The organism is Shewanella insulae, from assembly GCF_009831655.1.
Taxonomy (GTDB): domain Bacteria; phylum Pseudomonadota; class Gammaproteobacteria; order Enterobacterales; family Shewanellaceae; genus Shewanella; species Shewanella insulae.
On sequence record NZ_WRPA01000004.1, the window covers coordinates 230,687 to 288,357 of the forward strand.

At 53.8% G+C, this 57,671-nt stretch carries 43 protein-coding genes and 3 tRNA genes (2 of these 46 running past the window's edge); 22 read left to right on the forward strand and 24 right to left on the reverse strand.

All coding sequences use genetic code 11. The features are described 5' to 3' along the window. From GNT65_RS06710 to GNT65_RS06725, 4 genes are all read left to right on the forward strand, one after another. Positions 1–1,120 carry the 3' portion of a phospho-sugar mutase gene (locus GNT65_RS06710; RefSeq protein WP_160794588.1) on the forward strand. It extends 635 nt beyond the left edge of the window, so the window shows 1,120 of its 1,755 coding nt (coding positions 636–1,755); the start codon falls outside the window, past its left edge; it ends in the stop codon at positions 1,118–1,120. Between the two features lie 161 nt (positions 1,121–1,281). Further along, on the forward strand, positions 1,282–1,695 hold the full coding sequence (locus GNT65_RS06715; RefSeq protein ID WP_160794590.1) for a VOC family protein: 414 nt from the start codon (positions 1,282–1,284) through the stop codon (positions 1,693–1,695). Between the two features lie 104 nt (positions 1,696–1,799). After that, positions 1,800–2,258, forward strand: coding sequence for a GyrI-like domain-containing protein (locus tag GNT65_RS06720; RefSeq protein ID WP_160794592.1), 459 nt, complete (start codon positions 1,800–1,802; stop codon positions 2,256–2,258). A gap of 100 nt (positions 2,259–2,358) precedes the next feature. Beyond that, a complete protein-coding gene (locus GNT65_RS06725) occupies positions 2,359–3,045 on the forward strand; it encodes a helix-turn-helix transcriptional regulator (protein ID WP_160794594.1) in 687 nt (228 codons plus the stop codon). Positions 3,046–3,069: 24 nt separating this feature from the next. On the opposite strand, the gene GNT65_RS06730 is transcribed toward GNT65_RS06725, so the two are convergent. From GNT65_RS06730 to GNT65_RS06745, 4 genes are all read right to left on the reverse strand, one after another. Further along, positions 3,070–3,381 carry an NIPSNAP family protein gene (locus tag GNT65_RS06730; protein WP_160794596.1) on the reverse strand — a complete coding sequence of 104 codons (312 nt, stop codon included), beginning with the start codon at positions 3,379–3,381 and terminating at the stop codon, positions 3,070–3,072. Positions 3,382–3,393: 12 nt separating this feature from the next. Continuing rightward, a complete protein-coding gene (locus GNT65_RS06735; protein ID WP_160794708.1) occupies positions 3,394–3,696 on the reverse strand; it encodes an AzlD domain-containing protein in 303 nt (100 codons plus the stop codon). Continuing rightward, a complete protein-coding gene (locus tag GNT65_RS06740) occupies positions 3,696–4,433 on the reverse strand; it encodes an AzlC family ABC transporter permease (protein ID WP_160794710.1) in 738 nt (245 codons plus the stop codon). The genes GNT65_RS06735 and GNT65_RS06740 overlap by 1 nt, the downstream gene beginning before the upstream one ends. 216 nt (positions 4,434–4,649) lie before the next feature. Continuing rightward, positions 4,650–5,669, reverse strand: coding sequence for a helix-turn-helix domain-containing protein (locus GNT65_RS06745; RefSeq protein WP_338091763.1), 1,020 nt, complete (start codon positions 5,667–5,669; stop codon positions 4,650–4,652). 179 nt (positions 5,670–5,848) lie between these two features. Here GNT65_RS06745 and GNT65_RS06750 point away from each other — a divergent pair, with 179 nt between their 5' ends. Next, positions 5,849–6,382 carry a thiol-disulfide oxidoreductase DCC family protein gene (locus tag GNT65_RS06750; protein WP_160794598.1) on the forward strand — a complete coding sequence of 178 codons (534 nt, stop codon included), beginning with the start codon at positions 5,849–5,851 and terminating at the stop codon, positions 6,380–6,382. A 104-nt stretch (positions 6,383–6,486) separates the two neighbouring features. On the opposite strand, the gene panP is transcribed toward GNT65_RS06750, so the two are convergent. The 4 genes from panP to GNT65_RS06770 form a co-directional block, all read right to left on the reverse strand. Continuing rightward, a complete protein-coding gene (panP, locus tag GNT65_RS06755; RefSeq protein ID WP_160794600.1) occupies positions 6,487–8,127 on the reverse strand; it encodes a pyridoxal-dependent aspartate 1-decarboxylase PanP in 1,641 nt (546 codons plus the stop codon). 249 nt (positions 8,128–8,376) lie between these two features. After that, the gene (locus GNT65_RS06760) at positions 8,377–9,522 is read right to left on the reverse strand and encodes a glycerate kinase (protein WP_160794602.1); all 1,146 of its coding nucleotides are present in this window, start codon (positions 9,520–9,522) and stop codon (positions 8,377–8,379) included. Positions 9,523–9,627: 105 nt separating this feature from the next. Next, the gene (locus GNT65_RS06765) at positions 9,628–10,986 is read right to left on the reverse strand and encodes a GntP family permease (RefSeq protein ID WP_160794603.1); all 1,359 of its coding nucleotides are present in this window, start codon (positions 10,984–10,986) and stop codon (positions 9,628–9,630) included. Positions 10,987–11,448: 462 nt separating this feature from the next. After that, complete coding sequence (locus tag GNT65_RS06770; RefSeq protein WP_160794605.1) at positions 11,449–11,820, reverse strand: cation transporter; 372 nt, start codon at positions 11,818–11,820, stop codon at positions 11,449–11,451. Between the two features lie 162 nt (positions 11,821–11,982). Between GNT65_RS06770 and GNT65_RS06775 the strand changes: the two genes are divergently transcribed. Then, a complete protein-coding gene (locus tag GNT65_RS06775; RefSeq protein ID WP_160794607.1) occupies positions 11,983–12,372 on the forward strand; it encodes a universal stress protein in 390 nt (129 codons plus the stop codon). A 365-nt stretch (positions 12,373–12,737) separates the two neighbouring features. Here GNT65_RS06775 and GNT65_RS06780 read toward each other — a convergent pair whose 3' ends face one another. Continuing rightward, entirely contained in the window at positions 12,738–13,640 is a 903-nt protein-coding gene (locus GNT65_RS06780; protein WP_160794609.1) for a LysR substrate-binding domain-containing protein, read from the reverse strand. A 109-nt stretch (positions 13,641–13,749) separates the two neighbouring features. Here GNT65_RS06780 and GNT65_RS06785 point away from each other — a divergent pair, with 109 nt between their 5' ends. Further along, complete coding sequence (locus GNT65_RS06785) at positions 13,750–14,721, forward strand: TDT family transporter (protein ID WP_160794611.1); 972 nt, start codon at positions 13,750–13,752, stop codon at positions 14,719–14,721. 302 nt (positions 14,722–15,023) lie between these two features. Further along, the gene (locus GNT65_RS06790) at positions 15,024–16,703 is read left to right on the forward strand and encodes an RluA family pseudouridine synthase (RefSeq protein WP_160794714.1); all 1,680 of its coding nucleotides are present in this window, start codon (positions 15,024–15,026) and stop codon (positions 16,701–16,703) included. A 69-nt stretch (positions 16,704–16,772) separates the two neighbouring features. Here the strand turns inward: GNT65_RS06790 and GNT65_RS06795 are convergent, their stop codons facing one another. The 10 genes from GNT65_RS06795 to GNT65_RS06840 form a co-directional block, all read right to left on the reverse strand. Beyond that, on the reverse strand, positions 16,773–17,936 hold the full coding sequence (locus tag GNT65_RS06795; protein WP_160794613.1) for a sugar diacid recognition domain-containing protein: 1,164 nt from the start codon (positions 17,934–17,936) through the stop codon (positions 16,773–16,775). Positions 17,937–18,149: 213 nt separating this feature from the next. Beyond that, the gene (locus GNT65_RS06800; RefSeq protein WP_160794615.1) at positions 18,150–20,249 is read right to left on the reverse strand and encodes an MtrB/PioB family decaheme-associated outer membrane protein; all 2,100 of its coding nucleotides are present in this window, start codon (positions 20,247–20,249) and stop codon (positions 18,150–18,152) included. 12 nt (positions 20,250–20,261) lie between these two features. Beyond that, a complete protein-coding gene (locus GNT65_RS06805; protein ID WP_160794617.1) occupies positions 20,262–21,251 on the reverse strand; it encodes a DmsE family decaheme c-type cytochrome in 990 nt (329 codons plus the stop codon). Between the two features lie 81 nt (positions 21,252–21,332). Further along, positions 21,333–23,303 carry an OmcA/MtrC family decaheme c-type cytochrome gene (locus tag GNT65_RS06810; RefSeq protein WP_160794619.1) on the reverse strand — a complete coding sequence of 657 codons (1,971 nt, stop codon included), beginning with the start codon at positions 23,301–23,303 and terminating at the stop codon, positions 21,333–21,335. 372 nt (positions 23,304–23,675) lie between these two features. Further along, complete coding sequence (locus tag GNT65_RS06815) at positions 23,676–25,844, reverse strand: OmcA/MtrC family decaheme c-type cytochrome (protein ID WP_160794621.1); 2,169 nt, start codon at positions 25,842–25,844, stop codon at positions 23,676–23,678. 454 nt (positions 25,845–26,298) lie between these two features. Further along, positions 26,299–28,569: a multiheme c-type cytochrome gene (locus GNT65_RS06820; RefSeq protein ID WP_160794623.1), complete on the reverse strand. Its 2,271-nt coding sequence runs from the start codon at positions 28,567–28,569 to the stop codon at positions 26,299–26,301. Positions 28,570–29,069: 500 nt separating this feature from the next. Continuing rightward, positions 29,070–31,217 (reverse strand): OmcA/MtrC family decaheme c-type cytochrome, encoded by a 2,148-nt coding sequence (locus GNT65_RS06825; RefSeq protein ID WP_160794716.1) that lies wholly within the window; start codon positions 31,215–31,217, stop codon positions 29,070–29,072. Positions 31,218–31,292: 75 nt separating this feature from the next. Next, positions 31,293–33,203, reverse strand: coding sequence for an OmcA/MtrC family decaheme c-type cytochrome (locus GNT65_RS06830; RefSeq protein WP_160794718.1), 1,911 nt, complete (start codon positions 33,201–33,203; stop codon positions 31,293–31,295). Positions 33,204–33,240: 37 nt separating this feature from the next. Beyond that, positions 33,241–35,352 (reverse strand): MtrB/PioB family decaheme-associated outer membrane protein, encoded by a 2,112-nt coding sequence (locus tag GNT65_RS06835; RefSeq protein WP_160794625.1) that lies wholly within the window; start codon positions 35,350–35,352, stop codon positions 33,241–33,243. 15 nt (positions 35,353–35,367) lie between these two features. Further along, the gene (locus GNT65_RS06840; RefSeq protein ID WP_420853503.1) at positions 35,368–36,336 is read right to left on the reverse strand and encodes a DmsE family decaheme c-type cytochrome; all 969 of its coding nucleotides are present in this window, start codon (positions 36,334–36,336) and stop codon (positions 35,368–35,370) included. A 392-nt stretch (positions 36,337–36,728) separates the two neighbouring features. On the opposite strand from GNT65_RS06840, the gene GNT65_RS06845 reads away from it, so the two are divergent. The 3 genes from GNT65_RS06845 (at position 36,729) to glnS (ending at position 41,131) form a co-directional block, all read left to right on the forward strand. Then, positions 36,729–36,968: a FeoA family protein gene (locus GNT65_RS06845; protein ID WP_160794629.1), complete on the forward strand. Its 240-nt coding sequence runs from the start codon at positions 36,729–36,731 to the stop codon at positions 36,966–36,968. Then, the gene (gene feoB, locus GNT65_RS06850) at positions 36,961–39,255 is read left to right on the forward strand and encodes a Fe(2+) transporter permease subunit FeoB (RefSeq protein WP_160794631.1); all 2,295 of its coding nucleotides are present in this window, start codon (positions 36,961–36,963) and stop codon (positions 39,253–39,255) included. The genes GNT65_RS06845 and feoB overlap by 8 nt, the downstream gene beginning before the upstream one ends. Positions 39,256–39,460: 205 nt before the next feature. Beyond that, positions 39,461–41,131: a glutamine--tRNA ligase gene (glnS, locus tag GNT65_RS06855; RefSeq protein ID WP_160794632.1), complete on the forward strand. Its 1,671-nt coding sequence runs from the start codon at positions 39,461–39,463 to the stop codon at positions 41,129–41,131. A gap of 75 nt (positions 41,132–41,206) precedes the next feature. Here the strand turns inward: glnS and GNT65_RS06860 are convergent, their stop codons facing one another. Beyond that, a complete protein-coding gene (locus tag GNT65_RS06860) occupies positions 41,207–41,803 on the reverse strand; it encodes a Yip1 family protein (RefSeq protein ID WP_160794633.1) in 597 nt (198 codons plus the stop codon). A 250-nt stretch (positions 41,804–42,053) separates the two neighbouring features. Here GNT65_RS06860 and miaE point away from each other — a divergent pair, with 250 nt between their 5' ends. After that, positions 42,054–42,818 (forward strand): tRNA isopentenyl-2-thiomethyl-A-37 hydroxylase MiaE, encoded by a 765-nt coding sequence (gene miaE / locus GNT65_RS06865; protein ID WP_160794634.1) that lies wholly within the window; start codon positions 42,054–42,056, stop codon positions 42,816–42,818. A gap of 42 nt (positions 42,819–42,860) precedes the next feature. On the opposite strand, the gene GNT65_RS06870 is transcribed toward miaE, so the two are convergent. Then, positions 42,861–43,589, reverse strand: a complete 729-nt coding sequence (locus GNT65_RS06870; RefSeq protein WP_160794720.1) for a UDP-2,3-diacylglucosamine diphosphatase — start codon at positions 43,587–43,589, stop codon at positions 42,861–42,863. Positions 43,590–43,607: 18 nt separating this feature from the next. After that, positions 43,608–44,102, reverse strand: a complete 495-nt coding sequence (locus GNT65_RS06875) for a peptidylprolyl isomerase (RefSeq protein ID WP_160794636.1) — start codon at positions 44,100–44,102, stop codon at positions 43,608–43,610. A gap of 264 nt (positions 44,103–44,366) precedes the next feature. On the opposite strand from GNT65_RS06875, the gene cysS reads away from it, so the two are divergent. Beyond that, positions 44,367–45,746 (forward strand): cysteine--tRNA ligase, encoded by a 1,380-nt coding sequence (gene cysS, locus GNT65_RS06880; protein ID WP_160794638.1) that lies wholly within the window; start codon positions 44,367–44,369, stop codon positions 45,744–45,746. A 145-nt stretch (positions 45,747–45,891) separates the two neighbouring features. Here the strand turns inward: cysS and folD are convergent, their stop codons facing one another. Continuing rightward, complete coding sequence (gene folD, locus GNT65_RS06885; RefSeq protein WP_160794640.1) at positions 45,892–46,746, reverse strand: bifunctional methylenetetrahydrofolate dehydrogenase/methenyltetrahydrofolate cyclohydrolase FolD; 855 nt, start codon at positions 46,744–46,746, stop codon at positions 45,892–45,894. 345 nt (positions 46,747–47,091) lie between these two features. On the opposite strand from folD, the gene GNT65_RS06890 reads away from it, so the two are divergent. The 9 genes from GNT65_RS06890 to GNT65_RS06930 all read left to right on the forward strand — a co-directional run bounded on the left by GNT65_RS06890 (position 47,092) and on the right by GNT65_RS06930 (position 56,120). Continuing rightward, positions 47,092–47,168 (forward strand) — tRNA-Pro (locus GNT65_RS06890). Between the two features lie 63 nt (positions 47,169–47,231). Then, positions 47,232–47,308: transfer RNA gene (locus GNT65_RS06895), tRNA-Arg, on the forward strand. Positions 47,309–47,316: 8 nt separating this feature from the next. Further along, a tRNA-His gene (locus GNT65_RS06900) sits at positions 47,317–47,392 on the forward strand. Positions 47,393–47,644: 252 nt separating this feature from the next. Next, a complete protein-coding gene (gene tig, locus GNT65_RS06905) occupies positions 47,645–48,949 on the forward strand; it encodes a trigger factor (RefSeq protein ID WP_160794642.1) in 1,305 nt (434 codons plus the stop codon). 89 nt (positions 48,950–49,038) lie between these two features. Beyond that, on the forward strand, positions 49,039–49,650 hold the full coding sequence (gene clpP / locus GNT65_RS06910) for an ATP-dependent Clp endopeptidase proteolytic subunit ClpP (protein WP_041509383.1): 612 nt from the start codon (positions 49,039–49,041) through the stop codon (positions 49,648–49,650). Positions 49,651–49,734: 84 nt separating this feature from the next. After that, the gene (clpX, locus tag GNT65_RS06915) at positions 49,735–51,015 is read left to right on the forward strand and encodes an ATP-dependent protease ATP-binding subunit ClpX (protein WP_160794644.1); all 1,281 of its coding nucleotides are present in this window, start codon (positions 49,735–49,737) and stop codon (positions 51,013–51,015) included. Between the two features lie 126 nt (positions 51,016–51,141). Further along, a complete protein-coding gene (lon, locus tag GNT65_RS06920; protein ID WP_160794646.1) occupies positions 51,142–53,499 on the forward strand; it encodes an endopeptidase La in 2,358 nt (785 codons plus the stop codon). A gap of 259 nt (positions 53,500–53,758) precedes the next feature. Next, on the forward strand, positions 53,759–54,031 hold the full coding sequence (locus GNT65_RS06925; protein WP_011866302.1) for an HU family DNA-binding protein: 273 nt from the start codon (positions 53,759–53,761) through the stop codon (positions 54,029–54,031). A gap of 223 nt (positions 54,032–54,254) precedes the next feature. Beyond that, positions 54,255–56,120, forward strand: a complete 1,866-nt coding sequence (locus GNT65_RS06930; RefSeq protein ID WP_160794648.1) for a SurA N-terminal domain-containing protein — start codon at positions 54,255–54,257, stop codon at positions 56,118–56,120. A 466-nt stretch (positions 56,121–56,586) separates the two neighbouring features. Here the strand turns inward: GNT65_RS06930 and fabV are convergent, their stop codons facing one another. Further along, on the reverse strand, positions 56,587–57,671 hold the 3' portion of the coding sequence (gene fabV / locus GNT65_RS06935) for an enoyl-ACP reductase FabV (RefSeq protein WP_160794650.1). 118 nt of this gene lie beyond the right edge of the window; only the last 1,085 of its 1,203 coding nucleotides appear in the window; its start codon lies beyond the right edge, outside the window; its stop codon occupies positions 56,587–56,589.

Sequence of the window (57,671 nt, forward strand, 5' to 3'; positions counted from 1 at the left end):
CTATCGTCAGGGGGTGTTACATGCCGAGGTGCTGCAAAGCCCCGCCCGTCCCGAGTTGGTGAGTCTGGCCTATACCGCCATGCACGGGGTCGGCGCCGAGATGGCCGAGACCCTGCTCAATGATATCGGGGTCAATCAGGTCTATTCGGTCGCGGCCCAGCGGGAGCCAGACGGTGACTTTCCTACGGTGAACTTCCCTAATCCCGAAGAGGCGGGGGCCATGGATCTGGTGATGGCCGAGGCTCACAAGCATGGCACCATGCTGGCCTGTGCCAACGATCCTGACGCCGACCGCTTTGCGGTGGCGGTGCGTAAACCCGGCGCTAGGCCTGAGATGCCCTCCACCGAGGCCTATCAGATGCTGACTGGAGATCAGGTTGGGGTCTTGCTGGGCCATTATCTACTCTCCCACGCCAGTGATGATCAGCGTCTGCTCTGCTGCACCATAGTCTCCTCCAGTCTGCTGACTCGCATCAGTGAGGCATGCGGCGCCCAATGCGAAACCACACTCACAGGCTTCAAGTGGCTGACCAATGTGGGCATGAGTAAACAGACTCAGGAGAACCGCTTCCTGTTCGCCTACGAAGAGGCGCTCGGCTACACGGTCGGCAGCATGGTGTGGGACAAGGATGGTCTATCAGCCTTGGTCGCCTTCGTACAGCTCACGGCCGAGTTGGCCGCCAAGGGGGAGACTCTGTGGGATAGGCTGGAGCGCATCTATCGTCAATATGGCTATTATCTCAACCGTCAGGTGAGTATCGCGCTGAGCGGCGAGCCAGGTGCGCCCACCATAGGCGAGCAGCTAAGGGCGCTCAACCCCAGCGAGATTGCCGGACGGGCCCTGGTGTCTGTGGATGATATCAGCTTGGGCGTGCGCCGTTTTGCCGATGGCCGCGAAGAGACGATAGACCTGCCTCGCAGCGATGTGCTCATCTATCGTCTGCAAGGCAACGCCAGGGTGATAGTGCGCCCCTCGGGTACCGAGCCTAAGGTGAAGTGCTACTACGAGGTGGTCGAGCCCTTCGGCGAGCAGGAGGGGCTGGACGAGGTGCAGCGCCGCGCAGAGTCCGCCATGGAGGAATTTGTCACCCGGCATCAGGCGGGCTTGCCTAAGGCTTAACGCTTAACGCTTAATGCCAGGAATCGAGTCAGGGTTTGCTAACCGATTGACAGCCTACTGACACTAGGTTGTCAGTAGGGGGGCGTTAAGCTTTTCTTACTGACCGAGTGAGGGAGACGCTCAGGGTTGAGCGTCGCATTCGGGTCATTAAGGAGAGCATGATGCAAGAGCAGCAAGTGTTACAACAGGCACCATTACAACAGGCACCTTTAGTCTGGGGCGAGATCGCCGTCGAGGATATGGCGCGTGCCAAGGCCTTCTACCAGACTCAGTTCGGGGTGCGTTTTCGCGATGAGCTGATGTTTGGCATGGAGATGGCCATACTCGAGACTGAAGCGCCCCAGGCGGCCAGCATCGCCCTGGTAAAACATGATATGATGCGCCCAAGTGGGGCTGGCAGCATCCTCTATCTTCACCTTAGCGATCATCTGGCGCCGCTGGTGGAGAGGCTGGAGCAAAATGGCGTCGAGATAGCCCTGCCTATCATGGCTATCAAGGAAGGGGAGTGCGGCTATAGCTGCGTCATCTTCGACAGCGAAGGCAATCGCGTCGGCCTCTGGGCGTCGGCTAAATAGCTTAATTAACGCTTTGACTCTGACAGCTACATACTAGCCGATAGGTAAATGCAAGCGCCGAGGCGCTTGCAAGTTATGCAAAGGATATAACAGAAGGAATTGAGATGAAGACGATAAACCTCGCCCCCAAGTCCCTGGTTGGCATGAGTGTTCGCACCAACAATGGAGTCGAGTCTGAGGCTGCGACGCAGCAAATCGCTCCCCTCTGGCAGGCCTTCATGGGGCAGTATGGCGAGCAGATCTTCGGCAAGCTGCCTGTGTATGGGGTCTATTACGACTATGCTAGCGACATGGATGGCGACTATAGCCTGATGACGGCGGTCGAGGCGGGCACCATCGAGCCTGACGACAAGTTAACGCCGCTCACCTTAGAGGGTGGTAACTACCTCTGTTTCAGCGCCACGGGAGAGATGCCCCAGGCAGTGATCTCACTCTGGCAGCAGATTTGGGCCTATTTCCAACGTCCCGATTGTCCCTATCGTCGTCAGTATCTGACCGATTTCGAGTGCTACGTCCAGCCTGACAGCGTCGATATCTATATCGGCGTCCACGTCGAAGTTTAGATAGGTAGAGGTCTAGTCAACGTCTAGTTAAGTCGAGATTTAGTCACATCCAGTCATAGTCACCACGGGCCGTCCAAAGGGCGGCCGTTTCAGGTAAGTTATGCGCCGCGCCGATCGCCTATTTCAAATCGTACAAATTCTAAGACACAGACGCCTCACCACGGCTAAGCAGCTGGCGGAGCGACTCGAGGTCTCTAGCCGTACCATCTATCGGGATATTCAGGACCTCTGCCTGTCGGGGATCCCCATCGAAGGCGAGGCCGGCGTCGGCTATCTGCTACGCCAGGAGGTGAATGTACCGCCACTGATGTTTAACGAGCAGGAGCTGGAGGCGATACAGGTGGGGATGCGTATGGTGCAGGCCCAGGGGGGCCACGAGCTGGCCAGCGCCGCCAAGCAGGCGATGATCAAGGTCGAAGCCGTATTGCCAGAGCGGCTCAAGGCCTATCAATCCTTGATGTTTGCCCCCGATTTCTACAGCGACGGGCAGCTGTTTTCCTTTCTCGACCTGCTTCGCAAGACCGCCCGAGAGCGGGAATATATTCTGCTGAGCTATCAAGACGTAAAACAGAGCGCTAGCGAACGCCAGGTACGCCCCCTTGCGCTCTATTACTGGCAAGGGGTCTGGACACTGCTAGCCTGGTGCGAACTGCGCGGTGATTTTCGTAACTTTCGTGTCGATCGCATAGTGGGCGTCTTGCCACTCGCCAGCCACTTCCCCCACACGCCGGGTCAGGAGATGCCAGATTACATCGCCATGATGCAGGCGCAGCATGGCGAGTGCTAACGGCCTTGCCAGTAGTACCTTAAATTATTCCGGCAGCAGCGGGCGCATGAAGCTGCGTTCATAGCGGCGGATAAATTTGTGCTCATTGGCGTACTCGAAGGCGGCGATGCACTCTTTGTCATGTGCTGAGGCCTCGCGATACTGCTCGTAGCTGGCGAGCGATGGAAAGCTAAACAGCGCCAGGGCGATATCGTTGGCGCCCTCGCTGGGCAGGAAATAGCCGTGATGTTGTCCGCCAAACTTAGCCACCAAAGGCAGCCAAAGTTTGGCATAGTGCTCAAACTTATCCAGCTTATCCGGGTCGATAATGTATTTCACGTGACAGGTTACCGCCATCTTAATTTCTCCCTAATGTATGATGAAAAACAGCGCCATACTCACCAGCACGGTCAGCAGTGTGTTGCGGGTAAAGTAGGCGAGTAATACGGCAACCAGGCCGCAGATGAGGTAGCTATTGTCGTATGTGATCGCCAGCTGTTGTCCCCGCATGAAGAGTATGGGGGCGGCGATGGCGGTTAGTACCGCTGGCGCCGAATACCCGAGAAACTGCAGGGTGTTTTTACTCAGGCGCAGTGGCAGTTTGGGCTCGAGAAACAGGTAACGACTGAGGAAGATCACCGCCGTCATGGCGATTAGGGTAAGCCAGATCATCATGCCTGCCTCCAGGGTTCACCGCTGAGTTTGGCGTAGAGCTGGCCGCAGGCCATGCCAGTCAAGGAGGCGATAAGCAGCCCCGCCTGCAGCTCCATCAGGGCGCACACCACGCTGGCTACCATGGCGACTAGCACACACACCAGGATTGAGGGGCGTTTCACCGCTGGCACCACTATGGCGATGAAGGTGGCGGCGATGGCGAAATCCAGCCCCAAGGCGTCCAGATTCTCTATCTTATGGCCCAGGGTTATCCCCATTGCCGTGGCCAGGTTCCACCCCAGGTAGAAGCTAAAACCGCCGCCGAAGGCGAACCAGGGATCCAGACTGCGCTGTTTGCCCAGATTGGCGATGGCAAACAGCTCGTCGGTGAGCAGAAAGCCCAGGGTGAGTCGCCACTTAAGTGGCAAGGGACTTACCTGCGGGCGCATCGCCATGCCATAGAGCAGGTGGCGCGAGGTGATCAACAAGGTGGTGATTAGTATGCTAGCAAGGCCAATGCCCGCCTTGATCATCCCAAGCGCCACAAGCTGGGCCGCGCCGGCGAAGACCAGGGCGGACATGGCCTGACTCTGCAGCGGCGTGAGCCCGGCGTCTATGGCAAAAGAACCTGCGAGTATGCCCCAGGGAACGACTGCTAGTGTCAGGGGCGAGATGGCCAGCGCTCCCTTGAGCGCCGCACGTATCGGTGAGCCATTTTCAAGCCTTTCGTTGTCTAGTCTTCCGTTGTCGCACATAGTTCTTTTGGCGTTTGCGCTGTATGCATCTGCGTTTTTGGCATCTGGGCTTTCGGCGGCCGAGTCGGGCAAAGGCTTTTTCGAGTCTGGTTGAGGTTCGCGTGTCATCTTAGCTGGTTTTAATTGAGGAATTATTCGACCTTACTAGAAAAGGGCGCACCTGGCTTGTACATTGTTGCGCTGTTTTTTTCCTGTTTTGCCTTACCGATTGGGCTATTAGCCTATTGACCTACTGGCTTCGACCTCTCTGGCATACTGGCCCGGGGTGACGCCCATGGCGCGTTTGAAGTGACGATTGAGGTGACTCTGATCGTGAAAACCACAGGCTAGCGCCACCTCCAGCAGCTTGGATCCCTGGCGGATCATCTGTTTGGCCAATCGAATACGCCCCTGGATCTGGTAGGCGTGGGGTGGCAGACCATACTGGCGCTGAAACTGCTTGATCAGATAGAAGGGGCTGAGGCCCGCCAGTTTGGCCAGGGCATCGAGGGAGACATCGGCGGCCGGCATATCATCCAGAAACTGCTTTACCAGTGCCAGCTGCGCCGTTGGCCGCAGTGACTTCTCGACCGGGCGACTTGCACCATGGCGGGACATCAGGCGTGCCAGGCTGGTGTAGATAAGACTCTCACGTAGCAGGGCATTGTCTGAGGAGCTTAATGTGTCGAAGGTGAGGCGTAACAGCTCCGCTAATGGTTTGTCGTGCACCACTGGCTCGGGAAAATAGGGCGCGTCGCCACTTTTACCGCCTAGCTCGTCATGGACCCTGGCAAACTGCTGCGGCAGGGGATACATGGCGCGATAGGACCAGCCAAAATCTGTGGCCGAGCGGCCGTTATGCACCTCGTCGGCGTTCACCAATATGATGCTATGCTGAGGCGCCGTGTGATCGCTGCCGGTGCGATAGAAACGCTGGGCGCCGGTTTCGATAACGCCCACCGTATAGCCCTCATGGCAATGGCGTGAGAAATTTTGCTGATGGTAACTGGCAGCCAGTAGCTCTATGCCGCCCAGCTCCTTTGCCAGGCTGAAGTTGGCCTGCTCTTTTGTCTGATCCTTTTCTCGGACTTTTGCTTGGGCCTTTGCCGATTTACGGCCGAGACTTTGGGGATCAGCAACGGCATTCTTGGCTGTTAACCATGTTGCCGTTAACTCTGTTACTGTTAACCCTTTTGCAGTTAAAGCAGGCGCTGTTGATTTCGAGGCTGGTGACTTCATGGATGTTTGGGCTATCACTTTATACTCGCGTCGAGAGGCCTATGCTCAGTGGTTACTACTCAATAGTTCTGGTTCGTCACTGGTTTGTATCGGCTCTTAGCCATCATAGCCTAAATGAGTTGACTGTTTTTGTACAAAATTGGCCTCTGTTTGAAATCGACTAAAGCAGATTATGGCGACTTGGGTGGTACACTCAGGTGAGAGGCAAGCGCAATACGCAAAGCACGAGGAGCAGAAAGATTAACCGTCAAGGCACGAATATTAAGGAGGCTTGTGTTCAGGGCACTGGCATTCAGGGCACAAGCGTTAAACATGGGGCCGAGCAGGTCGACTGCTTTCCCTTAGTGATCTTCGATGGCAGCTGTAACCTGTGCCACGGCGCGGTGCGTTTCATCGTCAGGCGCGACAGGCGCCAGCATTTCAAATTCGCCTCGATTCAGAGCGAGACGGCCCAGCGGCTATTGGCTAGGCGTGGGATAAACGTGGATCTTGAGGATCTCAGCAGCTTCTATCTGCTACGTGAGCAAGAGGTACTGGCCCAGAGCGAGGCGGCGCTGGCGGTAGCAAGTCAACTCGATGGCCTCTGGCCCTTGTTGAGGATATTGAAAGTGCTGCCCAGGGGGCTGCGAGACTGGGGCTATCGACAGATAGCCAATCGGCGTTATCGTCTGTTTGGTCGCAGAGCCTGCGCCCTGCCATCCGAGGTAGACAGGGCCAGATTTATCGACTGAATCGGGTCTATTTCGGCTGACTAATGTTCAGAAACTAGTGCTCAGAAACTAGAGCCCAGAAACCAGTAATAAAAGTCCAGAAACCAGAGCCTAAAGAGCAGAGATTAAAGCGCCAGCAGTTTCGGCAGGAAGCGATTATCTAGCTTGGCTATGTCGCGCTGCTCATCCAATACCTGCTGCAAGATCTCATTACTGGTCAAGGGGTTGGCCAGCACCACGCGGAACACCACAGAGGTTTTCTCCAGGTTATTGGCCGGAATGATGCGGGTACGGGAGACGAAGGATTTTCCCTGCTCACGCTGACGCTTCTGGATAAACTTGGTCAGGCCGTCCAGCAATGCATTGATCTCGCTCACACGGGCCTCGTCACCGGCTGCGACCGCCTCATTGAGCAGCGCCTGTACCTTGGCCGGCACATAGCGGTAGGTTAGCAGGCAGAGCTCTGGTCTTGAGACCAGCTGAAAATCTTCCTGGGCGGCAATCAGCTCGCCGAAGTAACGCGCCTTCTCCAGGCTGTTGTTGATTAAGATCTCGTAGCCATCGCGGCCGATGATCTGTAAGCAGGCATGCACCAACATGGCCATGCCGGGGCGCGAGCCCTCCAGCGTCTGGCTACCCAGATCTTTCGAGCCCTTACGCAGAATATATTCGGCGTGGTGTTTGATGGCGTTGGCAAATTCCGGGTCTTTAAACAGCACCATGCCGGCGCCCATGGGCACGTACATCTGCTTGTGGGCATCGATAGTGACAGAGTCGGCGCGCTCTATGCCAGTCAACAGGTGGCGATACTTGCTCGACAGCAGGCTGGCACCGCCCCAGGCGGCGTCCACATGGAAGTGGCAACCCAGCTGCTCGGCGAGATCCGCAAGTTCATCGAGCGGGTCGATATTGCCGGTCTCCGTGGTGCCGGCCACGCCGACAATCGCCATCACCTTGATGTTCTGCTCGGCTAACTGCTCGGCCGCCTCGCGCATCTTGGCCACATCTACCTTGTTGTCGCTGGCGCAGGGTACGCTGATGATGTTGTCGCGGCCTATGCCTAACAGATCCGCGGCCTTGCCGAGGGAGTAGTGACCTCGGGTCGAGACTAGAATGGCCAGATCGTCATAACCATAGTGACGCAGCGCCCGCATCAGGCCAGATTGGGCTACGCCCTTGAAGTCGCCGTCAGGCTTTAACAGGCGGTTACGGGCGATCCACAGCGCCGTGATGTTGGCGACCGTGCCGCCGGAGCAGAAGGCGCCGAGGGAGTGACTGGCGCTGTGCATCCAGCTCTGGTAGAACACTTCTGTCTGGCCATAGACCATGTGGTGCATCATCCCCAGCACCTGACGCTCCAGCGGCGTGAAGGCCTTAGAGGTCTCTATCTTCACCAGGTTTTGGTTGAGCCCCACCATCATCTTCGACAGCGGCAGCACGAAATAGGGCAGCGCCGAGGTCATATGGCCTATGAAGCTGGGAGCCGAGGTGTGCACGCTGTGGGCGATCAGGGTTTGCATCATCTGCTCGGCATAGTCGGAGACGAAGCTGGGGGCACTTGGGATCTGGTAGGCCTGGAAATCTTTTTCTATTTCGGTCAGCGGCTTCTCGACCGCGACGATACTCTCCTTGAGGAAGCCCATCAGGTTTTCCGACAGGTTTTTCTCTATCTTACCCAGGGTCGAATTTGGTGCCTCGGGCAGAGTGAAAATACGCATCAAGGCCTCTTCGGAGGCGGTCGCTTGTCGTGTCTGTTTTGATGTCATCGAGGCGCGTCGCTTAACTTGTGTCTGTTTTGAAATAGAAAAAACAGGCGATCGAAAAAGGGAGCTAACTTTACTGTAAGCTTTATACAGCATCAAGGGGAAAAGTGAAATGGCTGGCGGGCGACTGGTCTATTAGAGGCTAGCCTTGAGCCGAATTGAAAGCCTTTAGCCGAAATGAAAGCTGTGAGCCGATATAAACAGCCCTGAACCAAAGTGGCGTCAGGGCATTTAGGATAACTTGGAAAACAGCTAACGCCCCAGACGATAGAGGCGGGCGACGTTGAGCGCGCAGCTATAGAGGTTATGACGGGCGCCGGCCAGTACCTCCTCGAGTGGCAAGGCCCTCGGGGTCACGGAAAACAGGGCGTCTATGCCGTGGTCCAGCAACACATTGGCATCCTCACTGACGCAGCCGGCGATGGCGATAACCGGGATCCCCTGCTTGTTGGCCTCGCGGGTGACCCCCATGGGGGTCTTGCCATGCAGGGTCTGGCTGTCGAGGCGGCCTTCGCCCGTGATGACGAGATCCGCGCCCTTGAGATGTTCGCTTAGCCTGACCGTCTCCATGACGATATCTATGCCGGGTCTTAACTTGGCGCCCAGATAGGCCAGCATGGCAAAGCCCATGCCGCCTGCGGCGCCGGCGCCCGGCATGTCGCGGCACTCTTTGAGGCCAGCAGCATGGGTGATATCGGCAAAGTGGCTAAGGGCCTTGTCTAATCTGTCGACCATGATCTCATCGGCGCCTTTCTGGGGGCCGAAGATGGCCGAGGCGCCCTTGTCGCCACACAGTGGATTGTCCACATCGCAGGCGACCTCAATGGCTACCTGGGCAAGCCGTGGATGCAGCTCGCCGATATCGACATTGGCAAGGTGTTCTAGCGCGGCGCCGCCGGGTCTTAGGGGTTTACCGTCATTGTCCAGCAGGTGCGCGCCCAGGGCTTGCAGCATGCCGGCGCCGCCGTCGTTGGTGGCACTGCCGCCAAGGCCGAGGATCAGATGGGTCACGCCGCTATTGAGGGCATGACAAATAAGTTCGCCCGTGCCATAACTGGTGGTGACCAAGGGATCGCGTAAGAGACTCGGCACATGGTGCAGGCCCGAGGCGGAGGCCATCTCGATCACCGCAGTGCGCTGCCCTGGCGCCTCCTGACCCAGCAGACCATAGTGGGCATCCACCTGACTGCCAAGGGGGCCGGTAACCTTAAGCTCGACCAGCTTGCCGCCGGTGGCATCCACCATAGATTGCACCGTGCCTTCGCCGCCGTCGGCGACCGGCAACTTGATAAATTCGGCGTCGGGAAGCACCTCACAAACCCCCCGGGCTATCTCAGTGGCGACTTCCATGGCGCTCAAGCTTTCTTTATATGAATCGGGCGCGATGACTATTTTCATGCAGGCTTCCTGTGTGAAGAGGGAGGAATATAGTACAAAATCTGAAATAAATCAGCTGTGTAGACCGGCGCCCAGGTTTAGGCCAATGACGCCGGTTTGTTTAGCTTAGAGTAGGACGAGACTCAGCAAATAGACAAGAAGCATGGCGGTAACACCCTGGATAAGGGTCGCCATGGTTTGCGCCTTGTAGGCCTGCTTCACGCTCATACGGCTAAACTGAGTCACCACCCAGAAGAAGCTGTCGTTGGCGTGGGAGACAGTCATGGCGCCGGCGCCGATGGCCATCACGGTCAGCACTCGGCCCATGTCGCTGGCAAGGCCGATATCGCCAAGCATAGGGGCTACCAGGGCCGAGGTGGCCACCAGGGCAACGGTCGATGAGCCCTGGGCGGATTTCAGCGCCGCGGCGACGATAAATGGCATGAAGATGCCTATGCCTAAAGCCGAGAGTGAGCTGCCGAGGAAGCTACCTATCTCCGTGGCCTTGAGCACGGCGCCGAAGGCTCCGCCTGCCCCGGTGATCAGCAGGATAGGCGCGGCTACCACTAAGCCGTGGCTGATGCGATCGCTAAATTCTTTGATTTTATCCTGACTCTTGAGCAGGCTTAGGGACAGGAACAGGCCTATCATCAGGGCGTTTACCGGTTGACCCAGGAAGGCCAGGGTATCAAACAGGGCGCCATCACCCAGTGGCTGCGAGGGGAACTTGGCGATCGAGCCCAGGCAGATAAGTAAAATCGGCACGAAAATAGGGGCAAATGCCTTGGCCGGGCTAGGTAGCTCACCATAGGCGGCCTTGAGCTGCTCGAAGTCTTCTACATTGCTCTTTAGCTCCTCGGCGCCTTCACCGTCGGGCTCGACATGGGCGAAGCGGTTGGCCCATAACATGCCAGCCAGGGCGGCGACAGCCGCGACGAAGATGCCCACGCCTATGACCAGACCCAGGTTTGACTCTAGTCCCAGGTTACCGGCGGCGGCAATCGGGCCGGGCGTTGGCGGCACGAACGTGTGGGTGGCGTATAGGCCGGTAGCCAGGGCGACGCTCATGGAGACGCTGGAGACTTTCATGCGGTTGGCCATCGACTGCTTGAGCGAGTTGAGGATCACGAAGCCCGAATCACAAAATACCGGGATAGAGACCAGGTAGCCGATGATCGACATGGTCAGGGTCGGGAAGCGTTTCCCAAGCACTTTAATCACCACATCGGCCATGGTGATGGCCGCGCCGCTCTTCTCTAATATGGTACCTATGATAGTACCCAGCACGATAACCAGGCCAATATAGCCCAGGATACCGCCGAAGCCGGAGGTGATGGTTTTTGCCACATCGGCGCTGGGTAGCCCGTAGGCAAAGGCGGCGATGAAAGAGGCGAGAATAAGGGTTAGGAAGGGGTGAAGCTTAAATTTGGATGTCGCGATAACGATAAAGGCTATCACGGCGATCAAGATCAGTACTAGGCTCATAGGGTGTCCCTGTATTGGGTTATATTTGTTGGTTTGATCTAGCGATGACCCGTTAACTCGCTCCTAGCGCGGGAGCAAAGGGTTTTCAGGCTGGCACTATTATCCGGATAATCGGACAATCTGGCTTCGTGCCAGCCTCCTAATATTTAACTTATGTGCAACCGATATTTGTGCGTTTGCCCAAATATCGGTTGAGAGAGAGGAATAAAGTCGGTCTAGATCACAAAATGACCGACAGGGCGTGTTCGATTAGGCGGTTAATATATCGTCGTGGGCAGATTGCCAGTTGACCTCACCGCGACAGGCGCTGCCGCAGGTCTTAGCCGTCCCGGCCTGCGTCTCTAACCTTGCTTAGAGTAGACCTCGCTTGCACCTATACGTAGGTACAGAACAGTTGCCACGGCTCCGATCCGTTATATTGCTAGCCTAAGTTTTGGGTGGGTAAGATTGTAGTTTGCCACGCTATTTATGTTTTCTATTGGCCCCAGGAGGTACCTGGTGGCAACTCCATGGTTTATGTTCAGCATTGTCCTTAATATTTTGATCGACAAATTTGTAATAACTTTCTTTGGTATGTGTCCACCAGTCGTTATGCAAGTCGGCTCCATGTTGCTTGAGCACTTTCTCAATACCGTCGAGATCGATATGAGTTGCATCATAGGCAAGGTGTATTTCACCCGTTCTTATGTTGTAACTCACCTCATCAATGCCAAAAATGTCATCAATTTCAGCTATCAAGGCATCGTAGTTATCTTGGGTAACCTTGCTTAGTTTCAGGTTTCGGATCACTAAATTCTGTTCTCTTACGCCAACTCTATGATCTAAATCGCTCATGACTTATCTCCTAAGGTGAGTAACTAACCGTTTCAGTTAAAGCTTAGGGCTGTGTCTAAGACACAGGTCAAGCATTTTCGGCCGAAGAGCCTGGGCCAATCGGTTAGGTGTGACGCTGCTAGACTTAAGGTAGTTATTTATCCTGTAACAAGGAGAGCTGTTATGAGTTACAAACATATTCTGGTGGCGGTCGATCTGTCTGAGTCTAGCCGAGTGGTAATAGATAAGGCGGTTACATTGGCGAGGGGCGGCAATAGTAAGGTTTCTTTTGTTTATGTTGATGTGGACAGTGTGGCCATCACCCCGCAGGAAGAGTCCGAGATGCAGCAGGAGCTCCAGGCCATGGCAACATTAAGCAACTATCCCATAGCTGAAACCTTAGTGGTGATAGGCGACCTGCATATGAAACTTGCTGGTATCGCCAAGGAGAGAAATGTCGATCTCCTGGTCTGTGGCCACCATCATAAGTTCTTGAGTAGCTTGTTTTCCTCAGTGCCCAAGGTGGCTAACGCCGTCGAGGCCGACCTTCTCGTGGTCTATCTCGATCACTAGTCCTGATTGGTTAAACAGTGAAGGTTTAAGGTTCGCTCAAACCTTGGATTGAGGTGTTTGGCTAAGTCATTGACCTTTCTGAGGACCTATTACCTGTTGCGAGTGGCATGTTGAATTGTAGCTTCGGCTGGAATTGTCCTCTGGAGGGGGAAGGTCGAACCTTCGCTGTAACCTAGCACCCGCCGGAGAGGAGTTAGGTTGCAATGAGGGGGTGGCCTTCAAGAACCTTCCAAAGAACTATTTCTGTAGAAGCTACTAGCAAAACTCCTTTGGGGCAGATAGGCAATAAAGCCATTTGTGCTGACCTCGACTTAGATCAAAACAACCTTCCCAATAACCCCTTAATATTGGCGTGAACTGGCACCCTAAAGCTGATGTTCCCGTTCCCAGTCATGACAGAAGGCGATAAAGGTTTTCAGTAGCGGGCTTAAGTACTTCTCCTTATGGACCAGTAACCAGAAGCGGCGCTTCATGTTCAGCGGCAGCTTGAGCACCTTGACCCGTCCATCGCAGATCGCCGGTTCGGCGGACAGGCGTGACAGACAGGCGAGGCCGAGTCCGGCTGAGACTGAGTTGATTAGGGCCTCAGTGTTGTTGAGCTGAAAGGCTTCATGCCATTGCTCTAGCCTAGGAGCGACGACGCGTAGGAAGAATTCTCGGGAGCCTGAGCCGGCCTCGCGCAAGATCCAGTGACTGGCCTCCAGTTCATGCAGGGGGATGTCGCTATCTGCAGGCAGGGGATGAGTTGGCGGGCAGATCACGCACATCTCATCTGAGCTGAAAGGGGTCGCGTCTATCTCCGAGTGTTGGATCTTACCCTCGATCAGCGCGATATCCAGTTCATAGTCGATCAGCATGTCGCAGATCTGAGCCGAATTGGAGATAAACAGGCTCTGCAACTCATGCTGGGTATGGCGGCGAAAGTCACTCAGCAGATAGGGAGCCACCTGGTTGCCCAGGGTGTCACTGGCGCCGATACGCAGCTGGCCCGAGAGTGATTTTTCATCGCTAAACAGATGCTCGATATCGCCGGCTCTGTGCAGGAGCTCATCGGCCAGGGGCTGCAACTTGTGTCCCTCCTGATTGAGGATGAGACGGTTGTTCACCCGGTCAAAAAGGTGATGGCCGAGCTGCTTCTCCAGCTCTGACAGCGCCATGCTCACCGCCGCCTTAGAGAGAAACAGGCTGTCGGCCGCGGCGGTTAGGGTCTTATGTTGGGTGAGGGTGCTAAAGACCTTGAGTTGCTTGAGCGAGATGTGGCTGGCCATAAAAATTAATGTTTAGTTATTCTGAACGTTAGTTATAAATAATTAGATATAACAAAACAATAGGCAAGCGTATTATTGCTTCACAGCAAGAAACCTGATTGAGATTGTGATGATTCATAAAACGAAAAAGGCAGTAATGGGCGTTCCTACACCTATGGCGGGTCTGGCACTGGGCATTGCAAGCCTAGGTTGGTGCTGGGAAAACTTCACTGAGCTCCATGGTTATGGCCAGTGGGCTGGCGCCGCCATTGCGAGCCTGTTGTTAGCCGTCTTGAGCGTTAAGTTTTTCTTTCATAAGCATCTTTTAAGGCAAGATCTCGCCCACCCGGTCGTCGGCAGCGTGGTGCCTACCTTCGCGATGGCGACTATGGTGGTGTCTAACTCATTGGGGCAATTCTATCCTGGCGCTGGCGATGCCCTGTGGCTGGCGGCTGTGGCGCTGCATATCGTCTTCCTGGTGAGCTTTATCTATCACAGGATGAAAGATTTTGAGCTGCACCACATGGTCCCCAGCTGGTTTGTGCCGCCGGTGGGCATAGTGGTTGCCGATGTATCTTTCTCGGGCAACCCGGCCCTGGCGGCTATAGCACAAGGCACTCTAGTCTTTGGCATGCTGGCCTATGCCGTGATGCTGCCCATGATGATCTATCGCCTGATGTTTACCCATGAGGTGCCCGATGCGGCTAAGCCTACGTTGGCGATTCTGGCGGCGCCAGCCAGCCTTTCGCTGGCAGGTTACCTAACGGTCACGGCGACGCCATCGCCGGTGATCATCGCCCTGTTATTTGGTATCGCCGTGTTGATGACGGCCATCATCTACCTGGCGTTTTATAAACTCCTGAGGTTGCCCTTTAGCCCTGGCTATGCGGCGTTTACCTTCCCCATGGTAATAGGCAGCACGGCGCTGTTCAAGATGGCCAACTGGATGCTACTTGAAGGGATAGAAGCCGAGTATGTACAGCAGGTGAGAGATCTCGCGGCGCTGGAGTTGATGGTGGCGACAGTTGTGGTGGTCTATGTTTCTCTGCGTTACATCAACAACCTAGTGATACAGCCGCGCCTAGTTTCACGGACGGTTTAGTTTCACGGATAGCCTAGTGTTACGGATAGGCGAGTTTTACTAATAGCCTAATATCGCGTCCTTTCTACAGCGCGATAGGGATATGTATTATTGGCTAGGATGCCATGCTCTCATTTCTCAATAGGCTTTCGCTAGTCAGCATCACAAGAATACAACCTGGCCGCTACTGCGCTCATCACACAAATTATTACTTCAGCCCCATGACTTCACCGGCGTGAGCGCGTAAAATCCCCGCTTTCAGTAAGGGCCTCAATGCCAAATGGGCCCACGTATCGCCCTAATTACCCAAGATGTCAGACACCATGTACTGTGCCCAGCAATGTTTTACCCCCTTTAGCTCCTCAATCGGGGGTATAGCGCTGCCTGAGCGGTTTACCTTTCCCTTTTATTATGAGCCCCATAGGCTGTGTGAGCTGGCGGCTAGTGAGTTGAAAGCCCATCTCGAGCAGCAACAAGACTGGCAGCATAATTTCGGCCTGACGGGGCAGCGCGAGGGGGCGATCGGCAAGATGTTCGGCGTGCTGGTGGTGCAAAATGTTGATGGCGAGCTCGGCTACCTCAAGGCGTTTTCCGGTAAGTTAGCCGAGCAGAATCTGCTGCCGGGTTTCGTGCCGCCGGTATTTGACATGTTGACCCAGGATAGCTTTTTTCACGGTGAGCAGCTGGCTATCAATCAGTTGACCGCCAAGCTCGCATCGCTGCAGCGGGCCCCAGAACTTGCATCCCTTAGTGATGAACTAAACGCATTAAACTCAGGTAAAGCCGAGGCGGTGGCCGAGCTGAGGGCGGCGATCATCGAAAACCGCAAGGCGCGAAAGGCCAGACGTGTGGCCGGCGAGCGGCTCGATGCCCAGGCTTTCGAGGCGCTGCAGCAACAGCTTGGCCGCGAAAGCGTGGCCGAGAAGTACAGACTCAGGCAGTTAAATGAGCAGTGGGATAGCCAGATCGCCGAGCGTGAGCATCGACTTAGTGCGCTGCAAGATGAGATTGAGGCGCTTAAGCAGCAACGTGCCGGTAAGTCCAACGCGCTGCAGCGCAAGCTATTCGCCCAGTATCGCTTCTTGAATCAGGCGGGGGAGGTCAAAGATCTCAACAGCCTATTTAGCCTATCGCCAAGAGGGTTACCCCCTGCGGGCGCAGGAGAGTGCGCGGCGCCCAAGCTGTTGCAGTTCGCCTTCGCCAACGACCTCAAGCCCATCGCCATGGCGGAGTTCTGGTGGGGAGCATCGCCCAAGTCAGAGGTGAAGCAGCACAAGCAGTTCTATGGCGCCTGTCACGGCAAGTGTGAGCCGATTTTGGCCCATATGTTGAGTGGCATAGCGCTGGATGACAACCCGCTGCTGAACAATCCCGCCGAGGGTAAGGATCTCTCCATCCTCTATCAGGATGAGGCAATTGCCGTGGTCAACAAGCCGGCGGAATTTCTGTCTGTGCCGGGCAAGCATGTGACTGACAGCGTCTATAGCCGTATGCGTCAGGCCTTTCCCAAGGCGACCGGGCCGCTGATTGTCCATCGCCTGGATATGTCCACCTCTGGCCTTATGGTGATCGCCCTGAGCAGCGAGGCCAATACCGCACTGGTGCAGCAGTTTATCGGCCGCACCGTGGAGAAGCGTTATCTTGCCAGGGTAGCGGGTGAGGTGCAGGGGGACGAGGGCGAGATCAAGCTGCCGCTGCGGGTGGATCTCGACGACAGGCCGCGTCAGCTGGTGTGTTTCGAGCATGGTAAACATGCCCATACCTATTGGCAGGTAAAATCCAGAGGCGAGGGCACGACCCTGCTGGCACTGTTTCCCAAGACGGGGCGTACCCATCAGCTCAGGGTGCACTGCGCTCATCAGGATGGTCTTGGCATGCCCATCATAGGCGACGATCTCTACGGGGCTAAGGCCAACCGCCTGCATCTGCACGCCCAGTATCTGGCTTTTAACCATCCCATCAGCGGCGAGCGGATCAGCTTTAGCTGCGATCCCGATTTCTAGAGCTGTCTAACTTAGGTCATGCTTAGCCTAGGCCATGTTTTGCCTAGGATTGTTTGCCACGATCATCATTTAGCCTTGGTCCTGGCCGCGGCTCAGCAGCACCTGACCTAGGTAGAGCTGCAGCAGGCCATCGAGTTTGTGAATATCCACCTTAGTGATCTGGGCTATCTTATCCAGGCGATACCTTAGGGTGTTGCGGTGGATAAACAGCGCCTTGGCACAGGCCTGCTGGTCGCCGAAATGGCCCAGATAGCTTGCCAGCGTCTTGCGCAGCAGGGCGTTTTTGTCTCTGTCGATGAGGCGCTGAAACGGCCTAAGTAGCTGCTCGCCGCGCCAGTCATGTTTAAGGCCAGAGAGCATCACCAATAGGGCATGATCTTCATAGAGGTACTTGCTCTGTTCTGGGTGTAGCTGCTGGCCGAAATTAAGGGTTTCCAGCGCCGTCTGATAGGAGCGGTTGATATCCATGGTGGCGGGAAAATAATGGCCCAGGGCGATCTTCAGCCTGGCGCTTAGCTCGCTGGGCAGACGCTTGAGCAGACGGTCGATACGCAGGCTCTCGGCTTCGGCGCTCCAGGCCTTGCCGTCGAGGAAGGCGGGCTTGATGATCACCAGCTCAGTCATCGAGGTCATGGCGATCAGGTTGCCGCGGGACGGCGTCTCTAACAGATGCAGTACCGTCTTAAGCTGAGAGTTGGCCAGCTCGTCGCCGGCGTCGTCGTTGATGCGCAGCACGGCCGCGACCCTTGGCATTTCGAGATCGATATCCAGGCGCTTGGCCCAGATCTTCAGGTGGTTGAGATCCCGCCCCTCGGGCTTAATCAGCTGCAGAATAAACTCCTCCTGCTGGCGGGCGCGCCACTGGGCCACATCCAGGGAGTTGGCCTGCTCGACTATCATCTCGGCGGTCATCTTTAGCAGCTCGCCGAAGGCCTTGAGATGTTCTGGCTCCCCCGTGATGCCGATGACGCCGATGATCTCTCCCTGATAGTGCAGCGGTAGGTTGATGCCGGGTTTGACCCCCTGCAGGCTGGCGGCGCTGGCGCCGTTGAGCTCGACGGTGCGATTCTGGCTGATGGCCAGCAGGGCGCCCTCGTGGATGGAGCCTATGCGGTGGGGCTCGCCCGAGCCTAGGATCACCCCTTGGCTGTTCATCACATTGATGTTGTGTCCTATGATCGCCATGGTGCGATCCACTATCTGCTGGGCGAGTTGATTATCGAGAAAGTACAAGGCGCTACGCTAACTTGGGGGCTGGTGTGTTGAGCTTACGGCAAAAAACCGACGGGAAAAAGCCTGGGTGGCCGCTTTTGCGAGGTGGCAATCAATACCAACCACGGTGAGTAAGTGATCAGCTATTTACTACGATTGGTATAACAATGACGCATAAAAAACCCGCGACGGGCGCGGGTTTTTAAAGGGCAATTAGCTATGAGAGCATAGCAATTACAGCTTGTAGCTCATGCTTAGCATGATCAGGTGTGCATTGTAGTCATGGCTGTTGTAACCAAAGCCGACTAGGTTCCAGATGCCGTCTGGCGCTATGCTGTTACCTGGGTCATTGTCCTTGTACTTCTCCATCTTGTAGTCAAGACGCAGCGCCATCTTGTCGGTGGCCTGGTATTGACCGTAGACATTGACGTTATGGACCTTGGCATAGTAATCACCATAGTCGCCGCTGAGACCCTGCTGCACCTGGGTGTTGCTGCTAGAATCTGAGTAGGTGTAGTCCACGCCCAGGCGTAGTTTCTTCTCTAACAGATTGTTGTAGCTGAACCCGGCGCCGATCACATCGACCTGATCTTCCACCAGACCAAACCAGTTAGGCGCACCGAAATTGTTGCTGCCTGCCTGCTCTGAGTCTATGTTTTGACGATTGTAGAAGGCATTCACCATCATGTCGTCGTTGATCAGGTAGCTGGCACTGATGTCGTAGCTGATATCCTGCGACTCGGTCAGACCTATCTGGGTCTCGTTGTAGTCGTCCAGGGCATAACGGCCGCCGAAGTCTATGGTCAGGGCATCGACTGGCGTGTGGCTGATACGTGCCTCGACCATGGTGCGCTGACGATCCGCCAGATTGTACTTGCGCAGCAGGCTGTTAGACTCGCTCGAGGTCCACTCTGAGGCCTGATATTCCGAGCCATCACGCTCGCCATAGCTGCCCTTGATCCACATATCCCAGTTGTCGAACGCGCTGAGGCGGAACTTGGTCCATAGCGTGTTCTCATCTGTGGTCTCGCGGTCCTGGTAGCTACGCTCGTCGCGGCGGAAGTCGTAACCCGCTTCCAGCTTCATGCCACGGCTCAGACGGAAATCGGCGCCCAACTTAGCCCTTTGTGTCGTGAAGTCATAAGGGGTGTTGTATGCCACCTTGCCTGTGGTGGAGTTGATGCTGATCTGGGTCCACTCTTCCACATTGGTCTTGTTATCGCGGTCGCTATAGTCATAGCTGGCGTTAACGCGAACCGTGCGGTTGATGCGAGACACCACCTTGAGGTTAGCGCCCTTCATGTCGACCTTGGCATCCAGTGCATCCACAGGTGTCTGGTAACCATAACCTGAGGTGACCAGTGCCTGATCCTGGCTCATCTGACCATAATGCACGCGGCCGCTCATGATGGTGCTGCCCGCCGTGTATTGGCCCATCAGCGAGACTGTGTGGGCCTCGTTGTCTGGGTCTAAGGCCATGGTGCCCTGAGTCTGGGCGCCGAAGGTCGGATTAAAGGCGTTGTCGAAGGTAAGCTGGCTGTATTGGTTCTTAAAGCTCGAACCTGAGTAGGCCAGGGCGGTAAACCAGTTGTCGCCTTTAAGCTTGATACCCGCCTCAACCGTGTCTGTGGTGTAGTCCACAGGCTCTGCCAGCATCATAGACTGATTGAAGAAACTGCCCGATGCCTGTTTAAGGCCGGTCTTGTCTTCACGCTGGTAGTTGACGTAGGTGCTCCACAGCTCTTCACCTTGATATTCGAAGCCGATGCCGGCGCGCTTGCGCTTGAGCGACAGCTCAAGTGGGTTGAGGCTGCTGTATAGCTCGCTCATATCCTGGCTCGAACCCGCCGTCTGCCAGTTGTCTGGCAGGGTCAGGTGGTCGCCGCCTACTCCTTGATAAGGGCTCATCGCCTTGTCAGTCTTGTAGGTGGCTATCTGACGGTAGTTGAGGCTCAGCTTGTGCTGACCTACCTTGCCGGACTCGAGATCTAGGCGGCCGTTTTCCATGCCGAGGTTTTGCGCCTCTATGCTGGCACGGTAGCCAGATTCGCTGATGTAGCTCACATCGGCGTCGACCTTGCCGACAAATTCATTTTCGGCGGCAAAGGCGTTGGCCGAGCGGATGTCGTCGCTGTCGTTGTAACCGACGCCGGCACCGATAGTGCCATTGACGCCCGTCTCAATCTTACAGCGCTTACAGGCCCACTTGTCGAACTTCACCTTTTCTGTGTTGGCGTTTTGAATGCCATAGCCATCGGCCAGTGCCATGCCGGGAATTGCGAACCCGGCATTAGCGATAAGGGCGAGGGTGACTACATTGAGTTTGAATTTCATCTTCTCGTCTCCTTAGCGCTGGAACAGTTTGCCAGATGGATGGTTAGAACCATGGATCTGGTTGTGACAGTTCAGACAGCTGCGACCACCGGTAAAGGCATTGCCACCCACGCTTGAACCTTGGTCAGTGTTGCCCATGTAAGCATTGCTGGCATGGCCATCGCTAGCGTGGCACTGCTGGCAAAGTTGTGGGGCGCGGGTCTTCAACATGCCCTCGTTAACGCTGCCGTGCGGGTTGTGACAGGTTACGCAGTTCTCAGTTACGGGCGCATGTTCCCATAGCTTAGGGCCGCGTTTTTCTGCGTGGCATTCGTAGCAGGTATCGTTAACGCTGGGCTTGACCAGGTCCGAGTCCGACAGGGTACCGTGTGGATTGTGACAATCGCTACAGACCATCTGTGCCCACTTCATTGGGTGAGAAGAGCGCTTGTTCATGTCGGCTTTTTGCTTGGTGTGACAGCTGGTACAGATCTCCATCTCTGTGTTCTTAGAGAGCACAGGATCCTTATCTGTGTGCACCGAGTGACAAGAGGCACAGGCAACATCGGCGTTGTCATGGTGACCGCCGTTCCAGGCCATGCGCTTGTCATCTTTGTGACAGCTCATACAGACGCTGTTTTGCTTCTCGGCAGACAGGGTGGAGTCGGGACCGAAGGCGATCATCGGCTCCTTACCGCCACGGTTATGTTTACCCATGGGGCCGTGGCAGGCTTCACACTGCAGGCCGGCCATCGGGCTCTTGCTCGAGTCGGCAGCGCCATGTACGCCCTTAAACAGGTCCATGACCTTTTCAGACTTACCGTGACACATGAGACAAGAGTCGGCACCCTTAGGCGAGTATTGGCCTTCGGCAAACTTCTTGTCCAGGGTGGCTTCTACCTCGTCCGGGGTCATCTTAGCATCCCACTTGGACGCCACCGCGCCCTGGCTAATGCCCAGCGACAGCAGGGCCGCTGCCATCACCGCCGGAAACAGGCTATTGAATTTATTTGTGATTTTCATAATAGGCATCCTAATTTGCACAAATGAGTAGTGAAAAGTGGGGGAGGTGACTCCCCCGGTTTTCAATTTGAGATGCGCAAATTACATCTTCACCGCAGTGTGATCTTCGATAACGGGTGCGTGGCAGTAGAAACAGGTTTCTAGCTGCGCCGCGTCGTTAGCGACATCTTTAGCGCCATTGATGATGGCACCTTGGCTCTCGACGTGGGCCTTGACGCTATCGCTGGTGTGACAAGAAGTACATGTCGCGGCGATAGGTGTGCTGTATTGGCCGCCAGCCGTCGCCAGGGCACCCTTAGCCTTGAAGGCGTCCAGGTTGAAGTCGTTGTGACACTGGGCACAGTCTTTGATGATGCCTTGCTCGCCGTGTACCAGGTGCAGTTTCATCTCTAGTGCACCCTTGTTCGCGCCGCCAGCGTATGTGCCGTCTGGCGTGTGACAGGCCACACAAGCATCGACACCTACAATAGGCATGTCGTTGGCATCTTTGGTGTGAGCTAACTGCTCAGACAGGACGAAACCAGCGTGGTGACTACCCTTGTGCACTTCGAACTCTGTGGTGTGACAAGAAGCACAGGCGGTGAAGTTCACTGAGTCGACGTGACGCATGCTTGGCGCCTCGCCAGACAGAGTGGCGAAGGCCAGGTCGGCTTTCATGCCAGTGTACTGGTCGGTGTCGCTACCGTCGAAATCTGGATCGTCGCAGTTAACGAACTCACCCTTGTCTGAGCACATGGCCCAGCCAACGAAGGTGAAGGCAGTTTCGTTGTCTGCACCCTCAGCACCCAGTTGAAGATCTTTGCTGGTGGTGTAAACCAGCTTGCCTTCTTCAATCTTAGCGGCCGCATCGAGCACGCCATTCTTGATGGCATTGATTGAGTCTTTACCTCGATAACCTAGGGTCACATTGTTCGGACCTACGTTAGTGACGATCTCGATACGCTGGATCATTGGCTGCAGTGTGGCAAGATCCACGGCGCCGCCGCTGGCATCGACTACCTGAACGCTGATGGTAGCGGCCTGGGTGTCGGCGTCGATAGTCGACTCAACATTGAGGCCGTACTGATCGATAAGGGCTTTCTTGTCATTGCTGGCCTGGCTGTGTAGCTCGGCTGTCCAGGTCGCGTTATGACAGGCAACACAGTTGCTGTTGTCGTTTTGTTGTGAGTGGCCCTTACCCGCTTCGAAGTCTATGTTGACGTGACAGCTGGTACAGGTTTCCATGGTCGGAACGCGTGACCAGTTGCCCCACTCGGTGAGCTCGTCTGACTGAACGTGACAGGTCTGACAGTTGTCCTGAACGATGTGATGTGCCGTCTCGGCGCTCTTGTCCATGTTGCGGCCATACATCTTAGCGTCGTTGTGGACGTTGTGGATCAGATGGTTGAAGGCTACTTGTGGCTTGCCCTTGTCATCGGCCAGCTCTTGAGTGTGACAAGAAACACAAGTCTCAACGCTGGTGTAGCCGTGGTAGATCTTCTGTCCTTCGGCGTGACAGCTGTTACAGCTGGCGGTTGAGACCACATTCTTGGTGTAGAGTGGCTCATAACCTTCGCCAGAGAAATCTTCGGCGATCTCGGTTTGTGGCACCAGAGTGACGCCATCTAGCAGTGTCGAGGCCTTGGCGACAATATTGTATCTCTGGGTCAGCTCTGGGTTGTAGCCTTCCACTTCGATGGTGAAGCTGTAGTTACCATCCTTGTGGTCGGTGAAGGTTTTTTGTGAGCCGATATATTGCCACTCGGCGGCATTACCGGCACCAGTCGCACCTTGTGGTAGTAGCTGAACCACCTTCTTCACTTCGATGTCTTTCAGACCGATAACGGGAAGATCTTCCTCGTTGGTCGCAAAGACTGTGATAGTGGGCGTACCGTTGTCGTATTCCACCTTGGTGACATCAAGGTGAAGCACTTCAATGGCATCGGCCGCTGGACCACCGGGATTGCCCGGATTACCATCTTTACCGTCGCTGCCACCACAACCACTGAGAGCCATGGAGACGGCACCTGCTGCGAGAAGCAGCTTAAACTTATTATTTTGTACGTTCATCATTTTTTCCCTGCATAGGTTTGGCATCGTCTTAAGTGCATGGCCCATCGAATGTGCCGGTTCTCAGTTATAAGTTGTGCTACCTAAGTCAATGCTGGAAATAGAAATCCCCAAGGAAATGCTAACGTAACAGGCGGCTAAAATCTGCCAGACAGCGTCTAATGTGTGACCCAGATCTTTCTATTTCTAAAGGGGTAGGTTTGAGGGCTTGGATAGGCGCTGCAGGAAGGAAAAAATGTTTCAAAATGAAACAGTTTTGCTATTTTTGTTCTTATTTTAGGAATCGCTGTTCTACATAAAAAACAAAGGGAGGCAATGCCTCCCTTTGGGTATTAGATATCACCCCGATGAGTCACCAGGATGAAGCCTAAGTCACTAGTGGCTGCTGCCCCAGTTAGCGTGAGCTTCCAGGATCTGGCTGTCTTTGTGACAGGTTGAACAGGTCTCGGCCGGGTTGAGGCTATCATAGTCACTAGCTGGTACGCCTAAGGTTGTCAGAGGTGCACCGTCTTGCTTGAGCAAGCCACCGTTAGTCTGAATGTGCGCGGCTGTTGCTTCGCTTAGACCGTAAGGTGCCTGGTGACAGCTGACACACGCAGCGGCTTGTGGTGATACCACTAGCTGCTCGTTGGTGTCGCTCAGACGTTGTCCATCGGTTGTGCCGAAGGCGACAGGGGTGGCTTTTGGAGCTATCTTAGAAAGCGAGAATCCATTGTCGCCATGACATGCCTGACATTCAGTCTTCTTGAAGAACAGGTCACCTTCAGGGGTATAGACATAGTGCTTGCTGTGAACAATATAGGCTAGGTTAGAAGAACCTGTGCCTTTCTTGTCACGGGTACCGTTGTGACAGCTTGCACAGCCGTCCATGTCGTTGCTGAAGCGGTGCTTGATCGCTGTGGTGTGACACTGCTGACAAGCCGCCATTTCGGCGTGTTGTACACGTGGAGACTTATCAATTTGTGTACCGTCGACGGCGAAGTAGTCTGTGTCAGAAGGCACGTAAGGGCCAGCATTGGTTGCAACGTTCTCTTCAACAGTACAGTCGGCTAATGCGCCTTTACCGTCGAAGCAGAGGTGTAACTGGCTGCTGAGCGCCACGGTTACTTCTGGGGTTTCCATGACCTGGGCAACCTTGAAGTCGCCATCGGCGATGGTGACATTGATCGAGCCATCCTCGGCAGCTGTGAAATATCTATAACCGACCTTCTGGTAGTTCACCAGGAAGTCATCGTCGACCACGCCATTGAACACTATGGCACTGGTGTCGCCACCGTACTTGTATGGCGTAGGATCGATCTGTGCCAGGGTAACCTTAGTGTCGCCCAGACTCACAGTCATGTTGGCTGTAATCGTCTTAGTGTCAGCGTCATAGCTCATGCTATTGAAGGTGACTTTAGCTGCGGCTGATTGCGCGTTGTCATTCTTCAGGTAGTGGCCAGATTCGGCGCCGCGTACACCGCCGTTTGGATCGTTATGACAGCTCACACAGTTTTGCTTGCTCTCGGCAATCTGGTTGTTGTCATTATCCCAGTGCCAGCTTGGTACCGCGTATGGGCTGTTGTGACAGTTCATACAGGTTGCGGTGTCTAAGTCTGCCTTCCAGGCGTCGGCCATGGCTAGGTTTTCATCTGCCTGGTGACAGGTCTGGCAGTTACCCGCGCTTTGTGGGTAGATGCCATTGTAGGTTGAGTGGCTGTGGATCGCGTGTGCCATACCCTTGATTGAGCCATCAAACTCATAGGTACGTACCACCTTGCCATCGTCATCCTTCTCATCCTTCATGTAGGAGTTGTAGTCGGTATGACAGAAGGTACAAGACTCAAGCGTGACATGCTTACTGCCATGCATGGAAAGTGCGCCATCCTGGCCAGGACGGTGACAGCTTTGACAAGTATCGTTAGCAATCAGTGCTTTAGGCTTGTCTTGAACTGTGTCTGAACTTGGCTGCCAATAGAAGAAGCTGTTGTCGACCATGGTAGAGCCGACACTGTTGCTTGCCTTCACACCGAGGTAGATACCGTTAGTGACATCTGCCTTGTAGTCATACTTACCTAAGGTGTCGATAGGCTTATCGAGTACCAAGGTGTAGCTGCCGTCGCCGTTGTCGGTCAAGCAAGTTTCACAATCCTTACCCTTGAAGTAAGAAGAGCCTGTGTAATGGCCATCGCCTTTATCTTTATTAAAGTAGCTTAACCAGATATCACGTGGGTTACCCTCGAGATCTGTGCTGCCAACTTCATCTTCGTTGCCCACACGGCCGAAAGACACGGCACCGATATCGGCATAACCAAGACCGAACACCGCAACGCCGTTGGCGTCGGTCAGGTTGAAGTTGATTGTGAGGATACCCGCGTCATCTACACTGGCTGACTGGATATGTGATTTAAGGTGTGAGACCTCGCCAATGGGGTTACCAACGGGGCCTGGCTTGCCATCTTCGCCATCTTTACCGTCGCTGCCGCAACCGGATAAGGCGAGTGAGAGAAGCCCTGCACCTAATACAGCTTTAGTCGCTGCATTAACATTGAACTTTTTCATCATGATTATTCCCTGCAATAGTTTTAATCATCACTAATTGATTGTTCTTCAACAGAAACAAATACCAAGATTGAGAACAGTAGTTGTTTTTATCGTTGAGAGCACCCGCTTAGTGTGTGGAATTAATTTCCAACTCTAAGGCTATCGAAATGGCAACTTTTTAGCAGGTGTTTCAGTCCGCTTATGTGATTGAGATCTGACTATTTCTTTAGGGGTAGTTGAAAAAGTGCATTTTTGGTGAAATTTTTATTTCATTCAAGAAAGTCAGCCAGTTAAATCGATTCTTGTTAATCGGTTGTAGATGAATATGGCGACTCCTTTGGTGGTAAGCACCTAGCTCGTGTCCGGGGGCTTGCGTTGCCAGTCGCTTCTTGCCATTGGCATGTGGGGTGAGATGGAAATAGCGTGGCAGGCTAGCCTGCCACGCTTGTCGATATCTAAAACAGTCTTGTCTGTTTTACTTCTGCTTGTGCAGCTCGGCCACCTTCTCTGCGCTGTGACAGGTGAGGCAAGACTCGCTGTGTAGCATGGCGGCATCATAGCTGCCGGCGACGACGCCACCCATACTCTCTATGTGTGATTTAGCCGCCTCTTTTCCGCCGCCGATCTCATAGCTGGATGAGACGTGACAAGAAGCACACACGCCTGCCTGCGGGCTAGAATAGGTCTCATCTTTTCTGTTCCAGCGCATCGGGGTTGAGCGTGCATTCTCCAGGCCGAAGTCGAGATCGCTGTGACAGGCCGAGCAGTTTGCACTGCTAACCAGTTGATGCACATCGGCGCGACCATGGGCCTTGCCGAAGGTGCCGTGAACGCGCACCACCAAGCTGTTGTAGTCACCGGCTTCGTGACACTGAGCACAGGTGTGTAGGTCGGCGTTACGGTAGTGAGACGCGCCTTTACGGGCCACCATGTCGTTGTTGTGACAGCTTGCGCAGTTGTCATAATCCACGGCGCTGGTGCGAACTGCGCCTGGTGTGCCGTCAAGTTTAACGAACTCTGTCTTGGCCGCGTTGGCACTTAACACGCCGCTGCAGTTACCTTCGCCGTCAAGTTCAACCAAGGTCGATGATTTGTTCGCAAAGCAGGTGCTAAAGCTTGAGGTGATCGCCAGATCGGCGCCATTGGCGAGAACCTCTGCCAATGCAGGTAAGCCATAGTTAGGGGTTGAGGCATCGACGGTCACCGTAAAGCTGCCATCTGGGTTAGCGCTGGCGCTACCACTGGTGCGCGCCGCCAGGAAGGCGTCGGGTTTGACGGCGTCGACGGCGTTTACATACACAGTGACGCGCGGCACATGGGCGCTGGTTACCGCCTCTTCACCGTTGTTGAGGTTGAGAGTAAAGCTTAAGGTCGCGCTGGTTTCATCCCAAGCAATCTGACTATAGCTGGCATCGACCAAAATACCGGCCTGCGAAGCCGCCTCTCTGCTGGCTTGTTCGTGGCCCGCGAAGTGACGGAATGCGCCGCCGCGGGTATTGCCATCTTGGCTGCTGTGGCAGGTGACACAACCGACTAACGTTGCGCCTTCTTCGCCCGGCGCCACCAGGCTGCTGCCTTTGTGGTATTCGCCGTGACAGCCTTGACAGCTGGTCACATCTTTATCGCCAAACCAGGCCAGGGCGTGATGCGTTAGCCCTTCGGGCAAGTTCTCTTGTGTGGTGGTGTAGCTGACGTGACAGCTTTGACAGTTGGCGGTCGCGGCAGGGAAGTTAAGCTCGGCCTTTGGATTGCCTTCACTATCGAGCGTTGCGCCGTCAAATTTATAGGCGAATGCGGGGTTGTTGGCATTGGCGATAGCCGAGTTGAACTTGGCCAGTTCGCGGCGATCACCCTCTGTGATGCCTGTATGCACCCCATGAACCAGCCCCTTGATGGAACCGTCGAAGTGGAACTCGACCGTGTTACCTTCAGCATCTACGCCTGAACCGCTGTATAGCGTGTAGTCTGTGTGACAGAAACCACAGCCATCGGCGGTATTACCATAGTTGCCGTGACGGATATGATCCTGACCCACGTGACAGTTAGTACAGGTATCCATCTCCAACACCTTCTTAGGAGAAGCCACCGATTGCTCTGTTAAAGGATCCCAATAGAAAGCTTCGACATTCTTCAGCTTGTTCTGACCCACGCCATAGGTGATCAGGTAGATGCCATTGATTTGGTTGGCATCATAGTCATAGTCCAGGCCGTTGGTGTCGATGATCTCTGGCGCCGTCACCTTGTAACGGCCTTCGCCTAGGTAGCTCAGACAGCTAACCCCTTCCGGGCAGTCACGAGTCGGACGCCAGTTGTTACTGCCCGTCATAGGCACGCCATTCTTGCTGGTGTTGCGATAAGAGAGCCAGATCTCCTCCTCGCCATCGGTGCGGCTAGTGACCTGGGTGCCATCTTCCAGGTTATAGGGGGTGAAGGCCTCGCTGCGGGTGCCCATACGACCGAAGGCGATGCGTAGTGGGTCGGTGAGCGCCTCTAATCCGGTGACGGCGACGCCATTTGGATTGGTCAGGCTGAACTCGAGGCTTAAGGTCTTTGTCGCCTCGTCATAGCTGGCGCGCTCTATTTGGGTTTGGACCGCTGTTGCGCTGTTGATATCGACTGCGATTTCACTAGGCTTTCCATCTTCACCATCTTTACCATCGCTGCCATTACAGCCGACCAGTGCCAGAGACAAGGCTCCGACACCGAATGCTGTTTTGACTGCGGTACTGATTGAATACCGTTTCATCATTTTTTCCCCTGCATGAGAATGAGAGTGATCTCAATTTTTTCTTTTTTGGTATGAACAAGGTGCCTGCGTTATTGCTATTGCCTCAATAACCTGGCGACACCTTAGGGAAATACTACTTAGAAGGGGGTAGGTTAATGGGCTCGTTTGGCGCAAACGTGAAGTGGATCCATTAAGCTTGGTAGAGATTGATAAGCTTGTTAAATCTTATATTTTACAGTCGGTTAAAAATGCCAGCCCACGAAGGTATGAGTGATGTGTTGTAAAAATAAGCCTTATCTTAAATAAAGCTTAAATGGCAGTACTTATTTAAGCTCGGTTTTGATCTAACGCAAGAGTCGGTGCTGGGAAATTGATCTATGTTCCATCGTTAAATCTTGAGATTGTAGGTGGGGTGTTATAGGTCTGTTTGCGGTGAGTTTGAGTTGTGTTAAATCGATAAGGAAAAGGAGGCCGAAGCCTCCTGTTTAATTAATTCCTCATTCACTGTCTGGGGGATTTTACTCCTGGTGAATGCCTAACAGCTGAGTCGGTGTATGGCAGGTAGCGCAGGTTTCTGCCGCACGGGTGCGTACATCGTCTGCGTCCATGCCATCTAAGATACCGCCGTTGGACTGGATATGGGCCGCCCCAGAATCCTTAAGGTATTTCTGGTGGCAGCTCAGGCAGGCGCCCGCGTCGGAGGAGACCCAGATATCGACACCCGTGGTGGTGTCGCCATAACGCCAGACCCGGTCGCTGGCCCGCCCCAGGGTGATGCCATCATCTGTATGGCAGGTGAGGCAGTCTGTCTTGAGTACAGTGCCAGACTGTACGCCGGCATACTTGAGGTAGTGCCCCTCAGCCTCGTGGGCCTTAAAGGCGAAGCTGGTAGGCTTACGTCCGCCAGGGTAGTTGTCATCGCCGCGGGTGGTCTTGTCCGAGGTATGACAGGTCTGGCAGTTATAGCCATTGTTATAGTGGTGGTTTTCCTGATTGTGGCAGGTCTGACACTTAGTGGTATCGACGATGGCGCGGCGCATCGCTATCTGCTCCCCTTCGGCCATTCCTGTGCCGGACCAGACGAAACGGTATGGTGCCTCTTTCACGGCTACCGAACGGGTATCATCGCTACAGGCGGTCATCACCACCTCGTCGATGCCATAGCCGCCGTGGTTAAAGCAGACCTCGATGGCCGACCAGAGCTCGAAGGTTTTACCCATGGCGTCGACCGGCATATCGAAGGTGTTGGCGACTATGGTGAAGGTCTTGCTGGCTTCGTCATAGGTGCCCTGGGATAACCTGAATCTACGATTGCTGTAGGAGGCGTCGCTGTAGGCAGGGTAGTCCTTATCCACATCCCAGGCCACCACGACGCGGGTGCTCAGCTCGATAAACTCGCTGGCTACCGGATTGCCGGCAGGGTCGGTCACCTGAAGATCAAACTTCAGCTTACCGTCGTTATCCAGCCCAATATTGCTGAAACTGGCCCCCATGGTCTGGGCGAGCGAGTAGGCCTTTAGCACGTCGCCGTGGCGCTTCTCGGCGTTGCCTGTTCCCGGATAGGTATTTGTTGCGTTGTGGCAGGCGACGCAGTTGGTGCTGGAGTGGTTTTCGGACGGCTTCTCGCTATGGCAGCCGATGCAGGCGATGCTGGAATGATCGGCCTTAAACAGGGCGGCATCGCTTGGAGCGTCATCTCCCTCTCTATGACAGGCCGCGCAGTTGGCTGCCGGTTTCTGGGGGAACATCACCTTGCCGTAATCGTGCAGGCTACCACCATAGCCCACTATCTTATAGGGGGCGGGCACATATCCGTCAGGCGTGCTGGTGACTCTGTCCTGGCCTTTGTGAATGGAGTGGATCATGTAGACGAATTCTATGCTGTTGCCGCTCTCGGGATCGCCCGAGGTAGCGGTATGACAGCTGGCGCAGTTTTCAAGATTGATGCGGCGGCCACCGTGCAGGGCCAGGCTCTCCTCCTGGTGACAGTTAAGACAGGTCTGCTTACTCACCACATTGCGGGTTTGAATTCCGTCTGTTGAACCCGATGAGGGCTGCCAGTCATGGTGGGCGTTGGCGGTCGCCTGGGGCAGCTTCAGCTCCAGGGTGACCCTGTGAGTGTTATCACCATTGTAGGTGATGGCCAAAGGCTCGGTGACGTTGGCGATATTCTGCTGAAATTTATAGGTGTAGCTGCCATCGAGATTGTCCATCAGGCAGTCTTCGCAGGCGCTGGCGGCCTCTACACCGGCCTGATATTGGGGTGAAGGATTGAGCCCTGAGGTGTCATCTGGCAGTGCTCCCGGTTGTCTCAGGCTATTGATGTAGGCCTGCCATTGGTAGCCGCGGTCAAAGTTTTGGCCATCAGTCGTCTCTGTTACCTGAGCCAGCTGGGCGATGCCGAATCTAAGATCATAGTCTTTGGTTAGGCCGAGAACGGCCACGCCGTTGGCATTTTCCAGCTTAAAGGTCACGCTGACCTGACCATCTTCTACCGATGCCTGGGTAAACTGGGCCATCACAGTAGGGGTGTCGGCGATGCTGACCCCTATTACTCCGTCGGGGCCGTCTTTACCATCCTTACCGTCGCTACCACAGCCCAGTAGCAGCGCGCTGCAACTCAGGGCGATGAGGCTCCATTGATTCACCTTCTTGTTTATATCCATCATAGTGCCTTCCATTTCAGTCAAACTCTCAATGCGTTGTCGAATCGGCGCCAGCATGCCGGCGCCTTGTCCGGTTTATTTGATGGGATGCACGGTCAGTACATCGGCATCGGCGCCTTGTCGGTGACAGGTGCTGCAGCTCTCGGTGCCTGCGGTGGCATCGGACAGTGTGCCGTTGAACACGGCGCCTTGCTGGATCATATGGTTCTTGTTGGTCTCGCTGCTGTGGCAATCGCTACAGATGGCGGCTGTCGGGCTGGTGTAGCTGCCATCGTCTATGGCCAGCGGTTTCACACCGGGATCCAGGGGCAGTGCGACCGAGAGTATTCCGTCTCTGTCTACGTGGCACTGGGCACAGTTGCCTATGTTGCCAGGATAGTTGATCCCTTCGAAGCCGGCGCGCTGGCCGCTGTGAATGCCGTGGATCAGATGCTTAAAGTCCGCCGTGGTGAGGGACGGATTGTCTGCGGCCTCGGCCAACATGTTAGGGTTGTGACACAACTGACACTGGCCCTCTAGATCGTTGCGCGAACCGTGGAAGTTCAGCTGCTGATCCCCGTGACAGCTGCCGCAGGTGTCGTTGCTGACCACTAGGCGGCGGCCATTATCGCTCAAGGCATCCGTGGCGAAAAAGCGATGGCTGGACTTGATCACCACTTCGCTGTTGGCCTCATCACTGCAGGCGCCCAGTACGCCGCTGGCGGCGCAGACTCTGCCCTGAATCGCTAGTGTGCCTTTATCCATCTCGCTACCTGTGGGGACCGTCAGCCCGGCTATCTGATAGTCGAAGCTGCCGTTGCTGCCTGAGATAGGCGTGGTTTCATGCACACGTATCGAGCGCGCCGAGCGGGTGGCATAGTCGAAGCTGGTGCCCCAGTTGGCGTAGACACGAAGGTCAGAGACGAAATCGAGTTGGTCGGCGCTGGCCATGTAGGGCTGACCCGTCGCGGGGTTTTCCAGTGTCAGGGTAAAGGAGACGGTATCGCCGCTGCGCATGGCTTTGGTGATCACCGGCTTAAATTGCGCCAATGCCTGGGCGTTGCCGCCATCGTTGTGGACGCTGGCGGTCCAATCTGGGTTGTGACAGGCGACGCAGTTGGCGTTGTTGAGCTGCGTCGGATGGCCTTCCCCCTTCTTGAAGTCGATATTAGTATGGCAGGCGCCACAGGCCTCCATGGTGGGCACCCGTGCCCAGTTCATCTGCTCGCTCAGGGTCTCATCCTCGGCATGACAGGTCTGACAGTTGGCCAGCGAGCCTGGGAAGCCGGTCAGGTGTTTGCCGTGGATCATCTGCGGGAAGATGTTGTCTGGATTGCTGACGCGATCGGCGTTGTGGCAGGTCACACAGGTCTCTATCTGGTTGTAGTTACCGCGATGGAAGGCTAGATCGTTGTGACAGCTGTTGCAGGTCTCTATCTTGATCAGGTTTCGGGTGTAGACAGGATCGCTGCTGGTGCCCTCTTTGTCGCCCTGCCAGTCGAAATGCTGATTGGTGATAGGCAGGCTGGTGCCATCGGCCAAGCTGTCGCCGCCTAGCTTAACCACTATGCGCTGGGTGGCGCCGGCCTGGTAGCCGACATCGTTCAAGCCGTCGAAGGCGGCGCTGAAGGTATAGCTATAATTGCCATTTCTATGATCCACATACTCCCCGGGGCAGCTGTCGTTACAGCTCTCGGAGGTGAAGTATTGCCACTGGGAGGCGTTGCCCGCATTGGTGTAGCCCTGGGGCAGCAGCTGAGCGGCAATAAAGGTGGCGCTTGGGATCCCCACCACAGGTTCGTCATCCTGATTGGTGACGCGATAGTTCACCGTGGCGACACCTGATTGCATCTGCACGGGATCGAAGCTGACGACTAAGGTGTCGATCACCATGGCAGGTGGGCCGCCGGGCTCGCCAGGATTACCAGGTTTACCATCGTCGCCGCCACAGGCGGAGAGTAGTGAAATTAGCCCAAACAGCGCGGCATAATGGAAAGTTTTGTTCATCTTCATCATCGCTTCCTTGGCATAGGGGGCGCCTGAGTTACAGCTGGTAACTCAGGGTCACTCCAAAGTAGTGGGCGTTGTAATCATGGCTTAGGTCGCCGAAGGTCAACACGTTGGGGATGCTGTCTGGCACCAGGTTTTCGTTGGCCCAATCGGCGTCTTGGTACTGCTCGAAGATCCAATCTAGCCGCAGTCCCAGGCTCTCGCTGAGGTTAAAGTCTGCGAAGGCGTTGAGATTGTGCCGGGTGGCGTAATAGCTGCCATAGGGGCTGTGCAGGCCCTGGCTTATCTCTGTGTCGCTCTGGCCGTCGCTATAGCTGTAGTTGATGCCCAGTCGCAGACGGTTTTCCAGCTGGGCGTCGTAATCGATTCCCGCGCCGATAAGGGTTGCCTTATCCTCGGTGGTGGCAAACCAGTTGGCACTACCGAAGTTGTTACTGCCCACCTGATCGCTGTCGCGCCAGTCCTGATTGACAAAGGCGCTCAGGTTAATCTGCTCATTCAGGGCATAGTTGGCGGAGAGATCGTAGCCCTGGCTATCGACCTGGGTCAGGCCTATCTGGGTGTCTGTGTAGTCATCCTGCATCAGGTGTAGGTTGAGCGTGGCGCTGAGTGCCTCGCCGTTATAGCTGGTGTAGAGGCCATAACGCTGGCGCTCACGATCGGCCAGATAGCTGCGCCTTAACAGCGGGTTGTTGGGGCGATTGCTGACGCTAGAGCCCAGATACTCGCTGCCGCCGCGATCCTCAAATTCGGCCTTGAGCCAGGTTTGCCATTGGGCAGAGAGCCGGTAGTGGAGCTTGGCCGTGACATCGGACGTTTGCAGGCTGTCGCGGTCGAGGGCGTTGTAGTTGTTGTGCTCATACTGGTATTGCAGATCCAGATAGAGGCTGCGGGTAAAGCGATACTTGGCCCCCAGATTTGCCTGTTGGCGGGTACGGTCATAGGCCTGATTAGGCTTATCGCCACTGTAATAGCTGTCGGTGATTATCTGCGGATAACTCAATATTTCAGTCTTGTTGTCACGATCGCGATAGTCGTAGTCGGCCCTGAGGCTGAGCTCTGGCGTAAGACGTCCCAGATACTTAAGCTTCATTTCCAGCTGGTCCACCTGGCCATTGAGATCGCTCGCCGGCAGCATGGGGGAGGGGCCGTTGATGGTTGCTTGCAAATAGGCCTGATCTTGGGTCATGCGGCTAAAGCCCAGATGCATCAGCACCTGCTGCCCTGGGGCGGAGAACTGGCTGTGGGCCGCGACGCGATAGGCCTTGTTGTCAGGGGCGACGGCGCTCTGGCCAGAGTAGGCGGCGCCGAAGGTGGGGCTGAAGGCCGATTGCCAGTGCAGGGCACTGAGATCGTTTTTATAGTGGCTAAGCTCGGCATCTATGCCTGTCAGCCACTGGTCGCCACGAAAGTAGAGTTTGCCCTCGATGCGATCGCTCTTGTCTTCGACGCGCTCCGACAGCATTGTGCTGTTGGTCAGCAGGTTGGCGCTGGCGCGGCGGTTGCCTTGACGCTTCTCATGTTGGTAGCCGAGACTGGCCTCGTAGAAGCTGCCGGTATAGACGGTGTCGAGACGGTAACGGTCGCGGGTGATCTTAAGTTCACTCGCCATCAGGCTTTCGTTTAGGCTGTTCATCTGCTCGGTTGTAGCGGCGCTCTGCCATTGGCTGGGGAGCTGCCAACTGTTTGCCGCTAGCCGGTACGGAGTGAGTGCGGCGTTGTTATCGAAGCGGGCAAAGCCTCGATAGCTGGCGGCTATCTCGTACTGCCCCTTGCGCCCAGTGGTTAGGCTGGCCGAGCCGGCGTCGTAGCCTAGGCGGTTAGCCTTAAACTGGGTCTGATAGCCAGAGGCCTTCTTGTGGGTCAAATCAGCCTCCAGGCTCGCCACGACGCCATCAGTATCTGTGCCAGTGGTGTTGCCAAAACGGCTGTCACTGCCGTCGTTATAGGCGACGCCTATGCCTATCTCGCCCCTGGTTGCATCCTTGACCTCACAGCGCTTGCACTGCCAGGCGTCCATCTTTACCTTACTGCGATTGGCCGAGGCGAGATCGTACCCCTGGGCCGATGCCAGGCTGCTGATGATAGAGAGGGCCAGCAGGCTGAGTGGCCAAGGGCGTATTTGAGTGCCGTCTTGTCTGTTCATCGCTATGTTCCCTCATTAACGTTGTAGTAATTTGCCCGATGGATGATTGGAGCCGTGCACCTGGTTGTGGCAGTTGAGGCAGCTTCGGCCGCCGTTAAAGGCATTAGGGCTGTTGGCAAACACAGGGTTGGCGGCGTGGCCGTCACTGGCATGGCATTGCTGGCAGAGCTGAGGGGGCTTGGCGATCAACATGGCCTCATTGACCGTGCCGTGGGGATTATGACAGTTGGCGCAGTTGTCGGTGACAGGTGCATGCTCCCACAGCTTAGGTCCACGCTTCTCGGCGTGGCAGGCATAGCAGTTGTCGTTGATGCTCATCTGCTTCAGGCTGGCTTCGCCCAAACCGCCGTGGGGATTGTGACAGTCGCTACAGACCATCTGCTGCCACTTGAGCGGGTGGCTGCTGCGTTTATGCAGGTCGGCCTTTTGTTGGGTATGACATGTGGTGCAGACGGCGACCTCCTGGCTCTTGTCGCCGATGGGATCGTGACCCGTGTGTACCTGGTGACAGTCGCTACAGGCGACATCGGCATTGTCGTGATGATTGCCACTCCAGGCCATGCGCTGGTCGTCGTTATGGCAACTCATGCAGACGCTGTTTTGTTTCTCGGCGGGGACTGGGGAGTTGGCGCCGAAGGTGATCATCGGCTCCTTGCCGCCGCGGTTATGTTTGCCCATGGGGCCATGGCAGGCTTCGCACTGGAGATCGGCCATGGGGGAGCCTTTCACCTGGGGATTGCCATGAACTCCGTCAAATAGCGCCATGACGGTTTGGCTCTTGCGATGGCACATGAGACAGCTGTCTGCGCCTTTGGGGGAGTATTGACCTGCGGCGAATTTGCTGTCGAGTATCTTCTCCACCTCGTTCGCGGGCATCTTATCCCAGGGAGTGGCCTGAGCAAGCAAACTAAAGAGGGGAGATAGCGCGATTAGGGCCGTTAGCCTGATGGCTGTCAGCCAGTTAGATTCCTTTTTCATCATCATCCATCCAAGCACTGTGTGGCGTTTAGTTGTTATCTTTATGAATTACTAATTTACCAAAGCTAAATAATAGGCGGGATTTGTGACGAATGTGTAAATTTTGTGTCGATAAGGGTGGGTAAAAATGAAGTATTTGAGCGAATTAGCACTTTATGTGATCTAGGTCACGTTGCACCCGTAAGTTGAGACGTAGAATTGCCCGCCAATGAAAATGGTTCTCATTTGATAATCTCGTTTACTGATTGAGATATCTGTCACATAATATAAAATACAATTGAAAATTATTATCGTTTCCAAACAGAAATATTGATCTAGATAAAGTTATTGGAAACCTTGCTCCGCTAGAATCTGGTGTAGTTCAGATTTATCGAGACCTGAAAAGGTAGAGTTGCAATATGAAATTAAGTGAATTAAAGCCTGGCGATAGTGCTGTGATCTCAGAGGTTGGGCAGATTAGCCTGCCTGCTGTAGTGAAACGCAAGCTTTTATCTATGGGGATCACCCCCAACACCTCTCTGACCCTATTACGACGCGCCCCATTTGGCTCGGGATTAGAGTTGGCCATTCGTGGCAGCAAGTTATGTATGCGTAAGGACCTGGCTGAAGTAATTGAGGTGGAGCTGGCTCATGGCTAAACAATTTCATTGTGTGACCGTTGGTAACCCGAACGCGGGTAAATCGACACTCTTTAATGCCCTAACAGGCGCCAACCAACAGGTGGGTAACTGGTCCGGTGTGACGGTAGAGAAGAAGACAGGGGCCTTTACCCTGAATGATACTCAAGTGCTACTTACGGATCTGCCCGGTATCTATGATCTCTTGCCTGCCGGTAGCAGCTGCGACTGCTCTCTCGACGAGCAGATTGCCCAGCAATATCTGGCCGAGGCGCAGATGGATGGCATCATCAACCTGGTGGATGCCACCAACATCGAGCGTCACCTGTATCTGACGGTTCAGCTGCGCGAGCTTGGCATCCCCATGGTGGTTGTGATCAACAAGATCGACGCGGCCAAGGCTCATGGGATCGAGGTCGATGTCGACAAGATGAGTCAGCAGCTTGGCTGCCCTGTGATCGCCGTCTGCTCTCGCGACATGAATGATATCAAGCAGGTACAGGCCCAGGTGGTTGACCTGTTAGATGGTAAGGTCTCCGAGGCACCATTGGTGTTGGATTACGATGGTGAGATTGAGGCGGGCATCAAGGCGCTGTTTGAGCGAGACAGTCAGCTCAGCCGTGGCCGCGCTCTGGCGATGATGGGTAATGGTCTTGGCTGTGGCCAATGTAAGAATGGTCAGATGCTGTCAGAGGTGTCCCAATGCTCAGAGCGCCTGGCGGCACAAGGCAAGGATATCGAGATCATGGTGGCCACCACGCGTTTCGATTTTGTGCAGCAGGTGTTTAATCAATCGGTGAAGGCCGGCGATCAGCTCACCCTGAGCGAGCGCTTGGATAAGCTGGTGTTACACCCCATTGCAGGCGTTCCTGTGTTCCTGTTCGTGATGTACCTGATGTTCATGTTCAGTATCAATGTCGGTAGCGCCTTTATCGATTTCTTCGACATCACGGCCGGTGCCCTGTTTGTCGATCACCTCGGCGCCTTGATGACCAATATCGGCGCCCCTGACTGGATGGTGACCGTCGTTGCGGGCGGTATAGGTCAGGGTATCCAAACCGTAGCCACCTTTATTCCTGTGATTGCGGCACTCTTCCTGGCGCTCTCTGTGCTGGAAGGCTCAGGCTATATGGCGCGTGCGGCCTTCGTGGTCGATGGTCTGATGCGCCGCATCGGTCTGCCGGGTAAGGCATTTGTGCCTATGATCGTCGGGTTTGGCTGTTCTGTGCCGGCTATTATGGCAACCCGTACCTTAGGCAGCGAGCGTGAACGTATCGTGACAGGTATGATGGCTCCCTTCATGTCTTGTGGTGCACGCCTGCCGGTATACGCCCTGTTTGCCGCAGCCTTCTTCCCCGAGTCGGGTCAGAACCTGGTGTTTCTGCTCTATATCATCGGCGTTTTAGCCGCAATTGGAACGGGCTTATTGCTACGTTCAACTCTGCTTCCTGGCAGTAGCAGCGCCGTGGTGATGGAGCTGCCTAACTACGAGAAGCCAAAGCTAAAGGCGGTGATGGCCAGAACAGGTAAGCGTACCAAGAGCTTTATTCTGGGGGCGGGTAAGACAATCGTTATCGTGGTGACCCTGCTTAACTTTATCAACGCCATAGGTGTAGATGGCAGCTTTGGCCACGAAGATAGCTCAGAGTCTGTGCTGAGTGTGGCGAGCCAGAAAGTGACACCGCTCTTCTCACCAATGGGGATAGAGCAGGACAACTGGCCGGCAACTGTGGGTATCATTACCGGTATCTTCGCTAAAGAAGCCGTGGTAGGTACATTGAACAGCCTCTACTCAACCGCGAGTGGCGAAGAGGAAGCCTTGGCGCCTCTCTCAGAGAGCTTTAGCGAAGCCTTGGCTACCATCCCTGAGAACCTGTTTGGCATCGCGCCAGAAGATCCGCTATCTATCTCTGTCGGCGACATTCAGACGATTGATACTGCCTCGAGCGAGCTGGACGTAGATACCTCGACCTTTAGTGCGCTACAGAGCGGTTTCAGCGGCGTGACGGCGGCCTTTGCCTACCTGCTATTTATTCTGCTCTATACCCCTTGTGTGGCTGCTATGGGCGCCCTGGTGGGTGAGTTTGGTCCTCGCTGGGCAACCTTTGCGGCAACCTGGACTCTGGGTCTGGCCTATGGCACAGCAACCATCTTCTATCAGGCGATGACCTTTGCGGCGCATCCGTTGCAGTCTGGCCTCTGGATCGCCTTCTTCCTGATTGCGCTGGTGATCTTCTACCTCTGGCTCAAGCGTAAGGGGCAGCGGGCTCAGACCATCATCCCGGTGATCAATGTGGTAACAGAGTAGAATTAAGCTTGATGTAAAACAGCTTGTTAAACTGAGAAAAGCAGCGATATGTCGCTGCTTTTCTGTTTTTGCGTTAAATCATGGCAGTTTTTGCGATTTGGCCGTTGTAACGAAGCGAAATCTGTAGGAATATGCAGGTTTTCTCCCATTAGTCTCGAGCGGCACCTGTGCGCCCGATGAAATAGAGTTCGCAAAGAGGATTTCCATGAGTCATGTGGACACCGAAGTACGTCCAAGTAACTTCATTCGTAACATCATAGATGAAGATTTAGAAAGCGGTAAGCACACCCGTGTGCACACTCGTTTTCCGCCTGAGCCAAACGGCTATCTTCATATAGGTCACGCAAAATCGATCTGTTTGAATTTCGGTTTGGCGCAGGACTACAAGGGTCTATGTAACTTACGTTTTGATGATACCAACCCTGAGAAAGAGGATATCGATTACGTTAACTCTATTCAGGCCGATGTACATTGGTTAGGTTTCCAGTGGGATGGTGAGATCCGTTACTCGTCTAACTATTTCGATCAGTTGCACAAGTACGCGGTCGAATTGATCCAGAAGGGGTTAGCTTACGTCTGTTTCCTCAACGGTGAGCAGACCCGGGAATACCGCGGCACCCTGAAGGAGCCGGGTAAGAACAGTCCCTACCGTGATACCTCTGTCGAAGAGAACCTAGCGCTATTCGAGAAGATGCGTAAGGGTGAGTTTAAAGAGGGTGAGTGCGCCCTGCGTGCCAAGATCGATATGGCGTCGCCCTTCATGTGTATGCGTGACCCAGTGATCTATCGTATCCGTTTTGCCCATCACCATCAGACAGGCGATAAGTGGTGCATCTACCCTATGTATGATTTCACCCACTGTATCTCAGATGCGATTGAAGATATCACCCACTCGCTCTGTACACTGGAGTTCCAGGACAATCGCCGTCTGTATGACTGGGTGTTGGATAACCTGGACGATTTCCAGGTGCCAAACCGTACCCATCAATATGAGTTCTCACGCCTGAATCTGGAATACACCCTGATGTCGAAGCGTAAGCTCAACGATCTCGTGGTGCGTGGCCTGGTATCAGGATGGGACGATCCACGTATGCCGACCATCGCCGGTCTGCGTCGTCGTGGCTACACGCCGGCTTCTATTCGCGAGTTCTGTCGTCGTATCGGCGTGACCAAGCAAGACAACATGGTCGAAGTGGGTATGCTGGATGCCTGTATCCGTGAAGAGCTCAACGAGCACGCACCTCGTGCCATGGCGGTAATTAATCCGGTCAAGGTGATCATCGAGAATTACCCTGAAGGACAGGTAGAGAAGCTGTCGGCGCCGGCACATCCAACCATAGAGTCTATGGGGCAGCGTGAGCTGGTCTTCGGCCGCGAACTCTATATCGATGCCGACGATTTCCGTGAAGAGGCCAACAAGAAGTACAAGCGTCTTGTTCAGGGCAAGGAAGTGCGTCTGCGTAATGCTTACGTGATCAAGGCCGAGCGCTGTGACAAGGATGAGGCTGGCAATGTCACCACCATCTATTGTACCTATGATGATCAGACCCTGGGTAAGAACCCAGCCGATGGCCGTAAGGTGAAAGGGGTGATCCACTGGGTTGAGGCCTCTAGCGCCGTGCCCGCCGAATTCCGCCTGTATGACAGACTCTTTAATCAGCCTAACCCGGCGGCAGCTGACACGGTCGATGAGGTGCTAAACCCTGAGTCATTGGTGGTTAAGCATGGTTTGGTCGAGCCAGGTCTGGTTAAGGCTGAAGCCGAGAAGGCGTACCAGTTCGAGCGTGAAGGTTACTTCTGCGCCGATAACAAAGATTCATCGCCTGAGCATCTGGTCTTTAACCTGACCGTTGCCCTGCGAGATTCTTCTAACTAAGTTAATCTTAGGGATTAAAAAAGGCTTTAGGTGAATCCTAAAGCCTTTTTTATATCTGGCGTTAACCAATGCCGTTTATTGGTACATGGGGCCTAAGCCGAAGCTCCACAGGATGACGCTAGATGCCATCAGGGCAACTAAGAGTACCAGACCTGCGGTGACGACCGAGCTGGCATAGATGAAACCTTTCTCCTCAGGGATATTCATTATGATGGGCACCCCTGTGTAGAGCAGGTAAACAGAGTAGGTCAGTCCCACCAATCCCACTATCATCATGAACCAGAGCGCAGGGTATAGCGCCGCTAGGCCGACCATAAATAGTGGTGTCGCCGTATAGGCCGCCAGTTCTATCGCCTGTGTGTAGCTAGGCTGAGCATCGAAGGTCTTGGCCATCCAGTAGGCCAGATAGGCCAGGGCGAAGACGCCGGCGATAAGGCCGAAGTACATGCTGATAGACATCATCAAGGCACTTTGCTTGGTGAGGAAGAGGGGATCGGATACCCCTAGATTCCAGCCGAACATGGTTGAAGCCAGATAGGTACAGATGGCTGGGATAAGGGCGATTAGCAGAACATGACTAAGACTGCTTCTCAGCGCTTCGTGGTTTTTCTCAATTGTGTGCCACTCTTCTTTCGGATGAGTGTATAACCCCATTAAGTGATTCAATATCATTATAATTATCCTTGTTCAGCTTTCATTTTGTGCTCGCCAAACTTCAGACGAACCCGCATTGCCTGTTGGTCTGCTACCCAATAGACCTCAGGCTCCCAAACAGTCCTGTGAGGACTGACATAGTTTATTTATTGAACATAAACTTAGACTAGTCAAGCTAACTTTCATCTGTTAGGCAGATGAACCTGCCCAAGGCCGGCTTTTATGGGTAAAATAGCCACCGTCTGTCCGTTTAACCCCTGAGTGTGTGATGCAAGCCCTATTAGCCCCGATAAAGCAGTTTTTACAATGTGAAACCCCAGACGAGTGGATAGCGCTCGCCAGCCAGAGCGAGCAGCTTGCTGCGCTAGTTATTGATCACTGCAACTGTGAGCTCAAGGCTGCGCAGACGGCGATGTTTTTAATTCGCAAGTATGCGGTGGATAATCCTAGTGGCGATCGACTACTCGAGTGGGCCAAGCCCTATGAGGAGTTCGTCTACAACAAGTCACGGGATATAGATGCGTTTCTTGCGCGGGATGTGAAAAAGAATGAACTGGTGGGCGAGTTAACCGCGAAGGATGGGGTCGATTATGGCCAAGATCTTATCGCCAAGATGGTGCGACTGATAAAAGAGGAGTTTCACCATTTCGAGCAGGTGCTGGAGATCATGCAGGCACGGGGCATTCCCTATCAGAATCTCACCGCCGGCCGCTATGCCAAGGGGATGATGCGGGCGGTACGCACCCATGAACCGGCGACCCTGGTGGACAAGCTGATCGTTGGTGCCTTTATCGAGGCGCGCTCCTGTGAGCGTTTCGCCAAGCTGGCGCCTTATCTCGATGAAGACCTGAGTAAGTTCTACGTGTCGCTGCTGCGATCGGAGGCGCGCCACTATCAAGATTACTTGGTGCTGGCCCAGGCGATATCCCCTGAGAGTATTGATGAGCGCGTGGCCCATTTTGCCAAGCTGGAAGCCGATCTTATCAGCACACCAGACAGTGAGTTTAAGTTTCACTCGGGAAGGCCTAGCTAAGGCGCGCTTAAGCTAAGAGCTATTGGCAAGTAAGTGGACGCCTTAGGCGTCTGTGTCGCCGAAGGGCAGGCTCTGCAGGCTCACCTGCTCAGGGCTAATTTTTAGCACGCTGCCTTGCTCATACCAGTCACCTACCACGATCCGTTGGCCGTTATTGGCTAACTGATGGATGTCGGGCCTGTGGGTATGACCATGGATCATGCGTTTAGCCCCGGTCTCTGCCATCAGCCGCTCTACCGCGCTCTGCTCTACATCCATGATGCTATAGCTCTTGAGCTGATTGCTCTGTTTACTCTTGCTACGTAGCTTGTCGGCGATGGCGATGCGTTTGGATTTAGGCAGGTGATTGTAGATAAACTTGGCCCAGGGCATATTTCTAAAGCGGCGGAATCTCTGATAGGCCTTATCTAAGGTGCACAGGCTGTCGCCATGGAGCAATACGCTCGGCTCACCATAAAGGTCTATACAATGTACCTCGGGTAGCAGCGTCATCCCGGAACGCTTGGCATACTCTTTACCCAGCAGGAAGTCGCGATTGCCATGGATGAAGTAGATGGGGGTATGGCTCGAGAACTGTTTTAAGCGCTCGGCAAGTGCCAGTGCAAATGGCTCGGTGATATCATCACCCACCCAGACTTCAAATAGATCCCCCAGGATATAGAGGGCATCGCAATGGGTCGTGTCTTGATTAAGAAATTGATGGAAGGCATTGAGGATATCGGGGCGATCGGCACTCAGGTGCAGATCGCCCACAAACAGGGTGTAGTTCAACAAGTGTCGGCCCTGTGATTACGCTTCGACGGTCACGCTTTCGATGACGACGGCTTCTAGCGGTACGTCTTGGTGCATGCCGCGGTTACCTGTGGCAACGGCCTTGATCTGGTTAACTACGTCCATGCCTTCGGTTACCTTACCAAATACGCAGTAACCCCACCCCTGTACCGACTCAGACTTGAAGTCGAGGAAGGTGTTGTCGTTGATGTTGATGAAGAATTGCGCGGTGGCCGAGTGTGGATCTGAGGTACGGGCCATGGCGATGGTGCCTACAAGGTTAGATAGACCATTGTTGGCTTCGTTTTCGATCGCTTCGTTACAACGCTTTTGCGACATGTCTTCGGTGAATCCGCCGCCCTGGATCATGAAACCATCGATTACGCGGTGAAAGATGGTGCCGTCATAAAAGCCGTCTTTCGCATACTTGATGAAGTTAGCGACGGTTGCAGGGGCTTTTTCGGCATCAAGTTCGAGTTTAATAACACCGTGGTTGGTTTGCATTGTGATCATATGACTGTATCTCATCATGGTTACTTATTCAGATAGCGCCAGATTCTAGCCTATTAACCCCGGCGCATAAAGGGATGGCGTGACTTTTATCCCTGCGGACTGACTTTGCCCAGGGATAAATCCTCCTATTTCTACCTCTCGGGGACACAGAATGTGCGAGGGCACAAAAAACGCTTTAGATTCACGCAATCACGCTGGAAGCGGCCGTTTGCAGGTGGTAGACTGAGCGGCCTATTTGTTGTCAATTATCTGTAGAGAATATCAATGTTGAAGCTATACAACAGTCTTACCCGCCAAAAAGAGGAATTTAAGCCAATACAGCCAGGTAAAGTCGGCATGTATGTCTGCGGGGTCACCATTTATGATTTGTGTCATATTGGTCACGGACGTACGTTTGTTGCTTTCGACATGATCGTCAGATACCTGAGGTATATCGGCTATGATGTGAATTTTCACCGTAACATCACAGATGTCGACGATAAGATCATCAAGCGCGCCGCCGAGAACGGTGAGAGCTGCGATACCCTCACCGAGCGTCTGACACAAGAGATGTATCACGACTTCGATGCGCTGCATATGAAGCGTCCCGATTTCGAGCCCCGTGCGACTCAGCATATGCCGGAGATCATCGAGATGGTCGAGCGCCTGCTGGAACGCGACCACGCCTATATCGCCGCCAACGGCGATGTGCTCTTCAGCGTGGGGTCTTTCCCGGAATATGGTCGTCTGTCTGGTCAGAACCTGGATCAACTGCAGGCAGGTGCCCGCGTAGAAGTAGACGAAAACAAGCGCGATCCTATGGATTTCGTGCTGTGGAAGATGTCTAAGCCGGGCGAGCCGACTTGGGACTCACCATGGGGCCCAGGCCGCCCAGGCTGGCACATAGAGTGTTCGGCGATGAATAGTAAGCATCTGGGTGAACATTTTGACATTCATGGTGGCGGCTCGGATCTACAGTTCCCGCATCATGAGAACGAGATAGCCCAGTCTTGCTGCGCCCACGATACCCCGTATGTAAATTACTGGATGCATACCGGCATGGTGATGGTGGACAAGGAGAAGATGTCCAAGTCGCTGAACAATTTCTTCACCATTCGTGATGTGCTCGAGCATTATGATGCCTCGACCGTGCGTTACTTCCTGCTGTCGGGCCACTACCGCAGCCAGTTGAACTACTCGGAAGAGAACCTTAAGCAGGCCAAGGCGGCGCTCGAGCGCCTCTATACCGCGCTGAAAGGATTGGATCTGAGCGTCAAAGCAGCGCCGGCGAGCGAGTATGTCGCTAAGTTTAAGGAGGCGATGGACGACGACTTCAATACGCCTGAGGCCTACTCAGTGCTGTTTGACATGGCCCGTGAGATAAACCGTCTCAAGGCTGACGACCTAGAGGCCGCTTCTGCCTTGGGTGTGAGCATGAAGCAACTGGGTGACGTGCTAGGGATCTTAGAGCTGGATGTGGATGCATTCTTTAAGGGCGAGGGCAGTGACGATGAGGTGGCGCAAATAGAAGCCTTAATCGCCGAGCGTAACCGTGCCCGCGCCGAGAAGGATTGGGCCGCGGCCGATGTGGCCCGAGATGGCCTGAATGCCCTTGGGGTGATCCTGGAAGATGGTCCGAGCGGCACGACCTGGCGTAAGAAGTAAGCTGTTGCACTAAAAGTAACAAGCGTAAAAAAGCCTGCATAATGCAGGCTTTTTTGTATCCATAGTTTAGGCAATCAACCTAGGCCGCTAATATGAGTCTCCATTAGCAGCGAGACCTTAGCCATAAAAGCTTAGCCATAAATGCTTAGTCGTGGTAGTTCTCTGCGGCGTACAGAGTATTTTCCAGTAGACTGGCAATGGTCATAGGACCGACACCGCCCGGTACTGGCGTGATATGACTGGCATGCTCGGCGGCCACATCGTATTGCACATCGCCCACGAGTTGGCCGCTCTCTAAACGATTGATCCCCACGTCGATAACTATTGCGCCCGGCTTAATCCACTCGCCTGGAATAAAGTTAGCCTTGCCTACGGCGACGATCAACAAGTCGGCGCGGCGCACCTTATCTTCTAAGTCACGGGTGAAGCGGTGACAGGTAGTGGTGGTGCAGCCAGCTAATAACAGCTCCAGCGTCATCGGGCGGCCGACTATGTTAGAGGCGCCAACGACCACTGCATCCAGGCCGTAGGTATCTACGCCGGTGGACTTGATAAGCGTCATGATCCCCATTGGTGTGCAGGAGCGCAGCACTGGAATACGCTGAGCCAGACGACCCACATTATAAGGGTGGAAGCCGTCGACATCTTTGTCCGGGCGAATACGCTCGATAACCTTCGACTCTTCGATATGATCCGGCAGCGGCAGCTGGACCAAGATACCGTCGATGCTCGGGTCCTGGTTGCACTTGTCGATCAGGGCCAGCAGATCGGCTTCCGAGGTTTCGGTTGGCAGGTCAAAAGATTGTGAGAGGAAGCCAACTTCTTCACAGGCGCGGCGCTTGCTGCCGACATAGACCTGAGAAGCGGGATCGGCTCCCACTAAGATAACGGCTAATCCCGGTACACGTTTTCCTGCCTCTTTGCGGGCGGTTACTTTGGCACTCAGTTGCTTTCGAATGGATTGAGCAATCGCTTTGCCATCGATTATTTGTGCTGTCATGGGGGGTGGATTTCCTTAATATGGCGCGATAATAAAAAATCGGCGACATTTTAACAGGGGGGGCGGAAACTGTCATTGACTTAGCTCGATAACAGTCAGTTCTAATATATGGATAATCTATGGGGTTATTAATGTGCTAAATCGATTGATGCTGTTCATTAAGCATGGAATAAAAGCAGCTAAACCGGGAGTGAAACCCCGTTATTGGTTAATTAAGTTTCGGATAGCTGTTAAATTAGTCAGGCACGCCAGCATTGCAAAAAAATCGTTGACGCTAATCATATGAGGGGATAATATGCGCTCCGTTCTCGGCGACGCCCACCGCTTCGTCAAGAGTCAAATTATCGGTGATTAGCGCAGCCCGGTAGCGCATCTGGTTTGGGACCAGAGGGTCAGAGGTTCGAATCCTCTATCACCGACCAAATTTTTAAATAACGTGGAGACGTTATTTGCCCTGTTAGGATATGAACCAAGTTCATAGCGACGCGCCCGTAGCTCAGTTGGATAGAGCATCCGCCTTCTAAGCGGATGGCCGCAGGTTCGAATCCTGCCGGGCGTACCAAATCAGTGGTGATTGTAGCTCAGTTGGTAGAGCCCCGGATTGTGATTCCGGTTGTCGTGGGTTCAAGTCCCATCAGTCACCCCACTTCTTTCGAAGAAAATAAAAAAAGCGACCTCTGGTCGCTTTTTTTACGTCCGTAATTAGAGCTTTGAGGCTCGACTATGCCGAAAACCGTAGCTATAATGTCGCGTCTTGATAAATTTCAACTATGTGCGACGACTGCCAAACCCAGTTACCTAGGCATTTTAGTCGTTTTTTTAGATCAAGAAACGAATACCTTAATAGTTGATGATTCGGCTATTACAAAAGACGTTTGACATATTTCGAGGTAAAACAATGCAAGTTTCTGTAGAAACAACACAAGGTTTAGAGCGCCGCCTAACTATCTCTGTTCCTGCTGAGCAGATTGAAAAAGCCGTTTCTGATAGTTTGAAAAATGAAGCTAAGCGTGCACGTATTCCTGGTTTCCGTCCAGGCAAGGTACCTGTAAGCGTGATCAACAAGCGTTATGGTAAAGCGATCCGTCAAGAGATCACTGGTGAAGTGATGCAACGTAACTTCGTTGAAGCCATCATCGCAGAAAAATTGAACCCAGCGGGTGCACCAACTTTCGTTCCTGGTGAGACCGACGCTGAAAACTTCCAGTTTGTTGCTACCTTCGAAATCTACCCAGAAGTAGAACTAAAAGGCCTAGATGCGATTGAAGTTGAGCAACCAACTGCCGAAGTAACAGATGCAGACGTTGATGCAATGATCGAAACTCTGCGTAAGCAACACGCTACTTTCGAAGCCGTTGAGCGTGAAGCTGCCGAAGGCGACAAGGCGAAGATCGACTTCGTTGGTTCTATCGATGGTGAAGAGTTCGAAGGCGGCAAGGCCGAAGATTTCGAACTGCAACTAGGTAGCGGCCGTATGATCCCAGGTTTCGAATCTGGCGTTGAAGGTCACAAAGCAGGTGAAACATTCGATATCGAAGTGACTTTCCCAGAAGACTACCACGCAGAAAACCTGAAGGGTAAAGTGGCTAAGTTCGCTATCACTCTGAAAGAAGTACAAGCGGCTAACCTACCAGAAGTAAATGACGAGTTTGCTAAGCTGTTCGGTGTTGCCGACGGCGGCCTGGAAGCGTTGAAGGTTGAGATCCGTAAGAACATGAGCCGTGAGCTTGAGCAAGCCCTTAAGGCTAATGTGAAAGATCAGGTGCTAAATGGTCTGCTTGAGCAAAACGAGATCGAACTGCCTAAGGCGCTAATCGACGGTGAAGTTAACGTTCTACGTCAGCAAGCTATGCAGCGTTTCGGTGACCAAGCCGCTAACATGCCTGAGCTACCAGCCGACCTGTTCACCGAGCAAGCCGAGCGCCGCGTAAAAGTGGGTCTGCTACTTGGCGAAGTGATCAAGACTAACGAGCTGAAAGCTGACGACGAGCGTGTTCAAGCGCTGATCGCTTCTATGGCTTCTGCTTACGAAGATCCGAAGGAAGTTATTGAATACTACAATAACAACCAAGAGATGATGCAGAACATGCGCAATGTTGCGCTAGAAGAGCAAGCTGTTGAAGAATTGCTGAAAACAGCCAAGGTTACCGAGAAAGCCGTTCAATTCGAAGAATTTATGAACAAGGCTACCGGTCGCGCGTAACCTATGCTTGACTTAAATGGCTGTTAGCCATTTATAATGGCTCGTATGAGGCTCCTCATGCGGGCCGTTTTTATTTAGGGAAGTTAATAATGCAAAATGCGCCAGAATCAGTACTGAATGCACTTGTGCCTATGGTCGTTGAACAAACTGCCAAAGGGGAACGTTCATATGATATTTATTCTCGTCTGCTTAAAGAGAGGGTGATCTTTCTCGTCGGTCAGGTCGAGGAGCATATGGCAAACCTGATTGTCGCTCAGCTACTGTTCCTCGAGTCAGAGAGCCCAGATAAAGATATCTACCTTTATATCAACTCTCCCGGTGGCTCAGTTACGGCGGGGATGGCGATTTATGATACCATGCAGTTTATTAAGCCTAACGTAAGCACAGTCTGTATCGGTCAGGCCGCCAGTATGGGCGCCTTCCTGCTTGCCGGTGGTGCCAAGGGTAAGCGTCACTGTCTGCCAAACTCACGTGTGATGATCCATCAGCCATTGGGTGGCTTCCAGGGCCAGGCCTCTGATATCGCGATTCACGCACAAGAGATTTTGGGTATTAAGAACAAGCTAAACCAGATGCTTGCCGACCATACCGGTCAGCCTCTGGAAGTGATCGAGCGCGATACGGATCGCGATAATTTCATGAGTGCAACTGAGGCGGAAGCCTACGGATTGGTTGACTCTGTGCTCGATAAACGAGGCTGATATTTGTCGCTTGCTGAGCTATGATCAGTAAAAGGCGTAAGAAAAGAATTGTGCAGTGAGTGAAACTGCAAAAGAGGTAAACTAATGGGCGACAACAAAAGTAACGGTGATAGCGGGAAACTGCTGTACTGCTCTTTTTGTGGAAAGAGTCAGCATGAGGTTCGAAAGCTCATTGCCGGCCCTTCTGTGTATGTATGTGACGAGTGTGTAGAGCTTTGCAATGATATTATCCGTGAAGAGATCCGTGAGATATCGCCAAAGCAAGATCAAGATAGATTACCTACGCCACATGAGCTCAGAGCGCATCTTGACGACTATGTCATAGGTCAGGAGAAGGCTAAGAAAGTCTTATCTGTTGCTGTATATAATCACTATAAGCGTTTAAAGAATGCCGGTCCTAAAGACGGTGTCGAACTGGGTAAGAGTAACATCTTGCTTATCGGCCCTACGGGTAGTGGTAAGACGCTGCTTGCCGAGACCTTAGCTCGGTTCTTGAATGTGCCTTTTACCATGGCTGATGCCACCACGCTGACCGAAGCCGGTTATGTGGGTGAGGATGTCGAAAACATCATTCAGAAGCTGCTGCAAAAATGCGACTACGATGTCGAGAAGGCGCAACGTGGCATCGTCTATATCGATGAGATCGATAAGATCAGCCGTAAGTCGGATAACCCTTCAATTACCCGCGACGTGTCCGGTGAAGGCGTGCAGCAGGCCCTGCTTAAGCTGATCGAAGGCACAGTGGCGGCCGTACCTCCTCAGGGTGGACGTAAACACCCGCAGCAGGAGTTCTTGCAGGTCGATACCTCTAAGATCCTCTTCGTCTGTGGCGGTGCCTTTGCGGGTCTCGAGAAGGTGATCGAGCAGCGTTCTCACGTCGGTACCGGCATAGGCTTCGGCGCCGAGGTGAAAGGCGAGGCCGATAAGGCGACCATCTCTGATGTCTTGTTGCAGGTAGAGCCGGAAGATCTGGTGAAATATGGTCTGATCCCTGAGTTCATCGGTCGTCTGCCTGTTCTGGCTACCCTGGCTGAGCTGGATGAAGCCGCCCTGATTCAGATCCTGTCTGAGCCTAAGAACGCGCTGACTAAGCAGTTTGCCGCGCTGTTTGAGATGGAAGGGGTTGCGCTGGAGTTCAGAGAAGACGCGCTTAAGGCGATTGCCCTGAAGGCAATGGAGCGTAAAACGGGTGCTCGTGGCCTGCGTTCAATCGTCGAAGGCATACTGCTGGATATCATGTACGACCTGCCATCGACAGAAAACGTAGCCAAGGTGGTTATTGATGAGTCTGTGGTGAAGGGCGAGTCTGCTCCTATCCTCATCTACGAAGCCAGTGAGACGCAAGCGGCTGTGGCTGAACAATAATTCGGCTAACACTAAGCGAAACAAACATAAAGGAGTCCAGTGGGCTCCTTTTTTTATTTTTGCCATTGAAACCCACTGAAACACCCCAATATACTCATTAATATTGTTACCAAACGGAATCGAGCTATGACCTTAGAGCGTGAAGCGCGAATCGAACTCCCGGTACTGCCATTGAGAGACGTGGTGGTTTACCCCCATATGGTTATTCCCCTGTTTGTCGGTCGGGAAAAATCTATTCGCTGCCTGGAAGCGGCGATGGAGCAAGATAAGCAGATTATATTAGTGGCCCAGCGCGATGCTGAATTAGATGAGCCGACCAGCGATGATATCTTCGAGGTCGGTACCGTCGCCTCTATCTTGCAACTGCTCAAACTGCCTGACGGCACTGTGAAGGTGCTGGTCGAAGGTGGCCAACGTGCCCGAATTGACAAGTACACTCAAGAGACCGAATTTTTTGTAGCGACTGCCCAATACCTCGAATCGGAAGAACTTGCCGATAAGGAAGAGGAGGTGTTGGTACGTTCGGCTATCGGCCAGTTCGAAGGTTATATCAAGCTAAACAAGAAGATCCCGCCTGAGGTGTTGACCTCACTGTCGGGTATCGATGAGGCTGCACGCCTTGCCGATACCATGGCGGCCCATATGCCGTTGAAGCTGGAAGATAAGCAGGCGGTCCTCGAGATGGTGAACGTTTCCGAGCGTCTGGAATACCTGATGGCCATGATGGAGTCGGAAATCGATCTGCTTCAGGTGGAGAAGCGTATCCGCTCTCGCGTCAAGAAGCAGATGGAGAAGAGCCAGCGCGAGTATTATCTGAACGAGCAGATGAAGGCGATTCAGAAGGAGCTTGGGGATATCGACGAGTCTCACGATGAGTTCGAGACACTGACCCGCAAGATTGAAGAAGCCGGCATGCCGAGCGAGGCCAAAGAGAAGGCCACCGCCGAGCTCAACAAGCTGAAGATGATGTCGCCAATGTCGGCAGAGGCCACGGTAGTGCGCAGCTATGTCGACTGGATGATCTCTGTGCCCTGGAAACAGCGCTCTAAGATTAAGCGCGATCTGGCTAAGGCGCAGGATGTGCTCGACACCGACCATTATGGTCTGGAGAAGGTCAAAGAGCGTATCCTCGAGTATCTGGCGGTGCAGAGCCGCGTGAAGCAGCTCAAGGGACCTATCCTATGTCTGGTAGGCCCACCGGGTGTGGGTAAGACCTCTCTGGGACAATCTATCGCCAAGGCAACAGGCCGTAAATATGTGCGTGTGGCGCTCGGCGGCGTGCGAGACGAGGCGGAGATCCGCGGTCATCGCCGTACCTATATCGGTTCAATGCCGGGCAAGGTGATCCAGAAGATGTCCAAGGTAGGCGTGAAGAACCCACTCTTCCTGCTCGATGAGATAGATAAGATGAGCAGTGACATGCGTGGTGACCCGGCGTCGGCACTACTTGAGGTGTTAGACCCTGAGCAAAATGCGACCTTTAGCGACCACTACCTGGAAGTGGATTATGATCTTAGCGATGTGATGTTCGTTGCGACCTCTAACTCGATGAACATCCCTGGGCCGCTGCTGGACCGTATGGAGGTTATTCGCCTGTCGGGTTACACCGAAGATGAGAAGCTTAACATCGCTAAGCAGCACCTGCTGCCTAAGCAGATTGAGCGGAACGGCCTTAAGGCCAGTGAAGTCAACGTCGATGATAGTGCCATCATAGGCATTATTCGCTACTACACCCGTGAAGCAGGTGTGCGTGCGCTGGAGCGTGAGCTGTCTAAGATCTGTCGTAAGGTGGTCAAGCAGATCCTGCTCGACAAGTCGGTGAAGCATGTAGATGTCAACCAAGATAACCTCAAGTCTTTCCTGGGTGTACAGCGCTTCGACTATGGTAAGGCCGAGTCGAACAACCAGATTGGTCAGGTCACAGGCCTTGCCTGGACCGAAGTGGGGGGCGATCTGCTTACCATCGAAGCCACCTCAGTACCGGGTAAGGGCAAGCTAACCTATACGGGGTCACTGGGTGACGTGATGCAGGAGTCGATTCAGGCAGCCATGACAGTGGTGCGTGCCCGCGCCGAGCAGCTGGGTATTAACCCAGATTTCTACGAGAAACGTGACATACACGTGCATGTCCCAGAAGGGGCGACGCCGAAGGATGGTCCTTCTGCCGGTGCAGCCATGTGTACCGCACTGGTTTCTAGCCTGACCGGTAACCCAGTACGTGCCGATGTGGCCATGACGGGGGAAATCACCTTGCGTGGTGAGGTCTTGCCTATCGGCGGCCTGAAAGAGAAGCTGCTGGCGGCCCATCGCGGTGGCACTAAGCTGGTGCTTATTCCTAAAGAGAACGAGCGTGACCTTGAGGAGATCCCGGCCAACGTAGTGGCAGATCTGGAGATAAAGCCGGTACGCTGGGTCGATGAAGTCCTTAAGCTGGCGTTAGAACAACCAATCGAAGGCTTTGAAGTTGTTAAAAATTTGGTCTAACGCAAGAAAATGCCTATTTGCATTAAAAAAAATGCAAAAAGGGGCTTTTTAAAATCTAAACCTGTGGTAGCCTAGGTCTGTGGATAGCATTTTAGCTGCAGCCCTTGGCGCTGCTGGTTTTTAGGCTTATTCCAATTTTATTTCTTAGGTTTTCCTATTTGGCTTGAACTTTAGTTTCAAGCTTGTTATAAAAAGCCTCCGCAGACCGCTCTAGAGAAGGATTTGGTTGCGGCGCAAAAATTAAATTCAAGGGGATGACATGAACAAATCTGAACTAATCGAGAAAATCGCTTCTGGCGCTGATATTTCTAAAGCAGCAGCTGGTCGTGCTCTAGATTCTTTTATTTCTGCTGTGACTGACGGCCTAAAAGATGGCGATAAAATTTCTCTAGTTGGTTTTGGTACTTTTGAAGTGCGTCAACGTGCAGAGCGTACTGGTCGCAACCCACAGACTGGTAAAGAGATCAAGATTGCTGCAGCAAACATTCCAGCATTCAAGGCCGGTAAAGCACTTAAAGACGCTGTAAACTAAGAAACGCTTAGTTAAGGTGGCCTTTGTAAACCTTACTAGTTTGATAAGCACTGTTTAGACAGTGCTTTTTACGAGTAGGGGTTTTGATAATGTAAACTCTCATTATCAAGCCGTTGGCCTAACATTACGCACTGTGTAAACTAGGTCTACAAATTACAAAAATGGCGCATCCTCCAATAGGTGATGCGCCTTTTTATTTTTATTGCAATGAGCGAGAAGTCTGATGTTAGAAAAGATTCGCGAAGGTTCACAGGGCGTGATTGCTAAAGGCATTCTCGTCGTTGTTATTTTGTCCTTTGCATTTACTGGCGTGAGTAGCTATTTAGGTTCATCTTCTGAACCGAGCGCGGCTACGGTTAATGGTGAAGAGATCAGTAAATCTGCACTGGAGCAAGCCTATCAAAGCGAGCGAGCTCGATTAGAGCAGCAACTGGGTGATATGTACAATACATTGGCTAGCAACGAGAGTTACCTGGCTAGTGTGAAGCAGAATGTATTAGAGCGTTTGATTGCCGATAAGTTGGTGGATCAAGCCGCTGCCGACCTGGGACTCAGAGTGTCTGATCAACAGATCAAGACGGCTATCATGAATGAGCCCGCCTTCCAAACCGACGGTCAGTTTGATAACGACCGTTACCTTGCCCTTATCCGTCAGCTGGGTTATCAAGCCAACAGTTTCCGTGACATGATGCGTGGTGACATGACCCGTCGTCAATTGGTGGTTACCCTTGTCGGTTCAGAATTTGTGTTGCCGGGTGAAGCCGAATACCTGGCTCAGATCCAGGGACAGACGCGTGATATTCGTTACCAAATTGTCGACGCCGAGCCGTTATTGGCGGGGGTAAGCGTGAGCGACGAAGAGGCTAACACCTATTATCAACAGAATCAGTCGCTGTTCGTGCGTCCTGAGACTATCGCACTGGATTATATTGAGCTGAGTGCCGACCAGTTGGCTTCGGCTATCCAGGTTAGTGATGAAGAAGCTAAGACATATTACGACGAGAATAAGGCGCAGTACCTGCAGGCTGAAAAGCGTCTAGCCGCGCATATCCTAGTGAGCCTGGGTGATGATGAAGATGCCGCTAAGGCTAAGGCCGAAGCGATCCTGGCTAAGCTTCAGGCGGGTGAAGACTTCGAAGCACTGGCTAAGAGTGATTCAGATGACAGCTTTAGCGGTGAGCAAGGTGGTAAGCTGGATTGGTTTGAGCAAGGTGTGATGGAAGCCCCTTTCGATGAGGCGCTATTTGCCTTGGAAAAAGGTCAGTATTCAGGCATCGTCAAGACAAGTTTCGGTTATCACATCGTTAAGCTACTCGATCTACAGGCCGCATCGACCTCACCTTTCGAGGCGGTAAAAGACAAGATCGTTGCACAGATCCAGCAAGACAAGGCTATCAACGAGTTTTACACCCTGCAGCAGCGTTTGTCTGACGTGAGCTATGAGGTGCCAGACACCCTAGCCGAAGCCGCTAAAGAAGTTGGCGTGGCGGTTAAGACCAGCCCGGTATTTACTCGCGACAATGCCCCTGAGCCGCTTGACTCGGCAGATGTGATTAAGGCGGCTTTCTCTAACACTGTATTGCTTGATGGTATGAACAGTGATGTGATCGAACTGGGCGATAACCATGTGATCGTGGTGCGTGTGAATAAACACTCGGCTGCGGGCACCATGGAGTTTGCCGAGGTGAAGGCGACGATTATTGAACGCCTCAAGCAAGACAAGGCCAACGAGTTGGCTCGCGATAAGGCTCAAGAGGTCATGGCTGCCATTAAGGGGGGGGAAATCCCTACCGATATGATAGCGCGTACCGAGCTTAGCCGTGGCGAGCAAGGTATCGATACTTCAATCGTCAGCAAGGCATTCGAGATGGCGCAGCCTGGTAGCGACTTGGTGGTAGATACCGCCGCTCTGGCAAATGGTTATGCCGTGGTGATCCTCGATAAGGTGAATCAGCCTGAGAGTGTCGATGAGAGCCTGGTAACTGCTCTTAAGCAGCGATTGAACTCACAGTATAGTGAGAACGATTACCGCGCGCTTATCGCTGCATTGAAGGCTCAGGCGGAAGTGGTTTATACACCTGCCGAGTAGCTCATCTTAAAAACAGAATGAGTCGTCAAAAGCCAGTCCTTGTGACTGGCTTTTTTGTGCCTCTATATTCCTGAGCGGGTCTGAGCGAGTAACACTTTGACGAGAGGCCGTTCATCTGTGTAGGGTTGAACTTCTGCCTTGGTTAGCACTTAGGTGTTAACTTTAATGGTGGGGCGCTGCATCGATGTTTCCGCATCAGCAGACCTACCTCAGTAGTGTCGATCGAGGTGTATCGAGTTAGGTGTATTGAGGGACTACAACAATACTTGCTGCTTCCATCTGCATGTAAGAGCGCTTTAAGTGCTTCTTATCGGCTCACAGAGAAGCAATTAGCAAGGCTTTGAGGTCATATGGGGGATCTTTGAATAGAGGCGTTCTCGGCGCACTGAGACGGTCATGGGCTCCATTAGCCAGAAACAAAAAAGCCACGGCGATAGCCGTGGCTTTTTATCGATGAGCGAGCGGTTTAGAACTGCTCGACGTCGAAGTTTACCTCTGGGTTCACATCGGCGTCATAGTCAACAGACTCAATACCGAAGCCGAACAGCTTGAGGAACTCTTCCTTGTACTCACGGTAATCTGTGAGTTCGCTGAGGTTCTCTGTTGTGATGGTCGGCCATAGGTCGCGGCAGTGCTGTTGAATGTCGTCGCGTAGCTCCCAGTCGTCCAGACGCAGGCGGTTAGCCTCGTCGACAGCCGGCGCTGCGCCATCGGCGCGGTAGAGGCGCTCGTGGAACATACGGTTGATCTGTTCCTGACAGCCTTCGTGTAGCCCCTCTTCGCGCATCTTCTTAAATACCATGGCGATGTAGAGTGGCATCACCGGAATGGCCGAGCTTGCCTGAGTGACCACACTCTTGAGCACGGCGACGTTGGCGCTGCCGCCAGTGGCCGATAGCTTGTCGTTGAGAGCGTGCGCTGCGCGGTCCAGATCCATCTTGGCCTTACCCAGGGCACCGTGCCAGTAGATAGGCCAGGTCAGTTCGGTACCTATGTAGCTGTAGGCAACTGTCTTACAGTCTGGGCTCAGTACGCCAGCCTCGGCCAGGGCGTTGACCCACAGTTCCCAATCCTGACCGCCCATGACGGTAATAGTATCTTGAATTTCTTGCTCGGTGGCAGGCTCTACACTGGTTTCGATGATCAGATCTTTGTTGGTATCAACCGCTGTTGATTTGTATGGCTCGCCAATCGGCTTAAGTGAAGAGCGCACCAGCTCACCACTGTCAGGCAGTTTCCTTACCGGAGAGGCCAGTGAGTAGACCACCATGTCGACCTGACCCAGATCTTGCTTGATCAGCTCGATCGCCTTCTGCTTGGCCTCATGGCTGAAGGCGTCGCAGTTCAGGCTCTTAGAGTAGAGGCCGTCTTGCTTTGCAAACTTGTCGAAGGCCGCTGAGTTATACCAGCCAGCCGTACCAGGCTTAGTCTCGGTACCTGGTTTTTCAAAAAAGACGCCGAGGGTTGCCGCGCCGCTGCCGTAGGCTGCCGCGATGCGTGAAGATAGACCATAGCCACTTGAAGAGCCGATCACTAATACTTTCTTAGGGC

Bases quoted from the DNA above. Each gene is read 5' to 3' on its own strand.
- GNT65_RS06875 (WP_160794636.1), bottom strand. From the start codon at position 44,102: ATGATCACAATGCAAACCAACCACGGTGTTATTAAACTCGAACTTGAT.
- GNT65_RS06925 (WP_011866302.1), top strand. From the start codon at position 53,759: ATGAACAAATCTGAACTAATCGAGAAAATCGCTTCTGGCGCTGATATT.
- clpP (WP_041509383.1), top strand. From the start codon at position 49,039: ATGCAAAATGCGCCAGAATCAGTACTGAATGCACTTGTGCCTATGGTC.
- GNT65_RS06740 (WP_160794710.1), bottom strand. From the start codon at position 4,433: ATGTGCGACAACGGAAGACTAGACAACGAAAGGCTTGAAAATGGCTCA.
- clpX (WP_160794644.1), top strand. From the start codon at position 49,735: ATGGGCGACAACAAAAGTAACGGTGATAGCGGGAAACTGCTGTACTGC.
- GNT65_RS06735 (WP_160794708.1), bottom strand. From the start codon at position 3,696: ATGATCTGGCTTACCCTAATCGCCATGACGGCGGTGATCTTCCTCAGT.
- GNT65_RS06860 (WP_160794633.1), bottom strand. From the start codon at position 41,803: ATGATATTGAATCACTTAATGGGGTTATACACTCATCCGAAAGAAGAG.
- GNT65_RS06780 (WP_160794609.1), bottom strand. From the start codon at position 13,640: ATGGCCAGCCACATCTCGCTCAAGCAACTCAAGGTCTTTAGCACCCTC.
- GNT65_RS06715 (WP_160794590.1), top strand. From the start codon at position 1,282: ATGCAAGAGCAGCAAGTGTTACAACAGGCACCATTACAACAGGCACCT.
- feoB (WP_160794631.1), top strand. From the start codon at position 36,961: ATGGCTAAACAATTTCATTGTGTGACCGTTGGTAACCCGAACGCGGGT.
- lon (WP_160794646.1), top strand. From the start codon at position 51,142: ATGACCTTAGAGCGTGAAGCGCGAATCGAACTCCCGGTACTGCCATTG.
- GNT65_RS06825 (WP_160794716.1), bottom strand. From the start codon at position 31,217: ATGGATATAAACAAGAAGGTGAATCAATGGAGCCTCATCGCCCTGAGT.
- GNT65_RS06830 (WP_160794718.1), bottom strand. From the start codon at position 33,203: ATGAACAAAACTTTCCATTATGCCGCGCTGTTTGGGCTAATTTCACTA.
- GNT65_RS06775 (WP_160794607.1), top strand. From the start codon at position 11,983: ATGAGTTACAAACATATTCTGGTGGCGGTCGATCTGTCTGAGTCTAGC.
- GNT65_RS06790 (WP_160794714.1), top strand. From the start codon at position 15,024: ATGTACTGTGCCCAGCAATGTTTTACCCCCTTTAGCTCCTCAATCGGG.
- folD (WP_160794640.1), bottom strand. From the start codon at position 46,746: ATGACAGCACAAATAATCGATGGCAAAGCGATTGCTCAATCCATTCGA.
- GNT65_RS06785 (WP_160794611.1), top strand. From the start codon at position 13,750: ATGATTCATAAAACGAAAAAGGCAGTAATGGGCGTTCCTACACCTATG.
- cysS (WP_160794638.1), top strand. From the start codon at position 44,367: ATGTTGAAGCTATACAACAGTCTTACCCGCCAAAAAGAGGAATTTAAG.
- GNT65_RS06930 (WP_160794648.1), top strand. From the start codon at position 54,255: ATGTTAGAAAAGATTCGCGAAGGTTCACAGGGCGTGATTGCTAAAGGC.
- GNT65_RS06730 (WP_160794596.1), bottom strand. From the start codon at position 3,381: ATGGCGGTAACCTGTCACGTGAAATACATTATCGACCCGGATAAGCTG.
- GNT65_RS06800 (WP_160794615.1), bottom strand. From the start codon at position 20,249: ATGAAATTCAAACTCAATGTAGTCACCCTCGCCCTTATCGCTAATGCC.
- GNT65_RS06810 (WP_160794619.1), bottom strand. From the start codon at position 23,303: ATGATGAACGTACAAAATAATAAGTTTAAGCTGCTTCTCGCAGCAGGT.
- GNT65_RS06805 (WP_160794617.1), bottom strand. From the start codon at position 21,251: ATGAAAATCACAAATAAATTCAATAGCCTGTTTCCGGCGGTGATGGCA.
- GNT65_RS06840 (WP_420853503.1), bottom strand. From the start codon at position 36,336: ATGATGATGAAAAAGGAATCTAACTGGCTGACAGCCATCAGGCTAACG.
- GNT65_RS06725 (WP_160794594.1), top strand. From the start codon at position 2,359: ATGCGCCGCGCCGATCGCCTATTTCAAATCGTACAAATTCTAAGACAC.
- GNT65_RS06815 (WP_160794621.1), bottom strand. From the start codon at position 25,844: ATGATGAAAAAGTTCAATGTTAATGCAGCGACTAAAGCTGTATTAGGT.
- miaE (WP_160794634.1), top strand. From the start codon at position 42,054: ATGCAAGCCCTATTAGCCCCGATAAAGCAGTTTTTACAATGTGAAACC.
- GNT65_RS06845 (WP_160794629.1), top strand. From the start codon at position 36,729: ATGAAATTAAGTGAATTAAAGCCTGGCGATAGTGCTGTGATCTCAGAG.
- GNT65_RS06720 (WP_160794592.1), top strand. From the start codon at position 1,800: ATGAAGACGATAAACCTCGCCCCCAAGTCCCTGGTTGGCATGAGTGTT.
- GNT65_RS06820 (WP_160794623.1), bottom strand. From the start codon at position 28,569: ATGAAACGGTATTCAATCAGTACCGCAGTCAAAACAGCATTCGGTGTC.
- panP (WP_160794600.1), bottom strand. From the start codon at position 8,127: ATGACATCAAAACAGACACGACAAGCGACCGCCTCCGAAGAGGCCTTG.
- GNT65_RS06835 (WP_160794625.1), bottom strand. From the start codon at position 35,352: ATGAACAGACAAGACGGCACTCAAATACGCCCTTGGCCACTCAGCCTG.
- tig (WP_160794642.1), top strand. From the start codon at position 47,645: ATGCAAGTTTCTGTAGAAACAACACAAGGTTTAGAGCGCCGCCTAACT.
- glnS (WP_160794632.1), top strand. From the start codon at position 39,461: ATGAGTCATGTGGACACCGAAGTACGTCCAAGTAACTTCATTCGTAAC.
- GNT65_RS06770 (WP_160794605.1), bottom strand. From the start codon at position 11,820: ATGAGCGATTTAGATCATAGAGTTGGCGTAAGAGAACAGAATTTAGTG.
- GNT65_RS06760 (WP_160794602.1), bottom strand. From the start codon at position 9,522: ATGAAAATAGTCATCGCGCCCGATTCATATAAAGAAAGCTTGAGCGCC.
- GNT65_RS06765 (WP_160794603.1), bottom strand. From the start codon at position 10,986: ATGAGCCTAGTACTGATCTTGATCGCCGTGATAGCCTTTATCGTTATC.